Annotated in this window: 54 protein-coding genes and 2 pseudogenes (2 of these 56 cut by a window edge); 26 read left to right on the top strand and 30 right to left on the bottom strand. The window is 70.0% G+C overall.

The genetic code is table 11. The features are described from left to right. The 4 genes in view from NRF20_RS20245 to NRF20_RS20230 are tightly spaced (at most 40 nt apart) and all read right to left on the bottom strand, a layout consistent with a single transcriptional unit that may run on beyond the window. A protein-coding gene (locus NRF20_RS20245; RefSeq protein ID WP_413753009.1) for a 1,4-dihydroxy-6-naphthoate synthase crosses the window boundary here: on the bottom strand, window positions 1–200 show its 5' end (the start). 667 nt of this gene lie to the left of the window's left edge; the window shows 200 of its 867 coding nt (coding positions 1–200); it begins with the start codon at window positions 198–200; its stop codon lies off the left edge, out of view. Beyond that, on the bottom strand, window positions 181–903 hold the full coding sequence (locus tag NRF20_RS20240; protein WP_413753008.1) for a futalosine hydrolase: 723 nt from the start codon (window positions 901–903) through the stop codon (window positions 181–183). The genes NRF20_RS20245 and NRF20_RS20240 overlap by 20 nt, the downstream gene beginning before the upstream one ends. Window positions 904–943: 40 nt before the next feature. After that, complete coding sequence (locus NRF20_RS20235; RefSeq protein ID WP_398630169.1) at window positions 944–1,426, bottom strand: DUF2771 domain-containing protein; 483 nt, start codon at window positions 1,424–1,426, stop codon at window positions 944–946. A gap of 27 nt (window positions 1,427–1,453) precedes the next feature. Then, window positions 1,454–2,878 (bottom strand): MFS transporter, encoded by a 1,425-nt coding sequence (locus NRF20_RS20230; RefSeq protein ID WP_398630170.1) that lies wholly within the window; start codon window positions 2,876–2,878, stop codon window positions 1,454–1,456. A 428-nt stretch (window positions 2,879–3,306) separates the two neighbouring features. Between NRF20_RS20230 and NRF20_RS20225 the strand changes: the two genes are divergently transcribed. The 4 genes from NRF20_RS20225 to NRF20_RS20210 all read left to right on the top strand — a co-directional run bounded on the left by NRF20_RS20225 (window position 3,307) and on the right by NRF20_RS20210 (window position 9,345). Further along, on the top strand, window positions 3,307–4,242 hold the full coding sequence (locus NRF20_RS20225) for a DUF3027 domain-containing protein (RefSeq protein ID WP_398630171.1): 936 nt from the start codon (window positions 3,307–3,309) through the stop codon (window positions 4,240–4,242). 384 nt (window positions 4,243–4,626) lie between these two features. Continuing rightward, window positions 4,627–7,833 carry a sacsin N-terminal ATP-binding-like domain-containing protein gene (locus NRF20_RS20220; protein ID WP_413754584.1) on the top strand — a complete coding sequence of 1,069 codons (3,207 nt, stop codon included), beginning with the start codon at window positions 4,627–4,629 and terminating at the stop codon, window positions 7,831–7,833. Between the two features lie 173 nt (window positions 7,834–8,006). Then, window positions 8,007–8,891: a DUF5707 domain-containing protein gene (locus NRF20_RS20215; RefSeq protein WP_413753007.1), complete on the top strand. Its 885-nt coding sequence runs from the start codon at window positions 8,007–8,009 to the stop codon at window positions 8,889–8,891. Window positions 8,892–9,030: 139 nt separating this feature from the next. Next, entirely contained in the window at window positions 9,031–9,345 is a 315-nt protein-coding gene (locus NRF20_RS20210; protein WP_398630173.1) for a hypothetical protein, read from the top strand. A gap of 121 nt (window positions 9,346–9,466) precedes the next feature. Here the strand turns inward: NRF20_RS20210 and NRF20_RS20205 are convergent, their stop codons facing one another. Both NRF20_RS20205 and NRF20_RS20200 read right to left on the bottom strand, forming a co-directional pair. Then, window positions 9,467–11,947 carry an HAD-IC family P-type ATPase gene (locus tag NRF20_RS20205; protein WP_413753006.1) on the bottom strand — a complete coding sequence of 827 codons (2,481 nt, stop codon included), beginning with the start codon at window positions 11,945–11,947 and terminating at the stop codon, window positions 9,467–9,469. 167 nt (window positions 11,948–12,114) lie between these two features. Further along, window positions 12,115–12,429: a DUF2530 domain-containing protein gene (locus NRF20_RS20200; protein ID WP_398630175.1), complete on the bottom strand. Its 315-nt coding sequence runs from the start codon at window positions 12,427–12,429 to the stop codon at window positions 12,115–12,117. A 221-nt stretch (window positions 12,430–12,650) separates the two neighbouring features. Between NRF20_RS20200 and NRF20_RS20195 the strand changes: the two genes are divergently transcribed. Then, window positions 12,651–14,105: an NCS2 family permease gene (locus NRF20_RS20195; protein ID WP_266359104.1), complete on the top strand. Its 1,455-nt coding sequence runs from the start codon at window positions 12,651–12,653 to the stop codon at window positions 14,103–14,105. Here the strand turns inward: NRF20_RS20195 and NRF20_RS20190 are convergent. Further along, window positions 14,098–14,313 carry a ribbon-helix-helix protein, CopG family gene (locus NRF20_RS20190; RefSeq protein ID WP_176740457.1) on the bottom strand — a complete coding sequence of 72 codons (216 nt, stop codon included), beginning with the start codon at window positions 14,311–14,313 and terminating at the stop codon, window positions 14,098–14,100. The two genes, NRF20_RS20195 and NRF20_RS20190, sit on opposite strands and share 8 nt — an antisense overlap. A 145-nt stretch (window positions 14,314–14,458) precedes the next feature. On the opposite strand from NRF20_RS20190, the gene NRF20_RS20185 reads away from it, so the two are divergent. Then, window positions 14,459–14,899: a MarR family winged helix-turn-helix transcriptional regulator gene (locus tag NRF20_RS20185; RefSeq protein WP_093899797.1), complete on the top strand. Its 441-nt coding sequence runs from the start codon at window positions 14,459–14,461 to the stop codon at window positions 14,897–14,899. A 95-nt stretch (window positions 14,900–14,994) separates the two neighbouring features. Next, window positions 14,995–16,329 (top strand): MFS transporter, encoded by a 1,335-nt coding sequence (locus tag NRF20_RS20180; protein WP_398630177.1) that lies wholly within the window; start codon window positions 14,995–14,997, stop codon window positions 16,327–16,329. 80 nt (window positions 16,330–16,409) lie between these two features. Here the strand turns inward: NRF20_RS20180 and NRF20_RS20175 are convergent, their stop codons facing one another. After that, window positions 16,410–16,994, bottom strand: a complete 585-nt coding sequence (locus NRF20_RS20175; protein WP_398630178.1) for a Uma2 family endonuclease — start codon at window positions 16,992–16,994, stop codon at window positions 16,410–16,412. Between the two features lie 100 nt (window positions 16,995–17,094). On the opposite strand from NRF20_RS20175, the gene thpR reads away from it, so the two are divergent. Continuing rightward, entirely contained in the window at window positions 17,095–17,667 is a 573-nt protein-coding gene (gene thpR, locus NRF20_RS20170) for an RNA 2',3'-cyclic phosphodiesterase (RefSeq protein ID WP_398630179.1), read from the top strand. A gap of 230 nt (window positions 17,668–17,897) precedes the next feature. On the opposite strand, the gene NRF20_RS20165 is transcribed toward thpR, so the two are convergent. Beyond that, window positions 17,898–18,674, bottom strand: coding sequence for an alpha/beta fold hydrolase (locus NRF20_RS20165; RefSeq protein WP_413753005.1), 777 nt, complete (start codon window positions 18,672–18,674; stop codon window positions 17,898–17,900). Window positions 18,675–18,761: 87 nt separating this feature from the next. Between NRF20_RS20165 and NRF20_RS20160 the strand changes: the two genes are divergently transcribed. Further along, complete coding sequence (locus tag NRF20_RS20160) at window positions 18,762–19,292, top strand: PadR family transcriptional regulator (protein ID WP_398630181.1); 531 nt, start codon at window positions 18,762–18,764, stop codon at window positions 19,290–19,292. A gap of 97 nt (window positions 19,293–19,389) precedes the next feature. On the opposite strand, the gene NRF20_RS20155 is transcribed toward NRF20_RS20160, so the two are convergent. The 3 genes from NRF20_RS20155 to pip form a co-directional block, all read right to left on the bottom strand. Beyond that, a complete protein-coding gene (locus tag NRF20_RS20155; RefSeq protein WP_398630182.1) occupies window positions 19,390–20,385 on the bottom strand; it encodes an aldo/keto reductase in 996 nt (331 codons plus the stop codon). A 128-nt stretch (window positions 20,386–20,513) separates the two neighbouring features. Then, window positions 20,514–22,787, bottom strand: coding sequence for a peptidoglycan recognition protein (locus tag NRF20_RS20150; protein ID WP_413753004.1), 2,274 nt, complete (start codon window positions 22,785–22,787; stop codon window positions 20,514–20,516). Between the two features lie 199 nt (window positions 22,788–22,986). Then, window positions 22,987–23,955 (bottom strand): prolyl aminopeptidase, encoded by a 969-nt coding sequence (gene pip / locus NRF20_RS20145; protein WP_398630238.1) that lies wholly within the window; start codon window positions 23,953–23,955, stop codon window positions 22,987–22,989. A 73-nt stretch (window positions 23,956–24,028) separates the two neighbouring features. Between pip and NRF20_RS20140 the strand changes: the two genes are divergently transcribed. From NRF20_RS20140 to NRF20_RS20125, 4 genes are all read left to right on the top strand, one after another. Further along, the gene (locus NRF20_RS20140) at window positions 24,029–24,523 is read left to right on the top strand and encodes a hypothetical protein (RefSeq protein WP_398630184.1); all 495 of its coding nucleotides are present in this window, start codon (window positions 24,029–24,031) and stop codon (window positions 24,521–24,523) included. Window positions 24,524–24,652: 129 nt separating this feature from the next. Next, window positions 24,653–25,111, top strand: coding sequence for a MarR family winged helix-turn-helix transcriptional regulator (locus NRF20_RS20135; RefSeq protein ID WP_266359084.1), 459 nt, complete (start codon window positions 24,653–24,655; stop codon window positions 25,109–25,111). Beyond that, a complete protein-coding gene (locus NRF20_RS20130) occupies window positions 25,108–25,998 on the top strand; it encodes an ABC transporter ATP-binding protein (RefSeq protein ID WP_413753003.1) in 891 nt (296 codons plus the stop codon). The genes NRF20_RS20135 and NRF20_RS20130 overlap by 4 nt, the downstream gene beginning before the upstream one ends. Then, entirely contained in the window at window positions 25,958–26,821 is an 864-nt protein-coding gene (locus tag NRF20_RS20125) for an ABC transporter permease (protein ID WP_266359080.1), read from the top strand. Before NRF20_RS20130 ends, NRF20_RS20125 begins: the two co-directional genes overlap by 41 nt. A 46-nt stretch (window positions 26,822–26,867) precedes the next feature. On the opposite strand, the gene NRF20_RS20120 is transcribed toward NRF20_RS20125, so the two are convergent. Then, entirely contained in the window at window positions 26,868–27,989 is a 1,122-nt protein-coding gene (locus NRF20_RS20120) for a catalase family protein (RefSeq protein ID WP_413753002.1), read from the bottom strand. 409 nt (window positions 27,990–28,398) lie between these two features. On the opposite strand from NRF20_RS20120, the gene NRF20_RS20115 reads away from it, so the two are divergent. Beyond that, a complete protein-coding gene (locus NRF20_RS20115) occupies window positions 28,399–29,076 on the top strand; it encodes a GAP family protein (protein ID WP_398630187.1) in 678 nt (225 codons plus the stop codon). A gap of 45 nt (window positions 29,077–29,121) precedes the next feature. Here the strand turns inward: NRF20_RS20115 and NRF20_RS20110 are convergent, their stop codons facing one another. The 4 genes and pseudogenes from NRF20_RS20110 to NRF20_RS20095 all read right to left on the bottom strand — a co-directional run bounded on the left by NRF20_RS20110 (window position 29,122) and on the right by NRF20_RS20095 (window position 32,549). After that, window positions 29,122–30,192, bottom strand: coding sequence for a tetratricopeptide repeat protein (locus tag NRF20_RS20110; protein WP_398630188.1), 1,071 nt, complete (start codon window positions 30,190–30,192; stop codon window positions 29,122–29,124). Beyond that, window positions 30,189–31,492, bottom strand: a pseudogene (locus NRF20_RS20105) (ATP-binding protein). The gene NRF20_RS20110 and the pseudogene NRF20_RS20105 overlap by 4 nt, the downstream one beginning before the upstream one ends. A gap of 44 nt (window positions 31,493–31,536) precedes the next feature. After that, entirely contained in the window at window positions 31,537–31,776 is a 240-nt protein-coding gene (locus NRF20_RS20100) for a DUF397 domain-containing protein (RefSeq protein ID WP_398630190.1), read from the bottom strand. Beyond that, window positions 31,773–32,549 (bottom strand): Scr1 family TA system antitoxin-like transcriptional regulator, encoded by a 777-nt coding sequence (locus NRF20_RS20095; protein ID WP_398630191.1) that lies wholly within the window; start codon window positions 32,547–32,549, stop codon window positions 31,773–31,775. The genes NRF20_RS20100 and NRF20_RS20095 overlap by 4 nt, the downstream gene beginning before the upstream one ends. A 118-nt stretch (window positions 32,550–32,667) precedes the next feature. Between NRF20_RS20095 and NRF20_RS20090 the strand changes: the two are divergent. Then, window positions 32,668–33,087: pseudogene (locus tag NRF20_RS20090) on the top strand (hypothetical protein). A gap of 311 nt (window positions 33,088–33,398) precedes the next feature. Here the strand turns inward: NRF20_RS20090 and NRF20_RS20085 are convergent. Next, entirely contained in the window at window positions 33,399–33,677 is a 279-nt protein-coding gene (locus NRF20_RS20085; RefSeq protein WP_398630193.1) for a type II toxin-antitoxin system Phd/YefM family antitoxin, read from the bottom strand. A 191-nt stretch (window positions 33,678–33,868) separates the two neighbouring features. On the opposite strand from NRF20_RS20085, the gene NRF20_RS20080 reads away from it, so the two are divergent. Further along, the gene (locus tag NRF20_RS20080) at window positions 33,869–34,855 is read left to right on the top strand and encodes a hypothetical protein (protein ID WP_413753001.1); all 987 of its coding nucleotides are present in this window, start codon (window positions 33,869–33,871) and stop codon (window positions 34,853–34,855) included. A 245-nt stretch (window positions 34,856–35,100) separates the two neighbouring features. Here NRF20_RS20080 and NRF20_RS20075 read toward each other — a convergent pair whose 3' ends face one another. After that, window positions 35,101–36,558 carry an MFS transporter gene (locus NRF20_RS20075; protein ID WP_413753000.1) on the bottom strand — a complete coding sequence of 486 codons (1,458 nt, stop codon included), beginning with the start codon at window positions 36,556–36,558 and terminating at the stop codon, window positions 35,101–35,103. Between the two features lie 165 nt (window positions 36,559–36,723). Here NRF20_RS20075 and NRF20_RS20070 point away from each other — a divergent pair, with 165 nt between their 5' ends. After that, a complete protein-coding gene (locus NRF20_RS20070; RefSeq protein WP_114245907.1) occupies window positions 36,724–37,179 on the top strand; it encodes a MarR family winged helix-turn-helix transcriptional regulator in 456 nt (151 codons plus the stop codon). Window positions 37,180–37,294: 115 nt separating this feature from the next. Further along, window positions 37,295–37,879 (top strand): cysteine hydrolase family protein, encoded by a 585-nt coding sequence (locus tag NRF20_RS20065; protein WP_413752999.1) that lies wholly within the window; start codon window positions 37,295–37,297, stop codon window positions 37,877–37,879. A gap of 127 nt (window positions 37,880–38,006) precedes the next feature. On the opposite strand, the gene NRF20_RS20060 is transcribed toward NRF20_RS20065, so the two are convergent. After that, entirely contained in the window at window positions 38,007–39,326 is a 1,320-nt protein-coding gene (locus tag NRF20_RS20060; RefSeq protein ID WP_413752998.1) for a phospholipase D-like domain-containing protein, read from the bottom strand. A gap of 168 nt (window positions 39,327–39,494) precedes the next feature. Here NRF20_RS20060 and NRF20_RS20055 point away from each other — a divergent pair, with 168 nt between their 5' ends. After that, window positions 39,495–40,133, top strand: a complete 639-nt coding sequence (locus NRF20_RS20055) for a TetR/AcrR family transcriptional regulator (protein ID WP_398630239.1) — start codon at window positions 39,495–39,497, stop codon at window positions 40,131–40,133. 37 nt (window positions 40,134–40,170) lie between these two features. Beyond that, window positions 40,171–40,797: a helix-turn-helix domain-containing protein gene (locus tag NRF20_RS20050; protein WP_398630198.1), complete on the top strand. Its 627-nt coding sequence runs from the start codon at window positions 40,171–40,173 to the stop codon at window positions 40,795–40,797. A gap of 184 nt (window positions 40,798–40,981) precedes the next feature. Here the strand turns inward: NRF20_RS20050 and NRF20_RS20045 are convergent, their stop codons facing one another. After that, window positions 40,982–41,668, bottom strand: coding sequence for a GDSL-type esterase/lipase family protein (locus NRF20_RS20045; protein WP_413752997.1), 687 nt, complete (start codon window positions 41,666–41,668; stop codon window positions 40,982–40,984). Window positions 41,669–41,726: 58 nt separating this feature from the next. Here NRF20_RS20045 and NRF20_RS20040 point away from each other — a divergent pair, with 58 nt between their 5' ends. Beyond that, complete coding sequence (locus NRF20_RS20040) at window positions 41,727–42,716, top strand: WD40 repeat domain-containing protein (protein ID WP_413752996.1); 990 nt, start codon at window positions 41,727–41,729, stop codon at window positions 42,714–42,716. A gap of 41 nt (window positions 42,717–42,757) precedes the next feature. Here NRF20_RS20040 and NRF20_RS20035 read toward each other — a convergent pair whose 3' ends face one another. Beyond that, window positions 42,758–43,564, bottom strand: coding sequence for a TetR/AcrR family transcriptional regulator (locus NRF20_RS20035; protein WP_398630201.1), 807 nt, complete (start codon window positions 43,562–43,564; stop codon window positions 42,758–42,760). A gap of 94 nt (window positions 43,565–43,658) precedes the next feature. Here NRF20_RS20035 and NRF20_RS20030 point away from each other — a divergent pair, with 94 nt between their 5' ends. The 4 genes from NRF20_RS20030 to NRF20_RS20015 all read left to right on the top strand — a co-directional run bounded on the left by NRF20_RS20030 (window position 43,659) and on the right by NRF20_RS20015 (window position 46,473). After that, a complete protein-coding gene (locus NRF20_RS20030) occupies window positions 43,659–44,636 on the top strand; it encodes an ATP-binding cassette domain-containing protein (RefSeq protein ID WP_398630202.1) in 978 nt (325 codons plus the stop codon). After that, on the top strand, window positions 44,633–45,460 hold the full coding sequence (locus NRF20_RS20025) for an ABC transporter permease (RefSeq protein WP_266359050.1): 828 nt from the start codon (window positions 44,633–44,635) through the stop codon (window positions 45,458–45,460). The genes NRF20_RS20030 and NRF20_RS20025 overlap by 4 nt, the downstream gene beginning before the upstream one ends. 35 nt (window positions 45,461–45,495) lie before the next feature. Continuing rightward, window positions 45,496–46,014: a GNAT family N-acetyltransferase gene (locus tag NRF20_RS20020; protein ID WP_398630203.1), complete on the top strand. Its 519-nt coding sequence runs from the start codon at window positions 45,496–45,498 to the stop codon at window positions 46,012–46,014. 81 nt (window positions 46,015–46,095) lie between these two features. Then, window positions 46,096–46,473, top strand: a complete 378-nt coding sequence (locus NRF20_RS20015) for a DUF4259 domain-containing protein (RefSeq protein ID WP_266359046.1) — start codon at window positions 46,096–46,098, stop codon at window positions 46,471–46,473. Here the strand turns inward: NRF20_RS20015 and NRF20_RS20010 are convergent, their stop codons facing one another. From NRF20_RS20010 to NRF20_RS19975, 8 genes are all read right to left on the bottom strand, one after another. Then, window positions 46,474–47,046 (bottom strand): Uma2 family endonuclease, encoded by a 573-nt coding sequence (locus NRF20_RS20010; protein ID WP_398630204.1) that lies wholly within the window; start codon window positions 47,044–47,046, stop codon window positions 46,474–46,476. 147 nt (window positions 47,047–47,193) lie between these two features. Further along, complete coding sequence (gene serC / locus NRF20_RS20005; protein WP_398630205.1) at window positions 47,194–48,312, bottom strand: phosphoserine transaminase; 1,119 nt, start codon at window positions 48,310–48,312, stop codon at window positions 47,194–47,196. Between the two features lie 118 nt (window positions 48,313–48,430). After that, on the bottom strand, window positions 48,431–49,639 hold the full coding sequence (locus NRF20_RS20000) for a cytochrome P450 (protein WP_398630206.1): 1,209 nt from the start codon (window positions 49,637–49,639) through the stop codon (window positions 48,431–48,433). After that, the gene (locus NRF20_RS19995; protein ID WP_398630207.1) at window positions 49,636–50,916 is read right to left on the bottom strand and encodes a cytochrome P450; all 1,281 of its coding nucleotides are present in this window, start codon (window positions 50,914–50,916) and stop codon (window positions 49,636–49,638) included. The genes NRF20_RS20000 and NRF20_RS19995 overlap by 4 nt, the downstream gene beginning before the upstream one ends. Continuing rightward, window positions 50,913–51,575, bottom strand: a complete 663-nt coding sequence (locus NRF20_RS19990; protein WP_398630208.1) for a GTP-binding protein — start codon at window positions 51,573–51,575, stop codon at window positions 50,913–50,915. Before NRF20_RS19990 ends, NRF20_RS19995 begins: the two co-directional genes overlap by 4 nt. Beyond that, window positions 51,556–51,918, bottom strand: coding sequence for a DUF742 domain-containing protein (locus NRF20_RS19985; protein ID WP_398630209.1), 363 nt, complete (start codon window positions 51,916–51,918; stop codon window positions 51,556–51,558). The genes NRF20_RS19990 and NRF20_RS19985 overlap by 20 nt, the downstream gene beginning before the upstream one ends. Then, window positions 51,915–52,361: a roadblock/LC7 domain-containing protein gene (locus NRF20_RS19980; RefSeq protein ID WP_398630210.1), complete on the bottom strand. Its 447-nt coding sequence runs from the start codon at window positions 52,359–52,361 to the stop codon at window positions 51,915–51,917. Before NRF20_RS19980 ends, NRF20_RS19985 begins: the two co-directional genes overlap by 4 nt. Continuing rightward, on the bottom strand, window positions 52,358–53,818 hold the full coding sequence (locus NRF20_RS19975) for a sensor histidine kinase (protein WP_398630211.1): 1,461 nt from the start codon (window positions 53,816–53,818) through the stop codon (window positions 52,358–52,360). Before NRF20_RS19975 ends, NRF20_RS19980 begins: the two co-directional genes overlap by 4 nt. Before the next feature lie 291 nt (window positions 53,819–54,109). On the opposite strand from NRF20_RS19975, the gene NRF20_RS19970 reads away from it, so the two are divergent. Beyond that, on the top strand, window positions 54,110–55,173 hold the 5' end (the start) of the coding sequence (locus NRF20_RS19970) for an FAD-binding and (Fe-S)-binding domain-containing protein (protein ID WP_413752995.1). Its footprint extends 1,816 nt past the window's final position; only the first 1,064 of its 2,880 coding nucleotides appear in the window; it begins with the start codon at window positions 54,110–54,112; its stop codon lies off the right edge, out of view.

Genomic DNA, 55,173 nt, shown 5'->3' with positions numbered 1-55,173 from the left:
GCGTACGAAACCTTGAGCACGTCGAGTTCGCCGCGCTCGGCCATTTTGTTGGTGATGTCGATGTCGGCGAAGGTGACATCGAGGGCGGGCGCGCCGGGGACCCTTCCGTGCGCCCAGGCGTCGAAGACGAAGGTGTCGTTCGGGCACGGAGAGAAAGCGATGTGCAACGGGTTCGACGGGTTACGAGTCGTGTCGTTCATGGTGGGTCCAACCTTCCAGTGCGGGGACGATCTTCCCGAATGCCCCGGTGAGTGCGGCCAGCGCGTCGCCGATGCGCCAGGCGTCCCGGTCGCGCGGGCCGACGGCGTTCGAGACCGCCCTCAGTTCCAGCACCGGTACGCCCGTCCGTTCGGCGGCCTCGGCGACACCGAAGCCCTCCATGGCCTCGGCGGCAGCCTGGGGGTGTGCGGCCAGCAGGGCGGCGGCGCGCTCGGCGCTGCCGGTCACGGTGGAGACGGTGAGGATCTCGCCGGTGAGCGCGCCGGTGGCGGCGGCCACGTCGCGTACCTGCGCGGGCGGTGGCGTGTACCGGTCGCGGCCGAAGCCCAGACCGGTGACGGGCACGAAGCCCTCGGGGGTCTCGGCGCCCAGATCGGCGGCGACGACACCGCTCGCGACGACGAGCGAGCCGACCGGGGCGACGGGCGCGAATCCGCCGCCGATCCCGGCCGAGACGACGAGGTCGTACGGCCCGGAGGCAAGGCCGAAGGCCGTCGCGGCGGCCGCGGCGGCCGGTCCGGCGCCGCCCGCGAGGACATCGACGACGCCGCAGCCGCCGGGGTCGCCCACGCGGTGGAGCCGAGCGCCCGGCACCTCGTGCACGGCCACCTCGGACACATCCCCGAACGCACGCGTGACCGCGTCCCGTTCTGCTGGGACAGCGGTCACGACGAGCACACGCACGGGGCGGATCCTCCGAGGTCAGGAGGGGGAGGGAAAGGGGTCAGGAGGTCTTCTTCAGCTCGAAGTGCCAGATGCCGGTGAGCTTCTTGCCCTTGGTCTCCACGATGCTGATCTGCGTCTTGTTGCTCGTGGTCTCGCCGGTCTGGCTGGAGAAGAAGGCGCTGCCCGGGATGGACCGGTAGGTCTTCTTGTACGGCTCCTGCTCGGCCTGCTGGCCGTTGATGAACAGCGTCCAGCCGTTGTCCGCGATCTCCGGGTCGACGCCGAAGCGGACCTTGTCGTCCATCGCGACCTCGACGGACTTCTCCGCCTTCTTGTTGAGGCAGCCCTGGACTTCGGACTCCTTGAGGGCATTGCCGTCGTTGTAGCAGGACGCCTCGGTGCTCACCGTGTTGCCGCCGACCGTTACGGTCGCGAGCGGCGTCGGCTTGTCGCAGGCGGAGAGGACAAGGAGTCCCGCGGACACGGCACCAAGAGCGACGCCGATTCGACGGCCCTTACCGGAGAAGAACGCAACGGTCATGGGCCGAAGGCTATCGGTCGCTCCGGCTCACGCCACGCGGGGGTGCGGCGAGCCGCGTCGCGCGGCGCTCAGCAGCCCCCGTACGGACGTGGCGGCGCCCAGGGTGAGGATGCCCGCGGCGACCGACATGCCCAGTACGCCGTTGAGGGGGAGGGCGATGCCGATGCCGCCGCCGATCACCCACGCCATCTGGAGCACGGTCTCGGACCGGGCGAACGCGGATGTCCGTACCTCTTCGGGCACGTCGCGCTGGATCATCGCGTCCAGCGAGAGCTTCGACAGGGCCTGGGTGAAGCCCGCCGTCGCGCTGAGCGCGGCGACCATGACGGTGCTGAAGAAGAGCGCGGTGAGCACGGCGACGCCCAGGGCCAGGGCCAGCACCGAGGCGACGATCACTTCGGGGCCGCGGGCCCGGAGCCAGGAGCCGACCGCCGTACCGAGCGCGTTGCCGACACCGGCCGCCACACCGACGATGCCGAGCGAGACGGCGGCGCTCTGCCCGGCGAGCGGCTGCTCGCGCAGCAGGAACGCCAGGAAGAAGATCAGGAAACCGGAGAGCGCGCGGTGCGCGGTGTTGGCCTGGAGCCCGTTCAGCACGGACGGCCCCACGGACCGCAGCCCGGGCCGCTTCTCTCCCCGCTTCTCCCTGCCCCTCGTCCTTCCGTTGCCCTTCCCGTTCCGCTTTGCCTCGGGCCGGGGGGACGTCACGCCGTGCGGCGGCACCAGCTGGGCCTTCCGCTCGCCCTTCGAGGAGTCGACCTTGTGCGGCAGCGTGAAGGCGAGGACGGTCCCCCCGATGAAGATCACGCACGCGCCGTACAGCGGCCAGGCGGACCCGATGGTGTGCAGCCCCGCCCCGATCGGGGCGGCGACCCCGGTCGCCAGGAGCCCGGCCAGGGTGACCCGGGAGTTCGCCTTCACCAGGGAGAAGCGGGGCGGCAGCAGACGCGGTACGACGGCGCTGCGTACGACTCCGTACGCCTTCGAGCAGACCAGGACGCCCAGCGCGGCCGGATACAGCTCCAGGCCGCCGGTGGCGACCGCGCCCGCCATGGTGAGCGCGAGCACCGCACGGGCCAGCATCGCACCGGCCATCGCGGCGCGGCGGCCGTGCGGAAGATGGTCCAGGAGCGGGCCGATCACGGGCGCGAGGAGGGTGAAGGGCGCCATGGTGACGGCGAGGTAGAGGGCGACGCGGCCGCGGGCCTCGTCCGTCGGTACGGAGAAGAACACCGTCGAGGCGAGCGCGATCGTGATCATCACATCGCCCGCACCGTTCACGGCGTGCAGTTCGATCAGTTTGCCGAGCCCGGACTCCCCGGCGCCGTGGGCGTGCGTCGCCTTCCGGATTCCTCTCGCGGTGCCGGTGAACGGGGTGTGGAGGGCATGACCGATCGTCCGGCCCGTCCTGCGGAGCGGGCCGGAATCCTTGTGCGACCTGGCTGAAGTCACTTCGTCATAGTGCCCCAGTCACTGCGGTGACGAACCGGGATCGACGCAGGGCGTGGTGCACTCCGCCCTGTCGGGTCAGTGGTCCGCCCGGTCCGGGAACGGCCTGCCCGGACCGGGCCGGCAATTGTGACGGTTCCGAGGCGGACTTTGCACGGGACACGGCGCCGGATACGGCGTTGATTGGGACGGGCAGGTGGGCGGGGGGCGGCGGAGAGGGTAGCGTGCGTAGCGCGCCACCGGCGGTTGTTCTCGGCCGCGCGCCTATCGGCGATCCCGCAGAATGGATAGCAGAAGGTGCGCCCGAGGCAGGCACAACGGGTGTGGACGTCGACGCGGCCCTCAGGTCCGCTCCGCCCGCATCCGTCATGGCCGAATCGATGGATGTGCTGGCGCGCTCGTGAGACTGGCGTAGGAGAGAAGCGAGACCTGTGAGTGCTGTGACGACGCGAAGCCGTACGGCCCGTACCCCTGTTCCCGACCGTCTGTGCGCCGAGGCGGTGGACCTCGCCCGCGCGGCGGCCGAGGAAGCAGCCGCGCCGGGGGTCGTCGGTGAGCATGTGGCCGTGGTCTCCGAGGGGGACCGGGTCGTCACCCACTTCTTCGAGTGCATGGAGCCGGGCTACCGGGGCTGGCGTTGGGCGGTGACCGTCGCCCGGGCGTCCCGCGCGAAGAACGTCACCCTCGACGAGACGGTGCTGCTGCCCGGCAGCGACGCGCTCCTCGCTCCGGAGTGGGTGCCGTGGAGCGAGCGGCTGCGTCCCGGGGACATGGGGCCCGGCGATCTGCTGCCCACCGAGGCGGACGACATCCGCCTGGAGCCCGGCTACACCGGCGAGGACGAGCCGCCGCCGAGCTCCGCGATCTCCGAGGTGTCGCAGGAGATGGCCGACCTCGTCGACGCGGAGGACGCGGAGCTGACGACGCGCCCCGCGACGACGAGCCGGGGCTCGATCGCGGCGGTCGCGGAGGAGCTCGGTATGCGGCGGGCGCGGGTGCTGTCGCGGTACGGGCTGCACACGGCGGCCGACCGGTGGGACGAGGCGTTCGGCGCGAAGACGCCGATGGCTCAGGCGGCTCCGGCGTCCTGTGTCACCTGCGCGTTCCTGGTGCCGTTGGCGGGTTCGCTGAAGCAGGCGTTCGGGGTGTGTGCGAACGAGTTCGGTCCGGCGGACGGGCATGTGGTGTCGCTGTCGTACGGGTGCGGTGGGCATTCGGAGGCGGCGGTGATGCCGAAGCCGCCGAAGCCGGCGCCGCATGCGCTGGACACGATGCAGGTGGACGAGTATCCGTTGCGTCCGGCGCGGGACTCGGGCTCGGTCCCGGCGGAACCGGACGGCCCGACGGAGGACCTCGGTCACTCCTGAGCGGGGCGAGGTTTCGGGGGGTTCTCCGGCGCGCCCGGCCATCGAACCTGCGGGCCCGCCCCGCGAACCGCTTCCGTCCTCGATCTCCCCCATAGCCTCAAGGGCATGGGGGGACCCCCTCGACGGTTTTGAGACGCGCCTGTGGGCCCGCCCGGCGAACCATTTTGTCCTCGGTCGCCGGACGGGCTCGGTTTCGCACGCCCCAGCCCTTCCGGTGTTCGAGGACGGAACCGGAGCGGTGGTGTGCGGTGCGGCAGAATCCGGCCTGCCGTGGGCAACCCCGCAGACACGGCCCCCCGTCCGGCGAGAGGACCCGGTACCTTCAGGCGCACACTGGCGGCACGGGCAACGCGTAACCGGAAAGAGCGGAGTCAGAGCGTGAGCATGAATGCGACCGAGGGGGCCGACCCGTTCGGGACCGCACGGCTGCGACGCGGCGTGCTCGACGCCTGGGGCGCCGGCCCTGCCAGATTCCGCGAGGACGCCAACGCCGAGGAGGACCTCGCACTCGGCGGCTACCGCGACCGCCTCGTCGTCGAGCTGGCCCAGAACGCCGCCGACGCCGCCGCCCGCGCACAGGTTCCCGGCCGGCTCCGCCTCACCCTGCACCCGGCGACCGCGGACGCTCCCGCCGCACTCGCCGCCGCCAACACCGGTGCCCCCCTCGACGCCACCGGCGTGGAGTCGCTCTCCACCCTGCGCGCCTCCGCCAAGCGCGAGGGCCACGAGGGGGCCGTCGGCAGGTTCGGCGTCGGGTTCGCCGCCGTGCTCGCGGTGAGCGACGAGCCCGCCGTCGTCGGCCGGCACGGCGGCGTCCGCTGGTCCCTCGCCGAGGCCCGCGACCTCGCCGCAAGGACGGCCGTCGCCAGCCCGGGCCTCGGCGACGAGCTCCGCCGCCGCGACGGCCACGTACCCCTGCTGCGGCTCCCGCTGCCCGCCGAGGGCACCGCACCCGACGGGTACGACACCGTCGTCGTCCTCCCGCTGCGCGACGGCGGCGCCGAGGACCTCGTGGTCCGGCTGCTCGACGCGGTCGACGACGCGCTCCTGCTCACCCTGCGCGGCCTCGACGAGATCGTGATCGAAACCCCGGACACCGTACGGACGTTGCGCCGCTCGCAGCGCGGCCCGTACGCCCATGTCGAGGACTCCGCGCACGGTACGCACCGCTGGCGCACCGTCACCCGGCACGGCCCCGTCGAGCCCGCCCTGCTGGCCGACCGGCCCCGCGAGGAACGGCTTCGCCCGCACTGGTCGGTCACCTGGGCGGTGCCGGTGGACACGGAGGGTGCCCCGGTACGCCCCCGCACCGTCCCCGTCGTCCACGCGCCGACGCCCACCGACGAACCCCTCGGTATCCCCGCGCTGCTCATCGCGTCGCTGCCGCTCGACACCACCCGCCGCCACTTTGCACCGGGACCGCTCACCGACTTCCTGGTGCAGCGTGCGGCCGATGCGTACGCCGAGCTGCTCGCCGACTGGCAGCCGGTGTCCATCGACACCATCGACCTCGTCCCCGGACCGCTCGGCAAGGGCGAACTGGACGGCGCCCTGCGCGGCGCGATCCTGGAGCGGCTGCCGCGCGTCGCGTTCCTGGAGCCTGCCGCCCCGCGCGACGCCACCATCGAAACGGACCGGTGGGACACCTGGGACGCGCAGGCGGACGGCATCCGCGAGACGGCCACCACCGCGCTGCGCCCCATCGAGGCCGAGGTGCTGGAAGGCGTGGGCGCCGAGACCGTACGGGTGCTCGCCGAGGTTCTGCCGTGCCTGCTGCCCGCCGGACTGGAGCGCCGCAGCGAACTGCGCACCCTCGGCATCGCCCGCGTCCCGCTGACCGAGGCGATCGACCGTCTCGCCGGTCTGGAGCGCGACCCCGGCTGGTGGCGGCGGCTGTACGACAGCCTGTCCGGCATCGACCCGGACCGTCTCTCCGGCCTGCCCGTTCCGCTCGCCGGTGCACCGGAAGCACAGGACGCCGAGACCCCGACCGCCCCCCGCACCGCCATCGGCCCCCGCCAGGTCCTCCTCCCGTTCCCCGACGCGCTCACCGGCCCCGTCCTGGGCCGCCTCGCCCGGCTCGGGCTGAAGGTCGCGCACCCGGACGCCGCCCATCCGCTGCTGGAGAAGCTGGGCGCCCTGCCCGCCACGCCCCGCGCCGTGCTGACGACCCCGCAGGTGCGGGCAGCCGTCGCCGGATCGCTGGACGCGGGCGAGATCTGGGACGAGGACGCGCTGGACGCCGAAGAGCTCGCAGAGACCGTCCTCACCCTTGTGCGGGACGCGGAACTGGCACCGGGCGACGAGCCCTGGCTCGGCGCGCTCGCCCTTCCCGACGAGGACGGCGAACCCGCACCTGCCGGTGAACTCGTGCTGCCCGGCAGCCCGTTCGCGGCCATCATGCGGGAGGGTGAACTGGCGCTCTGCGACCAGGAAGTGACCGACCGCTGGGGCGAGCAGCCGCTCACCGCCTGTGGTGTGCTCGCCACCTTCGCCCTCGTACGGGCCACCGATGTCGTCCTGGATCCGGACGAACTGGAGCCCCGCGAGGGCGACTTCGCCGAGCCCGACGACGCCGGGCTGCTCGACGCCGTGGACGTGTGGTGCGAGGACATCCTCGACCAGCTTCCCGACACCGCCGTGCCGCCGGTCGCCACCGAACTCGTCGCCGTTCGCGACCTGGACCTCGTCGACGACGACGCCTGGCCGCAGGCGCTCGCCCTGCTCGCCCAGCCGCCGTTGCGCGACGCGCTGACCCAGCCGGTGCGGGTGCTGCTGCCCGACGGCACGACGCGGTCCGTCCGCCCCTACACGGCCTGGTGGCTGCGCGACCACCCCGTGCTCGACGGCCGCCGCCCGGCCGGTCTGCGGTCTGCGGGCGGCGACCCGCGGCTGGCCGGACTGTACGACTCCGCCGACGCGACCGGCTTCGACGACGCCCAGGTGCTTCGTGCCCTCGGCGTACGGACGTCCGTGACCGCCCTCCTCGACGAGCCGGGCGGCGCCGCCGAACTCCTCGGCCGGCTCGCGGACGGGGACCGTGTGGTCGGCCCCGTGCAACTGCACTCCCTGTACACGGCCCTGGCCGATCTCGACCCGGAACAGGTCACGCTGCCCGACGAACTGCGGGCCGTGGTCGACGGCGAGGTCCGGGTCGTCGACGCGGCGGACGCCATGATCGCGGACGCCCCGGATCTGCTGCCGCTCGCCGGAGGACTCCCGCTGCTCCCGGTCACCCCGACACGCGCGGCCGATCTGGCCGAGCTGTTCCAGGTGCGCAGGCTCGGCGAGAGCGTCGAGGCGGAGGTGACGACGGAGGGCGAGGGGCACCAGGTGCCGGATTCGGTACGGGTCCTCCTCGGCGCCGGAACCCCGGACGCGTACATCGAGCACGGCGAACTGCGCGCGGGCGGCGTCGAACTGGACTGGCGCCAAACCCCCGACGGGACGGTGCACGCCGCCACGCTGGAAGGCGTCGCGGCGGGCCTGGCCTGGGCGGCGGGGCAGTGGCCGCGCCGCTTCGAGGTCGCGGCGCTGCTGGAGGACCCGTCCCGTACGGAGGAACTGGCCCGGGACCGCTGGTTCGACTGAGACGAGGAGCCCCCGGACACGGAAGGGTGATCTCCTCAAAATATTCAGCTCGGCGTACAACCCTTCACATGTGTTGCAGGTCTGGTCTTTCGAGTCAGCAGACTCACAGACCAAACGAGCCCCGTCCGGGTCGCACCACATACTCGCGGGGCCTTTCTCCACTGGGGAAACACATGCGCATTCGTGCCACTGTTGCTGCCGTTACCGGCGCCCTGGCTCTGTCCGCTCTGGCCATCCCGGCCGCCCACGCGGATGACCGGTCCGTTCCGAACCTGCACAAGCCGACATCGGCTGCCGAGGTCTTCGGCACCACCGCCAAGGGCTCGTCGAAGGCCGCCGCGGCCACCACCGCGGCCACGGCGGAACCCGTCATCTCGAAGGTCGTCGTCAACGGCGGCAAGGACATCGTCCTCGGCACCACCGCCTTGAAGACGATCTCCATCTCGCTCACCGCGTCGCACGCGTCCGGTGTCGTCGACGCCTACGCCGACCTGTGGCACGGCACGGACCCGTCCTCCGAGAACACCATCGACGGGGCCATCCTGCCGAACGAGGACGCGGCGACGTGCACCAAGGTCAGCGCGACGACCTCGACCTGCAAGCTGACCTTCACGATCGACCCGCGCTACGACCTGTACAAGAACTCCCTGGCCGGCACCTGGCACGTCACCGCGGCTGCCCTCGCCGGTAACAACACCGACTTCGCCTACACCGACTTCTACAGCACCGCCCGGGTGCAGCGGCTGTCGAAGCTGACGGTCAACGCCGCTCCGGAGCCCGTGAGGAAGGGCGGGACGATCACGGCCACCGGCAAGCTGTCGCGGGCGAACTGGGAGGACCACGCGTATCACGGCTACGCCGGCCAGCCGGTGAAGCTCCAGTTCCGCAAGAAGACCAGCAGCACCTACACCACGGTCAAGACCATCAAGACGAACAGCACCGGCAACCTCAAGACGACCGTCACGGCGTCGGTCGACGGTTACTGGCGCTACAGCTTCGCCGGTACGTCCACCACCCCGGCGGTCACGACCGCGGGCGACTTCGTCGACGTGCGGTAGTTCCTCCGTACGTAAAAGCACCACCGCGCACCACTTCGGGCCGTGCCCGGGGACGGCTCCCGTCCTCCCGGACACGGCCCGTTCGCGTCCCGTGCCACCGGTTCGTCGAGTTGGCCGAGTCGACAGACTGGGGAATCACATGCGTATCCGTGCCGCAGTCGCCGCTGTTTCCGGTGCTCTCGCACTGTCCGCCCTCACCGCGTCGGCCGCTCATGCGGGCGAGGCCGTGAAGCCCGGCTCCGCGCTCCCCGTCATCTCCAAGGTCTCCGTCAACGGCGGCAAGGACATCGTCCTGGGGACGACGGCCCCGAAGACGATCACCCTCTCGGTCACCGCCTCGCACGCCTCCGGCATCGTCGACGGCTGGGTGTTCCTGTGGCACGGGACCGACTCGGAAGAGGGCATGGACGGCGCGCTGGTGCCCGCGGGCGACCCGACCTGCGAGAGCGCCTGAAGACGACCGTCAAGGCGTCGGTCGACGGTTACTGGCGCTACAGCTTCGCCGGTACGTCCACCACCCCGGCGGTCACGACCGCGGGCGACTTCGTCGACGTGAAGTAGCCCCCGCGCAGGAACTACACCGGGAAGCGGCGGCCGACCAGCCGCCAGGCGAACTCCAGGCCGGCCGCCGCCACCACCGCGATCCCCACCGCGGTCCACGGCATCGCCGCTCCCACCAGCTTCAGTGCGAAGAAGTTCTGCAGCCACGGCACCACCAGCACGATCAGGAACGCCAGCCCCATCGCCGCCACCAGGCAGATCCGCCACCAGGTGTACGGGCGGGCGATGATCGCCAGGACCCACATCGAGACCAGGAACAGCGTGAGCGTGGCCGCGCTGGTCTCCGCGTCCAGCGCACCCGTACCGGAGTAGTAGTGCCGGGCGATCAGATACGTCACGAAGGTGGCGACGGCAGCGATGACGCCCGACGGGATCGCGTACCGCATGACACGGCGCACGAAGTGCGGATGGGCCCGTTCCTTGTTGGGGGCGAGGGCCAGGAAGAACGCCGGGACGCCGATCGTCAGCGTCGACAGCAGGGTCAGATGGCGCGGCAGGAACGGGTAGTCGACCTGGAAGCAGACCACCAGGATCGCCAGCAGCACCGAGTAGACGGTCTTGGTCAGGAACAGGGTGGCGACCCGGGTGATGTTGCCGATCACCCGGCGGCCCTCGGCGACGACGGACGGCAGCGTCGCGAAGCTGTTGTCGAGCAGCACGATCTGGGCGACGGCCCGGGTCGCCTCGGAGCCCGAACCCATGGAGACGCCGATGTCGGCGTCCTTCAGAGCCAGCACGTCGTTGACGCCGTCGCCGGTCATCGCGACGGTGTGACCGCGGGACTGGAGCGCGCCGACCATGTCCCGCTTCTGCTGCGGGGTGACCCGGCCGAAGACCGCGTTCTCCTCCATGGCCGTGGCCATGTCGTCCGGGCCGGTGGGCAGCCGACGCGCGTCCAGGGTGTTCTCGGCGCCCGGCAGGCCGAGCTTTCCGGCGACCGCGCCGACGGAGACCGCGTTGTCGCCGGAGATGACCTTCGCGGCGACCTGTTGGTCGGCGAAGTAGGCCAGCGTCTCCCCGGCGTCCGGCCGCAGCCGCTGTTCCAGGACGACCAGTGCGCTCGGTACGGCTCCGGCGGCGATGTCCGGCCCTTCGAGCTCACCCTGCGCGCGGGCCAGCAGCAGCACCCGCAGCCCCTGCTCGTTGAGCTGCTCGATCTCGGTGAGTGCCGGGTCCTGCTCGGGCAGCAGCACATCGGGCGCGCCCAGGAGCCAGGCCGACGCCCGGCCGCCGCCCTCGTCGAACGCGGCGCCGCTGTACTTGCGGGCCGAGGAGAACGGCAGTGACTGCGTGCACCGCCACTCCTCCCCGTCGGGGTAGGCGTCGACGATGGCCTGCAGGCTGGCGTTGGGCCGGGGGTCGGACGCGCCGAGGGCACCCAGTACGCGCTGTATGTACGTGTCCTCCGCACCGCCCAGCGCCCTGACCTCGGTGACGTCCATGCCGCCCTCGGTGAGGGTGCCGGTCTTGTCCAGGCAGACGACGTCGACGCGGGCCAGACCCTCGATGGCGGGGAGTTCCTGCACCAGACACTGTTTGCGGCCGAGCCGTACGACACCGATCGCGAAGGCGACCGAGGTGAGCAGTACCAGGCCTTCCGGGATCATCGGGACGATGCCGCCGACGGTCCGGGCGACCGACCCCTTGAGGTCGTTGTTGTTGACGACGAGCTGGCTGATGATCAGGCCGATCGCGGTCGGCACCATCATCCAGGTGACGTACTTGAGGATGGTGGAGATGCCGGTGCGCAGCTCGGACTGGACGAGGGTGAAGCGGGACGCCTCCTCGGCGAGCTGTGCGGCGTAGGCCTCGCGACCGACCTTGGTGGTGGCGAACGAGCCGCCGCCCGCGACGACGAAGCTGCCGGACATCACGGGGTCGCCGGGCTGCTTCAGCACCGGGTCGGCCTCGCCGGTGAGCAGCGATTCGTCGATCTCCAGACTGTCGGCCTCGGCGACCGTGCCGTCCACGACGACCTTGTCGCCGGGGCCCAGCTCGACGAGATCGCCGAGGACGATCTCGGAGGTGGAGATCTCGGCCGAGACCCCGTCGCGTCGCACCGTGGGTTTGGCCTCGCCGATGACCGCGAGGCTGTCGAGGGTCTTCTTGGCCCGCCACTCCTGGACGATGCCGATGCCGGTGTTGGCGATGATCACGAAGCCGAAGAGGCTGTCCTGGATCGGCGCGACGGACAGCATGATCAGCCAGAGCACGCCGATGATCAGGTTGAACCGGGTGAAGACGTTCGCGCGGACGATCTCGCGGACGGAACGGGACGAGCGGACGGGTACGTCGTTGACCTCACCGCGGGCGATCCGCTCGGCCACCTCGGCCGCGGTGAGCCCGCAGGTGCTCACGGCCGCGGCCGGCAGTTTCATCGGATGGACCGGGTCGAGCTCGGACCCGGCGTCGATCATGGCCGGATCGGGGCGGCCGGAGGTGCCGGATGCCCCGGCGGTCTGCTCACCGAAGGAGTGGGGTGCCCGCTGCGTCATGGTTCCGACGGTACGGGTGGATCGTCCGATTCACCCACTGAGGGGTCCGAAGATCAGACCGGGGGAGGAGGGGAATGGTCCTGTGGTGGTACGGAGGTCCTGATGCCGGGCGGTGTCGGATGGTGCCGGGCGGTGTCGGGCGGCGGCACCCGAGGCGCCGGACGGTTTCACGCCGTGGCGCCCGACGTGCCCTCCGTGCCCGTCCCGGCGCTCGGCGCGGAAGCCGCGGAAGCCGCAGCCGCGGCTGCCCGCTTGATCGCCGCGTCGCGCCCCCGTACGTACCAGATACCGATCAGGCCGAGCCCCGCACCGGCCAGGCAGGTCCACACCCACCACAGGTGCCCGTGGGCGTCGAACCAGCCGTAGAACGGCAGCTGGACCAGGAAGAGGACGAACCAGAGGATCGTGCCGCCGGTGATGGTGGCGACGACGGGCCCCTCCAGGGGCTCGGGTGCCTCGTGCTTCGGTGTCCACTTCGCCATGACCTCAGTGTATGGGCCCACCTGTGGCCGCTTCCCGTACCCCGTAAAGACGGCATGCATAAAGGCCGACAGGCCAGCTGAATTAAGGGTCTACGCGCGGAGATAGCGATCTTCGCCTTATGTATTCATACTGAATCTGCTTACGGCTGTCTCGAATTATTCGTGTAAAAGTCCAAAGCTGACCACTTTTAACCCCCCTCTACGTACGACTGAGGTCATACATGTCCCCCTCGGCCACCGCTTCGGTCGACTCCAAGCAGTCTCCGGCTCCTCAGCCGCACAACGGCCTGGATCGTTTCTTCAAGATCTCCGAGCGGGGGTCGTCGATTGCGCGCGAGATCCGCGGCGGATTCGCCACGTTCTTCGCAATGGCGTACATCATCGTGCTGAATCCGATCATTCTCGGTAGTGCGAAGGACATGTACGGGCATCAGCTCGACAGTGGGCAGCTGGTCACCGCCACCGTGCTGACCGCCGCGTTCTCCACGCTCCTGATGGGTGTCATCGGCAATGTGCCGATCGCGCTGGCCGCCGGCCTCGGCGTCAACACCGTCGTGGCCCTCCAGCTCGCCCCCAGGATGAGCTGGCCGGATGCGATGGGCATGGTCGTCCTCGCGGGCATCGTGGTCATGCTGCTGGTCGCGACCGGGCTCCGTGAACGCGTGATGCATGCCGTACCGAAGTCGCTCCGCAAGGGCATCGCGATCGGCATCGGTCTTTTCATCCTGCTGATCGGCCTGGTCGACTCGGGCTTCGTCTCCCGTATCCCGGACGCCGCGCACACGACCGTGCCGCTCCAGCTCGGCAGCGACGGCCACCTCAACGGCTGGCCGGTTCTGGTCTTCATCCTCGGCGCGCTGCTCACCCTCGCGCTGATCGTCCGCAAGGTGCCGGGCGCGATCCTGATCTCCATCGTCGCGATGACGGTCGTCGCGATGATCATCGACGCGGTCGCCGATCTGCCGGGCGAGGCATGGGGTCTGACCGTCCCGCAGTGGCCGGGCAACCCGGTCGCCACCCCGGACTTCGGGCTGATCGGCAAGGTCAGCCTGTTCGGCGGCTTCGACAAGGTCGGTGTGCTCACCGGCATCCTGTTCGTCTTCACCGTGCTGCTGTCCTGCTTCTTCGACGCGATGGGCACCATCCTCGGCGTCGGCGACGAGGCGAAGCTGACGGACAAGGACGGCAACTTCCCCGGCATCAACAAGGTGCTGTTCGTCGACGGCATCGCGGTCGCCGCGGGCGGCGCGAGCTCCGCCTCGGCGGGTACCTGCTTCGTGGAGTCCACGGCGGGTGTCGGCGAGGGCGCCCGCACCGGCTTCGCGAGCATCGTGACGGGTCTGCTGTTCACGGTGGCGCTGTTCCTGACGCCGTTGGCGACCATGGTCCCGTCGCAGGCGGCCACCCCGGCGCTGCTGGCGGTCGGCTTCCTGATCATCTCGGGTTCGGTACGGGACATCGACTGGAGCGACTACACGCTCGCCATCCCGGCCTTCCTGGCCATGCTGATGATGCCGTTCACGTACTCGATCACCAACGGCATCGGCATCGGCTTCATCGCCTTCTCCGTGCTGCGGGTCGTGGCCGGGCGCTGGCGCGAGGTGCCTGCGGCCATGTACGTGGTGTCGGCGGTCTTCGTCTTCTACTACGCGATGCCGGCCCTCGGCCTCACGTGACCTCCTCCGCCCTGATCCCTGCGGTCCCTTCCGGGCCGTAGAACTTCTCCGTCTCGTCGACGGCCGCCTTGAAGCGCTCGTCGAAGTCATCGCGAATGAGCGTCCGGACGACATAGTCCTGGACGCTCATTCCGCGTTTGGCGGCATGCTGCCTGAGCCGGTCGAGCAGCTCACCGTCTATCCGCAGGCTGAGCACAGTCGATCCCATGGCAAGCAGGGTTACGGCCCACGAGGTCGTTTGGCGTCACTTTCCGGATCCGACTCACTCGTTCGGGTGATCGATTGGGTGAGGTGGCTCTCGCGCGTGTAACACGAATGGTCTTTAGGGTAGGTAATGAGTTACGCTAATAAACATGCCTGACCTGATCCACGACGGCGACAGTGCGGCCGCCGTGAGCTCCCTTCGCTCCGCCGTGATGCTGCTCGGCCGACGCCTGAAGCACCAGCGCGTCGACGAGTCACTGAGCCCCACCGAGATGTCGGTGCTCGGCACGCTCGCCCGCTGCGGTTCGGCCACGCCCGGTGAGCTGGCCCGCAAGGAGCATGTGCAGCCTCCGTCGATGACTCGCATCGTCGCGCTGCTGGAAGCCAAGGGACTGGTCAGACTGGAACCGCACCCCGATGACCGTCGCCAGAAGATGGTCAGCCAGACCGAACAGGCGGAAGCCATGCTCGAAGAGAGCCGCTCCAAGCGGAACGCCTGGCTGACCACCCTCGCCGAGGGCCTGGACGAGGAAGAGTGGGAGACGCTGCGCAAGGCGGCGCCCGTGCTGGAGAAGCTCGCCCACCTGTAGCGGGGCCGGCCGCGCCGGACCACAGCCGGCGCACCGCCCGCACCGCCGCATCCCGTCAGTCAGCGAAATGTATACGCCCGAGGAGGCGAACCCTTTTGAGTACGGGATCCGGAGCAGACTCCGCCCCCGCACCGACTTCCACCCACGACAGCAAGCCCGGCGGGACCTTCTCGTCGCTGAAGATCCGTAACTACCGCCTGTTCGCCACGGGCGCCGTGATCTCCAACACCGGTACCTGGATGTCCCGCATCACGCAGGACTGGCTCGTCCTGAGCCTCACCGGATCCGCCACCGCCGTCGGCATCACCACGGCCCTCCAGTTTCTTCCGATGCTTCTCTTCGGCCTGTACGGCGGCGTCATCGCCGACCGTCTCCCGAAGCGGAAGCTTCTTCTCGTCAGCCAGGCGGCTCTCGGCCTGTGCGGGATCGCCCTCGCGGTGCTCACGCTCTCCGGTGTCGTCCAGGTGTGGCACGTCTACCTCATCGCGTTCCTGCTCGGCATGGTGACGGTCGTCGACAACCCGGCCCGCCAGTCGTTCGTCTCCGAGATGGTGGGTCCCGCCCAGCTGCGGAACGCGGTCAGTCTCAACTCGGCGAACTTCCAGTCCGCCCGGCTCATCGGCCCCGCCGTCGCGGGTGTCCTGATCACCACGGTCGGCAGCGGCTGGGCGTTCATGTTCAACGGGTTGTCATTCCTCGCCCCGCTCGTCGGTCTGCTGATGATGCGTACGAGCGAACTGCACAAGGCGGTCGTCGTACCGCGCGCCAAGGGACAGCTGCGCGAGGGGCTGCGTTATGTCTCCGGCCGCCCCGAGCTGATCTGGCCGATCGTCCTGGTCGGCTTCGTCGGCACGTTCGGGTTCAACTTCCCGATCTGGCTCACCGCCTTCGCGGACGAGATCTTCCACGGCGGCGCCGGGATGTACTCGTTCTTCAACATCCTCATGGCGGCCGGCTCCCTCGCCGGCGCCCTGCTCGCCGCCCGTCGCCGTTCATCGAGGCTGCGGATGCTGGTGGCCGCGGGCACGGCGTTCGGTCTGCTGGAGATCGTCGCGGCCCTGTCGCCGTCCGTCTGGCTCTTCGCGATCCTGCTGGTCCCGATCGGCATGATCGGCCTGACGACCAACATCAGCGCGAACACGAGCGTCCAGATGGCCGCCGACCCGGCGATGCGCGGCCGGGTCATGAGCCTGTACATGATGGTCTTCGCCGGTGGTACGCCGGTGGGCGCCCCGATCGTCGGCTGGGTCAGCGACGCCTACGGGGTCCGTACGGGCATGATGGCCGGCGGTGCGTTCTCACTGGTGGCCGCGCTCGGCGTCGGCTTCATGCTGGCCCGCGTGGGCGGCCTCCGCCTCAAGGTCGACCTCCGCCCGGGCCGCCCGCACGTGCGGTTCGTCCCGCGCGAAGAGCTGGCCACGGCGGCCTGAGGGGCGTCCGCAAAGCACGTGCCACGGGCCCCCGACCGGTATCCACCGGTCGGGGGCCCGTGGCACGTACGGGGGACGTGTCAGTCGCGGGGGAACTCGCCCGTCTCCAGGGTGAGGCCCACAAGGGTCGCGGTGAGGTCGATCGGGGTGCCGAAGTCGAGGCTCAGCACGCTGCGGTACTCGTCGTCCTTCGGGAGCGTGTGGAGATGCCACGTGCCGGTGTACGGGTCGACGATGACGTACACGGGTACGCCGGCCGTGGCGTACGCGGCCTTCTTCGCCCCGTAGTCGTTGGCGGCGGTGTCCTTGGAGATCACCTCGGCCACGAACTCGATGTCCTGGTAGCGCCAGCGGCCCTTGGAGTCCTTGGTGGCGTCCTCGGCCAGGGCGACGACATCGGAAGCGAAGCCGTTGAGACGGCCCGGGAAGTCGATGCGCACATCGGACTTCAGTCGCTGTCGCGGGTACCTGGCGCGCAGTTGCTCGACGATGTCGAAGATGACCTCCCAGTGGGTGTCCCGCTGCGGCGACATGTAGATGTTCCCCTCGACGATCTCTACCTTGAATCCCTCGGGGGTGGGCTCAAGCCACTCGAACATCATGTCCAGAGTGCGCTCGTCGCTGCTGTCGGCCATCTCGATCCTGTCGGTCTCTACGACGGTCATCGTGCCGCTCCTCCCCGCTGCCGCACGGGCGCGGGCAGCCGCGTAGTACAACGATACGCACGCAGACGAAGACACGCCGTTACGGTGCGACACTCGGCCCATGAGCAGCCTCAGACTCTTCGTCGCCGTTCTGCCGCCCGCCCCCGCCCTCCAGGAACTGCGCCGGGCCGTCGACCCGCTGCGCGCGCTTCCCGGTGCCGGGAGACTGCGCTGGACCGGTGAGCCGGGGTGGCACTTCACGCTCGCGTTCCTCGGGGCCGTGGACGAGGGGCTGCTGCCCGAGCTGCGGGTGCGCCTCGCACGGGCGGCCGGCCGCACCGAGCGCTTCCCGCTGCGCCTCCACAGTGGCGGCCGGTTCGGTGGGCGGGTGCTGTGGGTCGGGGCCGCGGGCGAACTCGACACGCTGCGGCTCCTCGCCGAACGCGCCGACGCCGCCGCCCGCCGCACCGGCATCCCGATGGAGGAGCACCGCCGCTACAGCGCGCACCTCACCCTCGCCCGCAGCCGCACCGACGCCGACCTGCGCCCCTTCGTCGAGGCTCTCGGGGGCTTCGAGGGCACCCCGTGGGAGGTCGGTGAGCTCGCCCTCGTACGCAGCAACCTGCCGGTCGCCGGGGTGCGGGGCGAGCAGCCGCGGTACGAGGTGATCGCATCCTGGTCGCTGGGTCACTGAGATGGGCGGTTACGCTCGGAGGGTGGACCCGAAGACCAGAAACCGCATCATGGCCGCCGCACTCGTGCTGATGTTCGTCGTCGTCGCCGTGGCAGCCGCCGTCGGAGCGTGACGCAGTGCCTCGGTAGGCCTCGTTGCGGGAGGCCGGGGCCGCACTGATGGCCGTGCCCGCGACCCCGCGCCATGGGCGCGAGCCCAGGCCCGTCGCGCCCGACGCGCACCCCTCCGTCTCAGGCGTCGACGGCCGGCGCCGTCTCCTTGGCGAACGCCTCCGGGTTGTCCAGCATGATGTTGTGCCCGCAGTCCGGGACCGCCACGACCCGCACACCGTTCTCGATCAGCGATTCCTGGCCGGGCAGCGGTCCGTTGTCCCGGGGGCGCAGATACGTGCGCGGAATCTTCAGGTCCAGCAGTAGCTCGCGCATCGTCGGTGTCGTCCCGCGGGCGAGATGCACGGCGGTGCGGTGCAGTGCCTCGGGACCCGCGAGGCGCATGGTCGCCCACCAGTGGGGCCCCACCCGGTCGCGCACTTCCTCCATGCCGCCGGCCAGGAACTCCTCCTCCGTGTACCGGGCGAGACCGCTGCTGCCCGGCCGGGCCGGGTCCGGGGCGACCGGGTCCAGGTTGGCGTCGACCAGCACCAGCCGGGCCACCAGCTGCGGGTGGCGTGCCGCGAGCACGATGGCCACCGCGCCGCCCATGCTGTGCGCGACCACGTCCGAGTCGTACGCGTCGGCCGCCTTCAGCGCCGCCGCCACCGCGTCGGCGTGCTCTTCCAGGGTGTAGCCGAAGTCCGTGGGGCGGTCGCTGATCCCGAAGCCGAGCAGGTCCATGAGCAGCGACCGGCTGTCGGCCAGCAGGGGATGCACGGCGCTCGCGGTGAAGTACGGGCCGGACGAGGCCCCGAGCCCGTGCAGATAGACCCGGGTACGGGATGTGCCGGGGCGGCCGGGGAGCTCCACCCATCGGATGCACGCACCGTCGGCCGTCACCTGAGCGTTCTGCATGTTTCCTCCTCCTTGCCCCATAACCGATAACCTCGGCGAGACTATACATCGGCGTCGATGTATAACGCCATGGGGGAGGATGCTTGCATGCTGGAACTGGCCATCCTGGGATTTCTGTACGAACAGCCGCTGCACGGCTACGAGCTGAAGCGTCGGGTCGCCCACCTCACCGGACACGTCCGCCCCATCGCGGACGGCACGCTGTACCCGGCGATCAAGCGCCTGGAGCGAGCCGGATGGCTGGAGCGCCGGACGGAGCCGGGCAGCAGGGCTGCCCCCCGCCACACGCTGACCCTGACCGAGCCGGGGCGCGAGGAGCTGCGGCGCCGGCTGCGGGAGGCCGACGAGACGGACATCAGTGACGAGAACCGCTGGTTCACCGTCCTTGCCTTCCTGCGCCATCTGGCGTCCCCGGCCGAGCAGGTGGCGGTGCTGCGGCGCCGGCTCTCGTTCCTGGAGGAGCCGAGCAGCTTCTTCTACGAGGGCGAGCAGCCGCTCGGCGCCGAGACGTTCGAGGACCCGTTCCGGCAGGGTCTGCTGAGGATCGCCCGTGCGACCAGCCAGGCGGAGCTGAGCTGGCTCGGGGAGACGCTCAAGGAACTCGACGCGTCGCTCTGACGCGGACACACGACGGGCCGCCGTCGCCCTCGCCCCCGAACGGGGACGGGGCAGCGGCGGCCCGTACGTATCGGACGGACAGTCCGTCAGGCCGTCCTCACCAGGCGAACGCCTCCGGCGACGGCCCCGGACCCGGGAAGATCTCGTCCAGCGACGCCAGCACCTCCGCGGAGAGTTCCAGCTCCAGCGCCCGCAGCGCCGAGTCCAGCTGCTCCTGGTTGCGCGGTCCGACGATCGGTCCCGTCACCCCCGGCTGCGCGAGCAGCCACGCCAGGCCGACCTCGCCCGGCTCCAGGCCGTGCTTGTCGAGCAGGTCCTCGTACGCCTGGATCTTCTCGCGCTGAGCCGAGTTCTGCAGCGCGTCCGCGCTGCGGCCGGAGACCGAACGCCCTGCCGTGCCCTCGCGCTCCTTCTTCAGCACACCGCCCAGCAGTCCGCCGTGCAGCGGGGACCACGGGATGACGCCGAGGCCGTACTCCTGCGCGGCCGGGATGACCTCCATCTCGGCGCGGCGCTCCATCAGGTTGTAGATGCACTGCTCACTGACCAGGCCCAACGAGCCGCGCCGGGCGGCCAGTTCGTTGGCCTGGGCAATCTTGTAACCGGCGAAGTTCGACGAACCCGCGTAGAGGATCTTGCCCTGCTGGACCAGGACGTCGATCGCCTGCCAGATCTCCTCGAAGGGGGTGTTCCGGTCGACGTGGTGGAACTGGTAGAGGTCGATGTAGTCCGTCTGGAGCCGCTTCAGCGACGCGTCGACGGAGCGCCGGATGTTGACGGCGGAGAGCTTGTCGTGGTTGGGCCAGGCCTCGCCGTCGGCGGCCATGTTCCCGTACATCTTGGTGGCCAGAACCACCTTGTCGCGGCGTTCGCCGCCCTTGGCGAACCAGGTGCCGATGATCTCCTCGGTACGGCCCTTGTTCTCACCCCAGCCGTAAACATTCGCGGTGTCGAAGAAGTTCAAGCCCGTGTCCAGCGCCGCGTCCATGATGGCGTGGCTGTCCACCTCATTGGTGTGCGGGCCGAAGTTCATGGTGCCGAGGACGAGGCGGCTGACCTTGAGTCCGGTGCGTCCGAGCTGCGTGTACTTCATGGGCACCAAGCCAACGCCTTCGAGTCCGCTCGAAGCAAGGGTGATCCCCGAACGCGCCCTGCCCCCGGCGGAGTGCCGGGGGCAGGGCGTCATGCGGATGTCTTACGCGGATACTTCGGCTGCGTCGGTCACTTCAGGTACACGATGCCGTCGGTGGTGACCGTCGGCCGGCCCGATGTGGCCACGACGACGATCTTGACGGTGTGCTTGGCGCTGCTCGACCAGCTCTTCGTCCACAGCGCGTCGCGGTACTTGGTGGTGCTGGACTTCAGGTCCGTCGTGGACACCTTCACGCCGTCGACATAGACGTACACCTGGCCGGAGGTGGCAGCCCTGGAGGCCACCAGGGCCACCGAGCGGCCGGTGAACGTCCAGCTCAGGCTCGCGCTCTTCGACGAGCTGGAGTACGACTTGCCGCCGAGGTAGCTGGACGAGGACTTCGTCGTCCAGGTGCCCGTCTTCGTCGCCGAGCTCTCCTGGACGATGACCGGCGTGCCGGAGACCGATGCGGCGGCGGTGTTGCCCGCCTGGTCGTACGCGGTCATGGCCCAGCCGGTCGCCACACCCGACTTCGCGGTGTGCGAGGCGCTGGTGGTCGTCGGGCCGTAGGTCTTGGCGAGGGGGGCGGTGAGCCTGACCTCCTTGAGGGAAGCGGCGTCGGTGGCCTTCCACTTCAGGGTGACGGGGACGGCCGTGGTGTTCACCGTGCCGGTGCGCAGGGCCAGGTTCGGCTTGGTGGTGAAGGCGGGCGCCGTCTGGTCGGCGACCACGGTGGCCGCGGCGGACGTGGTGACCTTGCCCGACTGGTGGGTGGCGCGGACCTGGACCTGGTGGCTGCCGACGGCCGGCGTGGCCTTGGCCGAGGTGGCGGTGCCCGAGGTGGTGGCGACGGACTTGCCGTCGACCAGCAACTCGTACTTGGAGATGAACGCGCTCGGGGTGGTCGCCGACCAGCCCACGGTGACCGTGGACTTGGTGTAGTACGTCGTGCCCGAGAGCCCGGCGCCGGTCACCGACTTGATGGCCAGTCCGGTGACGGGACCCGCGGCGAGGCTGCGGATCGCGGGCAGCTGCCCGTACAGCTTGGTGCCGGGGCACTCGGTCGCGAAGCCGTCGCGGTGGCCGGAGATCTGCTTGAAGGAGTACTGCGTACCGGCGGTGAACTTGGTGCCGGCGAGGTTGCTGCCGGTGGCGCCCGCGGTGAGCATGGTGCTGCCCGCCGGGTCGCCCTTGTACTGGCCGAGCTTCCACGCGGCGATCCGGGCCACCGAGGTGGTCACCGCACTGGGGGCGGCCGAGTCCGTGTACGTACCGATGACCGAGATGCCGGCCGTCTGCCGGTTGAAGCCGTAGGTGTGCGCACCGAAGACAGGCCGGTCCACCCCGCCCTTACGGCCCTCGAAGATCGTCCCGCACTTGTCGACCAGGAAGTTGTAGCCGATGTCCTTCCAGCCGTTGCTCTTGACGTGGTACGCGTACACGCTGCGCACGATCGCCGCGGAGTCGGCGCACGAGTAGTTGTTGGTCCCCGCGGTGTGGTGGACGAAGACGGCCTTGATGGTGTCGGTGTACTCCGGCGCCTCCGGGCTCATCGACTCGTCGGCGCCCCAGCCCGCACGCGAGGTGATGGGCGGCTTGGGCACGGTCGACGGCGGCGCGGGCGGCAGGGTCGCGGCCGGGGACGAACTCGCGGGCGCGGAGGGGCTCGGGCTCACCGGGGGAGTGGGCTCCACCGTGGCCGGGTCGGAAGGGCTCGGTGACGCCGGGTCGGACGGTATGACCTCGGCGGGCGGTTCCGTGCTGTTGCTCGGCGCGGGCGGCTCGGATGTGGCCGAGGCCGACGGATCGGCCGAGGGGTCGGTCGCGGGGATGTCGGCGGCGAATGCGGCCGGGTCCGCGTTCAGGGTGCCGCTCCGGCCCGGGTCCACGGTGTCCAGCCGCAGCCCCGCGGGCAGCTTCGCGGAGACCTTGCCGCCCGCGTTGATCCGTACCTCGACACCGTTGGAGGGGCCCACCCAGCGCGGCTCGGTGCTCCCTCGTACGCCGGACCGGCCGGCCTCCGTACGCCCGTCGACATCGGTTTCGAGCGGCAGCCAGGACGTCCAGTTCCCGTTGGCGGCGGACTTGGTCCGTACCTCCACGGCTCCGGTGACCTTGGCCGCCGGGTCGGTCCAGGTGATGCCCAGCATGCTGAACGGCTTGGTGTCCCGCTTGCCGAGGGTGGCTGAGGTGCCGTCACCGTCGACCTTCAGCGCGGTCGCGTGCACGTCGGCCTTGGCCGGGCCGGACTTGGCGTCGGCGTCCACCGAGGAGTTGCCCGTCACCCCCTCGAAGACGAGGACGCCCGCCACGGCGGACGTGGCCAGGGCAGCCGTGATCCAGATTCTTCGCTTCGCTCTCAAGTCGTACCCCACGGATGGTTTCGGACGTCGGTTTCGTCAGGCGCTGCGTCCGGCGACAGCACTGGCTCATGACGAGACCAGTGGGGGGTACGAGTGCTACCGCGCGTACAGCGAAGACACAGCTTGCCATGCCACTCCGACAAACGGACCCCTGCCCCCCGCCCCTGCCGCCATCGGGCGCCACGAATTCCGCATCCGTTCACCGCCTGGCGAACCGGTCCAGCGCCGCCAGCACCGCCCGGCTCGTCGCCGGACCGCCCAGATGCCCCGCACCGTCGATCACGGTCAGCTCCGCGTCCGGCCACGCCTTCGCCAGCTCCCACGCGGTGATCAACGGCCCGCCCAGGTCGAACCGTCCGTGCACCAGCACGCCCGGAATCCCCGTCAGCCGCCCCGCGTCCCGGATCAGCTGCCCCTCCTCCAGCCAGGCGCCGTGGGAGAAGTAGTGCGAGCAGATCCGCACCAGCGCCTGCTGCGCCCGGCCGGGGCGCCCGCTGTACGGCGGCGGTCCGGTGTACGTCTCCTGGGAGAGCACCGCGTCCTCCCAGGCGCACCAGTCGGCCGTCGCCTTCTCGCGCACCCCGGCGTCCGCGCTCTCCATCCGCCGGGCGTACGCGGCGAGTACGTCAGGAGTCGCGTCCCCCTCGGCCTCCGGCACCCCGGCCCGGAACAGGTCCCAGGCCTCGGGGAAGATCTGGCCCGCGCCCCGGTACAGCCAGTCGATCTCGGAGCGCCGGGTCGTCGTGACGGCCGGGATCACGATCTCGGAGACCCGCTCCGGGTACTGCTCGGCGTACGCGAGGATCAGCGTCGAGCCCCAGGATCCGCCGTACAGCAGCCAGGTGCCGATCCCGAGGTGGACGCGCAGCCGCTCCATGTCGGCGATCAGCCGGTCGGTCGTGTTGTACCGCATGTCGGCGGCGGGATCGCTCGCGTGCGGGGTGGAGCGGCCGCAGCCCCGCTGGTCGAAGAGGACGACGCGGTAGTGGTCCGGGTCGAAGTACTGCCGGGGCCGCTCTGTGCATCCCGACCCCGGACCGCCGTGCACGACGAGTGCGGGTTTGCCGTCCGGGTTGCCGCACGCCTCCCAGTACACGAGGTTGCCTTCCCCGACATCGAGCATGCCGTGCTCGTACGGTTCGATCGGCGGGTACTTCTCGTCGGGCATGCGGTCCACGGCGGTGGCTCCCTCGGCTCGGCGGGCAAAGGGTTCAGCGTAGGGCGGGCGTAGCCTGTTTGCCGTGAATTCCGAACCCCGGGTACTGGCCGTACTCGACGACCTGCTGACCGCCGCCGCCCACGACGACCGCGGTGCGCTGTGGCAACTGGCCGAGCAGGGCCGGGAGCTGGATGCCAATCTCGTACGTCTTCCGCCGGGCGCGGAGGTGGGTGAGCATCAGGAGGACGTCCTGGACGTCCTCCTCGTCGTCGTCGCGGGCAGCGGCCGGGTCGTCGCCGGGGACGACGCGCTGAACCTGACGCCGACCAGCGTCGTCTGGCTGCCCCGTACCTCCCGTCGCGCCCTTGCCGCGGGGCCGGACGGTCTGGCCTGTCTGACCGTCCACCGCCGGCGCCCCGGCCTGACCATCAAGCCCTCGGTCGCGCCCCCGGCCGGATACGAGGGCGGCGAGGCGCCCTGCATGCTGGACCTGGTCTGCCCCGGGTGCGGCCGGCTCTCGCAGGACCCGGAGCCGGTGTTCTGCAGCCGGTGCGGGGAGCGGTTCGCCGGCCGCTGACCGCGCGGCGCCGGACTTCCCCTGAACCGGGGCCGACGTCTTTCGCTCATCGCGGGGGATGGCGGCCCCGTTTTCGTACGGGCAAAAACGATAGGGACATTAGCTCTCGTACAGAGTTAAAATGGACATGTGGTGGCGGGTGATCTACCCGATGAGCTCGCCGGACTTCTGCCCCGCATCCAGAGGCTCGCCCGGCGGCGGCTGTGGAGCGGCCTGCCGGTGCCCCGGCTGCGCGGGGCGCACGCCGAACTGCTGCGGCTGGTGGCCGACCGACCCGGCATCCGCGTCTCCACAGCCGCACACAGCCTCTGTCTCGCGCCCAACTCGGTCAGCACCCTGGTGAACCATCTCGTGGCCGAAGGACTGCTGCGACGGGAGAAGGACCCCGGAGACGGGCGGGCCGCGCTGCTGCATCCGACCCCCGCAGGGATCGGGAGGCTGAGCGACTGGCACGCCCGACGCGAGGCGCTCTTCCGTGAGCATCTGGCCGGGCTCGACGCGGCCGACCGGGCGGCACTCGCCGCCGCACTCCCGGCCCTGCACAGACTCGCCGCCTCACTGCGAAGCGAAGGGGATGAGGCCGCGTGACCACGGAAACCGCCCCCGCCCTCAACTGCACCGGTCTGAGCTACAGCTTCGGCGACGCGAAGGCCGTCGACGGCCTGGACCTGCTGGTCGGCCAGGGGGAGGTGTTCGGCCTCCTGGGGCCCAACGGCGCGGGCAAGACCACGACGATGCGCGCGATCACCACGCTCCTGCCCGTACCGCCCGGCGTCATCGAGGTGTTCGGCCATGACGCGGCCCGGCAGAAGATGGCGGTACGGCGCCTGCTCGGCTACGTACCGCAGCAGCTGTCGGCCGATGCGAGCCTCACCGGCCGGGAGAACGTCCAGCTCTTCGCCCGCGTCTTCGATGTGCCCCGCCGCCAGCGCGCCGCGCGGGTCTCCCAGGCGCTGGACGCGGTCGGCCTCGGCGATGTCGCGCACCGGCTCGCCGCCACGTACTCCGGCGGCATGGTCCGCCGCCTCGAACTCGCACAGGCCCTGGTCAGCGCGCCCCGGCTGATGATCCTGGACGAGCCGACCATGGGCCTGGACCCGATCGCACGGGACAGCGTCTGGGACCGCATCACCGAGATACGGGTCGGCACCGGCATGACCGTGCTGGTCACCACCCACTCCATGGACGAGGCCGACCAGCGCTGCGACCGGCTCGCGCTGATGCACCTCGGCAGACTCCGCGCGCTCGGCACCCCCGCCCAGCTCAAGAGCGAGCTCGTCGCCCACCGCCGGGAATCGGGCGAGACGGGCGTTGCGCCACCGTCCCTGGAGGACGTCTTCCGCCACCACTCCGGAAGCGGACTGAACGACCCCGGCTCCGGCTCCGGCTCCGGTTCCGGTTCCGGTTCCGATGAAGGGAAAGGAGCGTTCCGAGATGTCCGCCGTACCCGTCGCACCGCATCCCGCCTCGGCTGAGTCCGTCCCGCCGGATCAGCGGTTCGCGTTGCTGCTGACCCCGCCACCGCCCCGCACCGGCTGGCGCGTCGTCCCCGCGCGCGTCACCGCGATGTGCGTCGTCGAACTGCAGAAACTGCGCCACGACCGCACCGAGATCTACACCCGCGCCGTCCAGCCCGCGCTCTGGCTGCTGATCTTCGGCGTGACCTTCTCCCGTATCCACGCCATCCCGACCGGCGGCGTCCCCTATCTCGACTTCCTGGCGCCGGGCATCATCGCCCAGTCCGCCATGTTCATCGCGATCTTCTACGGAATCATGATCATCTGGGAGCGGGACTCGGGCGTCCTCACCAAACTCATGGTCACGCCGACGCCCCGGACCGCCCTGGTGACCGGCAAGGCCTTCGCCGCCGGGGTGAAGGCCGTGATCCAGGCGGCGGTCGTCATCGTGATCGCCGCGCTGATCGGTGTCGGCATGACCTGGAACCCGTTGCGGCTGCTCGGCGTGGTCGTGGTGGTCCTCCTCGCCTCGGCGTTCTTCTCCTGCCTGTCGATGTCGATCGCCGGGATCGTCCTGACCCGCGACCGGCTGATGGGCATCGGCCAGGCCATCACGATGCCGCTCTTCTTCGCCTCCAACGCGCTCTACCCGGTCGCCCTGATGCCCGGCTGGCTCCAGGCCGTCAGCAGGGTGAACCCGCTGAGCTACGAGGTCGACGCCCTGCGTGGACTGCTCATCGGCACCCAGGCCCACCTGGGCCTCGACTTCGGCGTCCTCGCTTTCGCGGCGCTGGCCGGTATCGTCGCCGCCGGTTCTCTGCTGGGCCGCCTGGCCCGCTGAGCTGCCCTGGGCTGACCAGCTGCTCGTGCAGCAAGGTGACCGCCTTCTACGGCAGTACCTCGTCGGCGCTGCGCGGCTCCGTGCGTTCTTGACGATTGAGCCGGTGGCGCACGATGGAGGAGCGACGGTAGACCTCCTTGCGTGCGCGCATGATGCTGCCGAGGGGCGCGTGTGCGGCGGTCACCCGCCACGGAGTGAAGGAGAGCGCGTCCATCCTCTTGAGGTTCTCCTCGTCGGAGATGTCCTGCTGCGGGAGGCGCAGCCTGGCCACCGTGACGAACGGGGAAAGCTGCTCGGGCCACTCGACGGTGACGTCCTCGACCGGCATCCGGTCCAGGCCGGTGCACAGCTGGACCTGGATGTCGAACGCGTAGGGCCGTTCCTGCAGTTCGGACACCAGAGCAGGCCGGAACACCTCTGCCGCCGATGTCAGGTCGATAATGTGCCGGACCACCGCTTCGGCGAAGGTGGGGTCGGGGGCGATACGCACCTTGGCGATGTGGTCGCCGTGCCGGACCGCGCCCATCGTCCAGTAGGCCGACAGCAGAACGTTCACCGAGGGCGGCTGCGACACCCTGAGGAACGCCAGGAACTCGTCCCACGCCCACCCGTCCTGCTCCAAGGTGCCCTTCCCCGTCACGAAGTCGCGGTAGAAGCGATGCCGGCCGGGCGCACCCTGGGCGAAATAGGCGGGTGCTTCGAGGAAGAGTTCCTGGATGAACAGGTAATGCTCAAGGGTGTTGCAGAAGAAGACCGGTGCGTTGATGAGGGCGTAGTCGAAGGTGCGGGTGTCGGGCTCGTCATCCAGCAGGGTCGGACCGTCGATGTCGAAGATCTTGAGAGCCAGCCCGGTCGCACGGCCGAGCCGTGCGTCGGCTCCGGCATGCGGAGAGCCGTTGGAGAACCGCACGAGGGCATCGTGGCGTCCTGGCGTCGCGTAAATGCCCTGGGCGTACTCGGCGGGGAGCCCGTCGAGGATTTCGACTTCTCCTCCGACGAGTCCGTAACCCTTGGCGTGCGCGTCACGCACCGCGGCGCCGGTGCCTTCGGTCGTGACCGATTCGGCGATGTACCGCTCGGTCTTCCCGATCACTGTTTGCAGCTTGTCGTCGAAATCGGGCTCAGCGGTTTCGACGTCCTGCGTGTAAGGGATGAACCGTGATGGCATGAATCGGCCGTTTCTCGTCGGCAGCTCCGCTCGCGAGAGCGGAGCCTCGTACTCCGGACCGAGCCGTACGGCGCCACATCGCTGCCTGACACGACAGCGCACGACGGTCGCGGGCCCAGGCCCTGCTCATAGTCAGCGTAGGCACGGGTGGACGGCTGCCGCGCGTTGAAGGCGGCGGGCCCCCGGTCGGCAGGGCGGCGCGAAGAACTGTCCGCAGGGCCGCGTCGGACGTGGTCGGGGCTCCATCGCGTCGTCGGTGTCGCGCGGCCCGCCGATGCGGCCGATGATGGCTGTTGAGAGGTTCTCCAGGTGCTCGGCGAACGACGGAGAAGCTCGCGGGGGCCGGAGACGGCGACCGGGGCCGGGCCCGGTCGGCCGGTTCATCCCTGCTCGCCGCCCGGAGGGCGCCATGGGTAAAGTTCTGGGCGATGTCCTGGGCCTGGCGGCCGGCGTCGCAATCAGTCCGCTCCCGATCATCGCGATCATCCTGGTACTGGTCACGCCCCGAGGGCGGCTCAACGGGCTGCTGTTCACCGTCGGCTGGGTCGTGGGGCTTTCGGCGCTGGGCGCGGTCATGTTGGTGATCGGCGGCCCCGGCGGTGCGTCCGCCCAGCATCATCCGGCCACCTGGGTGGGCGGCCTCAAGCTCGGGCTGGGACTGCTCCTTGTGCTGTTCGGTGCCCGGCAGTGGCACCGGCGCCCCGCCCCCACCGAGGAGGCGCAGATTCCGAAATGGATGGCCGCGATCGACCGCTTCACGCCGGTCAAGATCTTCGGCCTCGGGCTGGCCCTGTCGGCGGCCAATGTCAAAAACGCCTCGCTGACCATTGCGGCGGCCGCCTCCATCAGCTCGGCCGGCCTCCCGCCGGGGGAGCAAATCGCCTCGCTGGCAGTCTTCGTGGTCATCGGTACCCTCGGACTGCTGACCCCGCTCGCAGTACTGCTGTTCACGGGCGAGCGGGCGGCGGCCGTGCTCAGCGGCTGGAAGGACTGGACCGCCCGGCACAACGTCGCTGTGATGGCAGTCCTGTTCTTCGTACTCGGCGCGAAACTGCTCGGAGACGGCATCGGCATCCTCGTCTCCTGACCGCAGGATCTCCTGACCGGCGACCACGCACTGCCGGACCTTCGGTTACGCCTGTCGCGTGCGCGGCCGGTCGAACCAGATCGTCAGCAGCGTAGGTACGAGCCCCACCCAGAACAGCACCTGCGGAACGCCCCGGTCCGTCCACGGCACGGCTGCGACGGCCACCGCGCACAACGTCCCCAGCACCGCCTGCACCAGCACCAGCCGCGCCCAGAACATCCGCTGCAGCAACGACCGCACGCTCAGCTGCACCCCCGCGCGCAGCTTCCGGTAGCGCCACCACGCGCCGAGCGCCCAGATCACCCCGATCAGCGCCAGCACGTACACCCGGATGCCGAGCGGCAGCGGCAGCTCCTTGGCCTCCCCGTCGGACGGGAACAGGTCGATCGCCGCCCCCGCCAGCACCAGGCTCAGTACGGCAAGCCACCGGGTGCGGCGCAGCATCTGGAACACGGCCCGGTCCAGCCCCAGGCGCATCCGGTTCGAAGCGGGGTCGGCGGCCAGCGCGGACGCATACACCTCAGCCCGCTGCTTCGGTTTCATGCCGGGCGCGGCGAGCTGCTTCTCCGCCTGCTGGCTCAGCGCCCAGGCGTCGTTGGGATCAATACGCAAGGTCTCGCGCACTGCGAGGTCGACGAGGTCGCTCCTGCCGTTGAGCAGCGCGGCCTTCCACAGCGAACCGTACGCCTCGGTCTCCTCGGGCCCCAGCCGCACCGCCTCCTGCGCCGCCACGAGCACCTCGGGCCAGCGCGGCTGCCAGGCGTTGAGCGCCTCGGCGAGCGCCATGTACGACTGCCAGTAATGCGGTGCGAGCCGTACCGCCTCCTGTGCCGCCGCCAGCGACTCGTCGGTGCGCCGCAGCCGGCGCAACGCGTAGGTCCGGATGATCAGGGCGTTGACGTACTCGGGGTCGATCGCGAGCGCAGCCCCGGTCGCCTCCACGGCCTGCTCGTACTCCTTCAGCTGCTCATGGCACCGGCCCAGCTGGGACCAGGCGCGGACGTCCTCGGGGTCCTGAGCCAACCGCTTGGCCAGCCTGGCCTTCGCCTCATCGACACGGCCCAGTACGAGCAGCGCGCTCGCCTGCTCGGTCAGCTCGTGCCCCACCGTGGTCACAGCTTGCGCCTCTTCTTCAGATAGGCGAGCAACTCGTCATACATGCCGCCCTCGTTGGCGAACATCGCCACATTGCGCGCCGAGGCGAACCACGGATCGGTGGACGGCCGCACTTCCTTCGCCGCGCCCAGCAGATCCTTCATGTTGATCATCCGGACCACGCCGGTACGGGTCGAGTCGAGCAGCGCCCGCTCGGACGCGGATTCGCAGACGTGGGCCAGATCGGCGCCGGACAGATCCTCGGTGACCTTGACCAGCTTGCCCAGGTCGACGGATTCGATCGGCCGGTCGCGCAGGTGGTAGCGGAGGATCGCCTCGCGCGCGGGCGCGTCGGGCGGCAGCACGAGCAGCGTCCTGTCCAGCCGGCCGGGGCGCCGCAGCGCGATGTCCACGTCCCAGGGGACGTTGGTCGCGGCGAGCACGAACACTCCCTCGTTGGCCCCGCCCACCCCGTCCAGCTCGGTGAGCAGCTGATTGACGGTGTTGCGCATCCCGCCGTGCTGCATACGGCTGCGCTTGGCGCCCAGCGCGTCCACCTCGTCGAGGAACAGCACGCACGGCGCCTGGCGGCGGGCCGTCTCGAAGACCTCGTGCATATTGCGCTCGGAGTTGCCCATCCACATGTCGAGCACATCGTTGATCGACACGGACATGAAGCTCGCCCCGAGCTCACCCGCGACGGCCCGCGCGATGAACGTCTTCCCGCACCCGGGCGGCCCGTACATCAACAGCCCGCCGCGCAGGCTCTTCCCGTACAGCCTGCCCAGTTCGGGGTTGCGCATGGGAGCCAGGAACGCGGCTTCCAGGCGGTCCTTGATCTCCTGCATGCCACCGACGTCGGCGAGCGTCACGGAACCGGGAGTGTCGACCTCCCAGGCGGTGGCGTCGCCCGGATCACCGCTGCCGTCGGCGGCGAGGGGCGCCTCGGGGGCGCCGGCCCCGGGCCGGCAGCGGGGGCGGGGGGCACGAAGCGCGGCGGGACGGCGCCCGCGACCTCGTTCTCGGCGGCGGCCCAGTCGAACCCGGTGGAGGGGCGGTGTGCGGCGGGCTGCTCCGGCTCTTCGGCCGTCTCCGCCTTGTCGTCGGCCGGTGCGGGCAGACCCATCGCCCGCATCATGAGCGCCCGCGCGCCCGCGTCCCCGGGCGCGTGCTGCAACGCTACGGCGGCCTCGGCGACGGCGGCCTCGCCCAGACCCTCACCGAGCAACAACTCGGCGAGGTGCAGGCGCAGCGGTACGTCGGCGGGCGCCGCGGCGACAGCGGTCCGCATGCTCTGGATCAGGGGCGACTCGTTGGACATGCCCAACACCCTACGGAGCGGGCCCGACAGCGGGCGACGCGGCCTTACTGCGCGGCGTAGGGGAGGAAGTCGGCCCAGGCGGCGGGGGAGAGGGCGAGGGCGGGGACGGTCAGGTCCTTGGAGTCACGGACGTGGACGCTATGGGGGCAGGTCGTGACCTCGACGCAGTTGCCGCCCTGGTCGCCGCTGTAGCTGGACTTGGTCCAGGCGACGGCAACCTCGACGCAGTCGCCGCCCTGGTCGCCGCTGTAGCTGCTCTTGAACCAGTTGAGGTCGGTGCTCATTCTTCCCCTGCCACCTCTTCAATCAGTTTCATGGACGCCTCTGGGCTGAGCGCCTGCGCTCGCAGAATGCCATACTTCCCGAACAGGTCACCCAGGTCGGGCTGTTCAGTGACGAAGAAGCTGCCGCTCTGCCCTTCGACGTAGGCAAGGCGATTCCGTTCCGCCGTCTCCAGCAGGACGAAGGGGCCGTTGAGTCCCGCATGTGTCGTCCGGTCCGGCGCCATCACCTGCACCTGTACGTTCCGCAACTTGGCGACATCAAGAATGTGATGAAGCTGCCTCTTGCGCGCCTGGCGGCCCCCGATGGGCCGCGCAAGTGGGTGCAGTTCCAGCACGAAGCCGATGTCTGCCGCCGGCTTGCGGGTCAGTAACTCCTGCCGTTCCAGCCGAGCCGCAACCCGTCCTTCGATTTCGTCATCGTCGAGGGACGGATGGTGATTGGTGAAGACCGCGCGGGCGTGCTCTTTCGTCTGAAGCAGGCCGGGAACCGCGTGAGTCTCGTACTCGTGACGTGCGGAGGCTCCCGTCTCTACCTCGGCGAACTCCTCGAACCATGAGGGCAAGTGGCTGGCCCGGAACTCTGCCCCCGCTGTCAACAGTGCACCCTGTGCACCCAGTACTTGGTCGACTCGTGCGACAAAGTTCCCCTTCGGCGTGCGCTCTCCTCGCTCCACCATGGCCACCTGTGACTTGGAGAAGCGGATCTTCGCGCCCAGCGCTTCCTGCGAGAGCCCGGCCCGCTCGCGGAAGAAACGCAACAACGCACCGAACATTGTCGCGTTACCGCTCCCTTTGCCACCGGAGTGCACAGCCCTACCTCCCGAGTACACAACAGTGCACGGACGCCCTGTGTCCCTGGTCACAGTAGGTGTCGACCGGGACGCTTTCCCCATGGAACGGAAAAGTTCACCCGCCCCGGCGCCCTCGTGGGTACCCGCGTCCGGACACGCCCTGCGACACGTCGGAATTCACTTCGACGCGGTGCGGATCCCCGGCGTACTTGGCGAGCAAGTCGCCTACGAAATCATGCAGTTCACCGACTTCCAGGCGGGCCCGATCGTGCGGTCGGGGATCGGGGAGCGCAGCATGTACTTCCTGTTGCCGCCGCGAAGCACCCGCGCGCACCGGTGGCCGTCGGGGGCGCAGTTGATGGGGTGATACGGGCAGAACGCGGCGTTCGTCGGGGTGCCCGCGCTGCACGGACTGACCTGGCCGCTCGATTGGCGCTCACTGCCCACGGCCGAGGTGCCGTTCGTGGACGTCGACCTACTGCACGAACTGGTCCTGGAGGTGACGGCCAGGGAGGGGTGAGGGCGTGATCCAGGGGTCCGGAGCGTGAGTTACAGGCCGCGGTAGACCTCGCCGTGGTACGCGACGGCCAGCACCCACAGGATGAGTTGACCGTCTTCGACGGTGTACACGGCGTGGTGGTCGCCGGTTCTCAGCCGCCACCTGTCCGAGTGCCCCTGGAGAGCTTTGATGTCAAAGGCTGCGGCATCTCTCGTATCCAGCGCCTTCTGGAGCTCTGAGGCGGGAAGAGGATGCGGAGCGCATCCTGACGAGGAATCTTCAGCAAGTCTCGCTGTGCGCGCGAAGTGAACCGCGTGATGTATCCCATGAGGTCAGGGCGCAGATCGGAGGAGTGCGGCCATCTTCTCGATGGAGACCGAACCGTTGAGGCCCTCGGACTCGGCCTCGTCGGCCAGTCGGTTGAGCCACTCGTCCTCGTACTGCTCGGTGACCTGCTTCAGGCGCCGGTATTCGTCGATATCGACCAGCACGGCTTCGCTCTTGCCGCGGCGGGTGATGATCGTCGGGGTCCCATCCCGTCGCGCGCGGTCTATGACATCGGCGAGGTGACGGCGGACCTCTGCCATGGACTCAACGACAGGCTCACTCATGTAGCGAATGTAGTAGGTGCACATCTGTCGCACGAGAGATGTGATCGAAAGGGGGCAAGGCTCCCGCGGCCTGCGGTACGGTGATCGCGCCATAACGCTCTGTGTCGCACCCGCGTGCAGAGCGGCCCCCGGGGGTGCTACCAACACCGCTCCGAGGGCCTTCACCACGAGTGGACAAGGACTCCACCGGGATGCTTCGGCATGCTATCGCGCCCTTTCGGCGCTACACGAAGGCTTCGCACGACGTCGTGCGCCATCCGCGTCTGGGCAGTGACGCGAAGGTTCTCCTCCTGCACGTACAGGGGCTTCCCGAAGACCAGGCCGGGCAGGCGCTCAGTGAGCATGCGAGGAATCTCGGGATCACTGGACGGGCGTATCAGAAGGCCAAGAAGCAGCTGACGGAGAACGGTTTCGTGCATGAGCGGAGGCGGCAGGTGGGCCGGGGTCACTGGGCCACCGACCAACTCTGCTCGAACGTCCCTCTCACGGCGGAACAGGCCCGACGGGTCCTGGACGGGCTGGTGGTGGCGCCTGCGCCTCAGCCGAGTACGCGGGAACGGACGGTCGGTCAGCCGGGGATTCGGGCGGTCGGTGGCTCACTACCGGTGGAAGAAGAACGTGAGAAGAACTATCCCCACCCACCCTCCGAAGCCGAGCCCGAGTCCGAAGCCGAGCCCGGTCGCGACAGCACCCCTGCCCCCGAACTGAACGTGACAGAACGGCTCCTGCTGTCACTTCGCCACGCAACACCCCAGCTGCACCTGGGAGTCCGCGAGGCCCGGGGGCTCGCCGAGCTGGCTGCGGAGTGGATTCGGCGCGGCATCACGACCACCGACTTACGTCGGGCCCTGACCAGCGAACTGCCCCCGGAGGGCGTGCGGTCGGCGGTCGGATTCCTGCGCCACCGCCTCGTACAGAAACTCCCGGAACCCCCGGCGCCCACCGATGCCCGCCCCGCGGCACCATCCCGCGTCAGGGAACTCGTCCCCTGCGCCGGTCCCGGCGAGGATCACGTCTTCCGGGCGGTGGGGGACGAAACACACTGCGCCCCGTGCCGCCAGGAGGAGGCACGGGCATCCTGGGCCGCCCAAGCAGCCGCGTACGCGCAGCAGCCTCCCCAAATCCCTTGGCGCGAACGAGTCGCCTCCCTCGCGGCGAACCCGGCCGAGACCGCCTGAAGGGCAATCGGCGGTGCATCGGTATCGGCCGAGCCGGGGACCTGGGCCTTCCCGGCGGCAAGGCGACCTGGGGACCCGCGGGCCAGTCGACGCTCGACCGTGTTCCGGCCTCCGGCTGAACGTTCTCCCGCCCGCCGCCCGGTCCGCTTCTCGGCGTCGGCGGAGGGGTGACGCCGGGCAGCGCGGTTCTGCTTCCCCGCCGGGCTCGTGGCCCGGGTGGGGTGCCGCAACGGGTGTCGGGCCGGTCAGGCTTCGACGGCGGCCTGTTCGGGGGCGGGGGCCGCATCGTCCTTCGCGGCGTCGGACGCACTGCGGCGCACCGCCGGGATGACGGCGGCGGTCGCCGCGGCGACCAGGGCGACGCCGCAGCCGATGATCAGGCCGGTGCGGAAGCCGCTCTCCGAGGTGAAGCTGTGGCCGCCCGCCGTGGTGGTCATCTGGGACAGGACCACGCCGATCACGGCCGCACCGATCGAGGTGCCGAGGGAACGCATCAGCGTGTTGAAGCCGTTGGCCGCGGCGGTCTCGGAGAGCGGCACGGAGCCCATGATCAGGGCCGGCATGGAGCCGTAGGCGAGACCCACACCGCTGTTGATGACCATGAGGGACAGCATCAGCCCCCAGGCGGAGCCCATGAGGACGAGAGAGAGGCCGTACCCGGCGGCCAGGACCAGGACGCCGCAGATCAGGGTGAACTTCGGGCCGCGGGCGTCGGTGAGCTTTCCGCCGAACGGAGAGACGATCATCATCATGACGCCGCCGGGGGCCATCCAGAGGCCCGCCGCCAGCATCGACTGGCCGAGGCCGTAGCCGGTGGCTTCGGGGAACTGGAGCAGCTGAGGAACGATCAGCATGCTGGCGTACATGCCGAAGCCGACGAAGATCGAGGCGACGTTGGTGATCAGCACGCGGGGGCGGGCCGTGGTGCGCAGGTCGACCAGCGGGTCACGGGTACGCAGTTCCCACGCGCCCCAGGCCAGCAGCACGACGACGGCGGCGATGAACAGGCTGAGCGTCGCCGCGGAGGTCCATCCCCACTCGGCGCCCTTGGAGACGGCGAGCAGCAGGCAGACCAGGCCGACGCCGAGGCCGAGCGCACCGGGCGCGTCGAAACGCTGACCCTTGGCGCCGGCCGGGACGTCCGGGATGAGGAACCAGATCAGGGCGGCGATGGCCACGGCCAGGACGGCGGAGCCCCAGAACAGCACGCGCCAGTTCGCGTACTGCGCGACGGCCGAGGCGATCGGCAGGCCGAGGCCGCCGCCGATACCCATGGAGGCGCTGACCAGGGCGATGGAGGAGCTGAGCTTCTCGGCGGGGACCACGTCGCGGAGCAGGGCGATGCCGAGCGGCACCATGCCCATGCCCATGCCCTGCAGACCACGTCCGATGATCATCGGCACGACGGACGACGCGAGGGCGCAGACCACCGATCCCGCGATGAGGGGCACGGAACAGGCGAGGAGCATCCGGCGCTTGCCCAGCAGGTCGCCGAGGCGTCCGGTGACGGGCACGCACACCGCCCCCGCCAGCAGGGTCACCGTGATCACCCAGGCGGCGTTCGCGGAGCTGGTGTGCAGGATCTGCGGCAGTTCCGCGATGAGCGGCGTGACCAGGGTCTGCATGATCGCGGCCACGATGCCGGCGAACGCCAGCGTGGCGATTACACCGTTCGCGCGGGTCGATGCTTGGGGGGCTCCCATACCGGGACTCCTCGGGTGGCTGTCGGGTATCGAAGTGCATCGTACATGCCTTATGCATCAGGCACATTATGTGTGCGATGCATAGTCATGTGAGAGGATGGTGCGGGGCCGCTCCGAAATGAAACGTGCCGGCGGCCCGGCAAGGAGCGAGAGGCAGCGGTCGCAATGGTCAGGGCTACGCAAGAGGTCGAGTACGAGCAGATGCTGCTCAGCCGCCATGGACTTCTGCATCACAGGAACGGCCGCCGCGAGGACAGCCGACTGGAGCGGAGCGCCTACATCCTGCTCAGCCGCATCCGTGTCCAGGGGCCGATGTCGATCGGTGAACTGAGCGACGCCTTCGGGCTCGACGCCTCGACCCTCAACCGGCAGACCGCCGCGGCGAAGCGCGCCGGTCTCGTCGAGCGCATACCCGACCCCGACGGCGGCATGGCCCGCAAGTTCCGCATCACCGACGAGGGCGCGCGCATGCTCGACGATGAGCGGGAGCGCAATACGAGCTCGCTGGACCAGATCATGTCCGACTGGTCCGAGGAGGACGTCTCGGCCTTCGCCGCGTACCTCAGGCGCTTCAACGCCGACATCGAGCGCCTGAGCGGACGCAGGTGGCCGCGTCCCTGATCCGACCCGTCAGTGGTGGCAACCGCGCGGCAGGTCCTGGAGGTGGTGGCGCCCTCTCGTGCCATCGGGTCGAAAACACGTAGAGGTGCACTGCGCCGACGGACATGATGACGGCATGGACAATCGCGCGCTTCCCGCAGAGGCCCTGCTCGTTGTGGACGTTCAGAAGGCCGCCGTCTGCGGTGACAGGGCAGTACCCGAGACGGCCCGGCTCCTGGACCGGACGGCAGACCTGATCGCACGGGCGCGAAGGAGCGGGGCGCTCGTTGTCCACATTCAGAACGACGGGCCGGCCGGAGCGGGCGACGAGCCGCACACGCCCGGTTGGGAGCTCCACCATCCCGTCGAGACCGGCCCCACCGAGGTCGTGATCCGTAAGACCGAGGACAACGGGTTCGACGGGACGTCGCTGGGCGGTCTCTTGGCCGAATCGCAGGTACAGGCGCTCGCCATCTGCGGTGTGATGTCGGAGATGTGTGTGCAGGCGACGGCCCGCGCAGCCCTGGCGCTGGGGTATCGGGTCGTCATGCCGCACGACGCCCACGCGACGCAGGACATTCCGGCGGCCCCCGGAATCAGCGACCGCATCCCGGCCGCCACGGTCTCCCGGGTCGCCGAGTGGGCTCTCGGTGACGAGCTCGAGGTCACCGCTCACGCCGTGGACGTCATGTTCACGGCCCCGCCCTCGCAGTCCTGCTGAATCGCCCGGCAGCAGGGCGGCAGGCAATCGCCGGTCAGGACGCGGCGGTTCGGCGGAACGGGCCGTCCGGAGGAGCGGCTCACCGAAGCGCGGGGACTCGGGCGGTTCGTCGTGCATGCGGCGGAGTTCAGGAGCAGCTGCTCGGGGACCAGGTGCCTTCGATCCAGGTGCATGTGGCCTTCGGGAGTGCCGACTTGAAGAACGCCTCGTACGCGTCGTACACCGAGCTGTCCTCCAGCTTCACGAACGCCTCGTCGCTGTAGCGAAGGGAGTTGAAGGTGTAGTTGTGGCTGCCGGTCCAGAGGATCTTGCGGTCGTTGACCTTGGCCGAGCCGTCGTCATAGCCGCCCTTGACCAGGAGGAACTTGGAGTGGAAGGGCGTGGAGTCGTTCGCCGACTCGGGGAAGGTGTGCACGACCGGGCCGTTGTATGCGTTGAACGGGGCGGTGAGGGCCGCCTGGGTCTTGCGGGTGGAGCCCGTGGGGGCCTCGGAGGCGTAGCCCTTGGGGAGCTGGTGGAGGACCTCGACCCAGCAGCCCGCCTGGTCGAGGGCCTGGAGCTTCTTGGCGATCTCGTACCGGCTGAAGAGGTTCATGCCGACGTGTACGACGGTCCGGCCGTCATCCGTGCCCCAGCCGGGGGTGTTGCCCTTGCAGACCACGCCGTTGAGGCGGTTGATCACGGCATCGGTGGCGGGTTCGGACGGCCAGTCGGGGTTCTGTGACGCCTCGGGGAAGAAGTACGCCTTGGCGTTCCCCGACTCGACCGTGCGGTAGTAGTTGTTGTTTGCCTTCATCGCGGCGAGATCCGTGTGGTACGACGCATAGCCGTTGTACAGGCCCGCGTCGGCGTTGATCTGGGTCGCGCTGTTCCATGCGCCGTAGCCGCCGACGGACGGGCGGGCGTCGAGGTTCTCCGAGGACTGGAGCACGACGTTCGTGGTGCCGTCGGTGAGCTTGGAGAAGAGGAAGAACTTGTTGTGGTTGATCGAGGCGCCGTTCGCGGCGTTCCCGATGCAGCCGCGGTTCGCGGGGCAGGAGACGGCGTACGAGGCGGCCGAGGTCGTGCTGCCCAGGTGGGTTTTGAGGGCGGCGAAAGCGGCGTAATGGGTCGAGCTCTGGGCCGAGATGGAGTCGACGACCACCTTGACGTGCACCCCGCGGTCGGCGGCGGCGTTGAGGGCGGTGGAGATGTCGGTGTCATTGAAGATGTACATCGCCACCCGGATGTCGGCCCCGGCAGCCGTGCGGCCGATGAGGTCGGTCAGGCGGTCCTTGATACCGGTCGGCTCGGCCGGGCTGCTGAAGACCGCGGATGAGCCGGTCCCGGCGGCAGCGGGTGCGACCGAGGCGGTGGCGGCTCCCGGCAGCGACGCCGCCACGGTGCAGAACGCGAGCGCGGCCGCCGCGCGTACGGGTGCGCGGCGCAGACGCATGGGCAGGGTCATGGACACCTCCGTAGATCCAAAATTCAGACGGTAGCAGCAACGATTCGATGGGCAATCGGACTTGACCGAAGCACCGCCCTACGCGTGGCCGAGCGCGTGGCGGTGACACCACCGGCGGGGCAGAGCGTGGAGAGTGGGGGCAGCGGTACGGACGACGAAGGAGGACCGATGGTGGGTGTCGTGGCGAACCAGCGGAACGGGGCGGTGGGACAGGCCATGGAGGGTCCGGGAGCACGGGACCGACTCCTGTGGGCCGGGCGCCAGTTGTTCGCCGCGTACGGGTACGCGCACACGAGCGTCGAGGCTCTGTGCGAGCAGGCGAAGGTGCCCGTCCACATCTTCCAGCAGGAGTTCGTCTCGCGGGAGGTGCTCCTGATGGCGATCTACGACGAGGTGGCGACCCACGGGCTGCGCGCCGCCGAGAACGCCCTGATGGCCGAGGGCATGGAGGACTGCCCGACGGCGGAACGGGTCCGGCTGCTCTTCGACGCCTATGTGAAGGCGGTCACCGAGGACCCGCGCGCGGCCCGGGTGGCGTTCGTCGAGGTGCTGGGGGTGAGCCGGGAGGTGGAAAGGCACCTCGCGACATGGCGGGCGATGTGGATCGACTTCCTGACTTCCGAGGCCGAGCGTGCCGTGCGACGGGGCGAGGCGGTGGCGAGTGACCACACCGTGACCGTCACTGTGCTGAACCACTCGGTGGAAGAACTCATGGCCCATCACGGCCGCCGCCCCCGGCAGGTCGACGCCGAGTGGCTGACCGATGAGCTGACCCGTCTCTCACTGGCCATGATCCTGCCGTCCTGACACGCCCCGTTGCCGGGACGGCAAATAAAATGGAGAGATGGATGAACAAGGCGGAGAGCGCGGAGAGCGTACGGACGACGAGATCTCGACCGTCCTGACAGGCGTCGGGCCGCGGCTGCGCGCCCTGCGCCAGGAACGCGGCACGACCCTGGCGCAGCTCAGCGAGACGACCGGGATCTCCCTCAGCACCCTCTCGCGCCTGGAATCGGGCGGCCGCAAACCCACGCTCGAACTGTTGCTGCCACTGGCCAAGGCGTACGGGGTGCAGTTGGACGAACTCGTCGGCGCACCCGCCACCGGCGATCCGCGTATCCATTTCCGCCCCTTCACCCGGGACGGCATGACCTTCGTGCCGCTCACCCGGCACCTCGGCGGGCTGCACGCGTACAAGCAGATCCTGCCCGGCGGCCGCGGGGCGACGGGTCCGCTGGAGCAGCGGGTGCACGAGGGGTACGAGTGGGTGTACGTGCTCGCGGGGCGACTGCGGCTGGTGCTGGGCGAGCACGATCTGGTGCTCACGGCCGGCGAGGTCGCCGAGTTCGACACGCGTACGCCGCATGCGTGGGCCAGTGCCGGGCCCGATCCGGTCGAATTCCTCAGCCTGTTCGGGCAGCAGGGGGAGCGGATGCATGTGAGGGCCCGGCCCACGGGGTCGGAGCGCTGAGGTGCCGGGAACCCGGTGATGGGCGGGTTCTCAGAGGCGGGGGCCGGGCGGGAAGCCCGTCCAGCGCAGCTCGTCGGGCAGGTGCCCCATGCCGTTGCAGACCGGGACTCGTTGCAGACCGGGACCGGCGCCGGCCGGTCCGGGCTGTTCGCGGCCGGCTGCGAGTGCCGACTACGGATGCCGGCTACGGACGGGCCGCGTACGGGCCGCCCAGGCCCCAGGCCTGGTGCATCGCGTCGGCGAACGCGGCCGCCAGCTTGTGTTCGCCGGTGGGGCCGGGATGCGTCCCGTCGTACGTGTCCTTGTGGATGTCGTACCCCGGCGGGCGGGAGGCCAGCAGGATCGGGGACATCGAGTGGTCGAGGTCGGCGACGGCCTTCGCCAGGAGCTCGTTGAAACGGTCGCACTCGGCGGCGAACGGGGCGTCCGACTCGGCTCGTATGTTCGGTATCACGGGCAGGAGCACCATCTTGACGTGCGGGTTCGCGGTGCGGGCCGCCGTGATGAACGCCCTTGCGTTCAGGGCGGTCCGACCGCTGTCCGTATAGAACCCGAGGTCTATCAGGCCGAGCGAGACGAGCAGGATGTCCGTGCGGTGCTCGGTGACCGTGTCGGCGATAGCCGGGGCCATGTGCAGCCAGCCCTCACCCCAGCCGGCCAGATGGGTGCGGGCCTCGGCGGGAAAGTCCGGGGCGCCGTACTCGTACGAGACAGGGGTGTCCGTCCCGGTGTCGTACAGCTCGCTGCGTGGGCCGACGATCGCGAACGGGGCACCGAAAGTGGAAGCGAGGTGCTGCCACATCCGGTAGCGCCAGGTGAAGTCGCCGGCGCGGCCGATCGACATGGAATCGCCGACAAACGTGAAACGCATGGCGACATCATCGCGGATCACTCATCCGACCTGCGACGTGACGATGGACACTTGTGTCATGCGTTCGTACCTGACTGTGTCCGGAGCCGCCGCGCTGCTCCTCCTCGCCGGGGCGGCTCCCGCCGTCGCGGCCGGCGACGGAGCCGATCGGAGCTTCACGATCGAAGACCCCCGGATCACCGAGTCCAGCGGCCTCGCCGCCAGCCGCGCCCACCCCGGCATCTACTGGACGCACAACGACAGCGACGACGGGCCGTACATCTACGCCGTCGACTCCCGCACCGGGAAGACGGTCGCGACGATCACCCTGCGGGGGGTGGGGCAGCCGCGCGACGTCGAGGCCATCTCGCTCGGACCCGACGGCAATCTGTACGTCGGTGACATCGGCGACAACCTGAACGGCAGCTGGGACCACGTCTGGATCTACCGCTTCCCGGAGCCGGAACAGCTGAAGGACGCGACGGTCCGCGCCACACAGTTCGATGTGAAGTACGCGGACGGACCGCGCAACGCCGAGGCGCTGATGGTCCACCCCACGACCGGGCGCGTCTACATCGCGTCGAAGAACGAGGACGGCGGCGGACTGTACGAGGGCCCGGCGAAGCTCACCACCGGCGCCACCAATGTCTTCCGACGGGTGGGAGAGGTGCCGTGGGTGACGGACGGGGCGTTCTCGCCGGACGGCAAGGAGCTGGTGCTGCGCTCGTACTTCAGCGCCCGTGGCTATGCCTTCAAGGACGGCAGGCTCGGCGCCGACCACGCGGTCCAGGCACCGCTGCAGCGGCAGGCCGAGTCGGTGACGTACACGGCGGACGGCTCGGCGCTGATGTTCGGCACGGAGGGGGAGCGGAGCGATGTGGTGCGGGTGGACATCGCCGGCGGCAGCGGCGGTGGTGACAGCAAGTCGCCGTCGAAGGACGGTGGTGGTGCGTCGTCCTTTGCCGGTGACGGGAGCGGCGAGATGAAGGGCAGCACTCTGGTCGGGGTATTGGTGCTCGCCGCCGTGGGCGCACTCGTCTTCACGAACCGGCGTCGTAACCGCGGCTGACCGTCGGCCGGCCTCCACCGGTGCACGGCCCCGGCTCCGCATCAGCCCTTGGCGCGCCGCTCGACGAGCACTTCGAAGCCGTCGATCAGCCGTTGCAGGCCGAACGCGAAGTGGTCGTTGTCGTAGCTGAACGCGTCCTCGGAGAGCGCCGCCATCAGTGGATAGTCGCCGCTCCGCATGGCCCGCTCCAGATAAGGGCGCTGATCCTCCCAGAAGGCGTCATTGCTCAACCCGGTCTGCTGCACGGCCTCGGTGGCCTGGAGCCGGGTGCGGGCGATGCCCTCCACGAAGCTGTTGACCGTAATGATCGTCGAGATCAGTTCCGGGTCGGTCAGACCCATGCCCCTGATACCGGCGAGGGCCCGTTCGAGACCCCGGAGGGCGCTGGGGCCGAGGACCGTACGCGCCTGGTTGATCTTGAGGAGCCAGGGGTGGCGGCTCAGCTGCTCCAGGTAGGTGCGGGCCATGGCGTCGAGGGCGGCGCGCCAGTCCGCCGGGCCGTCGGCCGGTCCGTCGGCCGGTCCGTCGGCCGGGGTGGCGTCCAGGGGTTCGCCCAGGACGTGGTCGAGCATCAGGTCGAGCAGTTCGGCCTTGCCTGGGACGTACCGGTAGAGCGACATCGTGCCGGTGCCCAGATCGGTGGAGAGTCGGCGCATCGAGAGGGCGGCCAGGCCCTCCGTATCGGCGATCGTCACGGCGGTGGTGACGATCCGGCCGAGCGTGAGAGCCGGTTTGGGACCGCGGCTGGGGCGGTCACCAGTGCCCCAGAGGAGTTCCAGGCTGCGCGCGATATCGCCGCTGCCAGCCGTCGTTCCGTCTGTCCCATCCACTGAATCGCTCTTCGTCATGGGCTCAGCGTAAGCCTCTGGACAAGAATTGGGTACGCTGTACTCTTATTTGGGTACAGCGTACTCAGTTCATTGGAATGAAGGGGGCTCTGTCATGGGCACGAGCGGATATGCCGTACTTGCCGAAGGGGTCATGAAGCGGTACGGGGAGAAGAGAGCTCTCGACGGGTTCGATCTGGCCGTCCGGCCCGGCATCGTGCACGGGCTGCTCGGGCCCAACGGGGCCGGCAAGACCACCGCCGTACGCGCCCTGGCGACGCTGCTGCGGTTCGACAGCGGGCGGGCCGAGGTCGCCGGGCTGGACGTGGCGCGCGAACCCCGTCGCGTACGCACAAGGATCGGGCTCACCGGGCAGTACGCCGCCGTCGACGAGATCCTGACCGGACGGCAGAACCTGGAGATGTTCGGGCGTCTCTTCCATCTGGGCGCCGCGCGTGCCCGGTGGCGGGCCGTGGAACTGCTGGAACAGTTCGACCTGTGCGACGCCGCCGACAAAGGGGTCAAGGGATACAGCGGCGGCATGCGGCGCCGCCTCGACCTGGCGGCATCGATGATCCTCGTGCCCCAGGTGCTGTTCCTGGACGAGCCCACGACAGGGCTCGATCCGCGGGGGCGGGGCGAAGTCTGGGACAGCGTACGGGCGTTGGTGGCGGACGGTACGACGGTGCTGCTCACCACCCAGTACCTGGAGGAGGCCGACCGGCTCGCCTCGCACATCACCGTCATCGACCGGGGCCGGGTCATCGCCGACGACACGCCGGACGGGCTGAAGAACCGGGTGGGGGGCGACCGGATCGAGGTCGTCGCGGGTGAGACGGCCGACCTGCCCGCGGTCGTCAAGGCCGTGGAACGGGTCGCGGGCGCCTGCCCTGTCGTCTTGGACGAGGCGGACCGCCGCGTCCACGCCCAGGTTGCCGACCGGGTCGCCGCGCTCACCGAGGTCGCGCGCACCCTCCAGGACGAACGCATCGGGGTCGAGGACATCGGGCTGCGCAGACCGAGCCTCGACGACGTGTTCCTCAGCCTGACCGGACACCGTACGGAAACGCTCGATGAGGAGGTGACGGTGTGACCACCGTCGAACCGCACACGGCCGGCCCCGCACGCGGCCGACTCCACTGGGCGCTCGCCGACAGCTGGAACGTCACCCGGCGCAGCCTCACCCACTACCGGCGCCAACCAGCGGCCATCATCTGGCAGTTGGGCTTCCCGATCCTCTCCGTGCTGCTGTACGGGTATGTCTTCGGCAGCGCCATGAAGGTGCCCGGAGGCGGCGACTACCGGGAGTTCCTGATGCCGGGCATGTTCGCGACGACCATGGCCATGGGCTTCATGAACACCGCGATGGCCATGGTGACCGACGTCGGCAAGGGCGTCGTCGACCGGTTCCGCTCCATGCCGATGGCACCGTCCGCGGTCTCCGGCGGACGCGGCCTCGCCGATCTGCTGGTCGCGGGCGCCGAGCTGACGATCCTCGCGGCGACGGCCCTCGCGATCGGCTGGCGCGCGGACGGCGACCCGACCGCCGCCGTCGGTGCGTTCGGACTCCTTCTGCTGCTTCGGTTCAGCCTGATCTGGGTCGGGGTCTGGCTGGGACTCCTGGTCCCGAACGCGGAGGCGGCGGGCGGTCTGTACGCGATCGCGTTCCCGGTCACGATGATCTCCAGCGCCCTGGTCGCGCCCTCCCTGATGCCGGGTTGGCTGGGCACCGTAGCCGCCTGGAACCCGATCTCGTCCACGGTCACGGCGACCCGCGAACTCTTCGGCAACCCGGTGGCGAGCGGCGGCACCTGGGTCGAGGAACACGCCCTGCTGATGGCGGTGGTCTGGCCGCTGGCACTGACCGCGGTGTTCCTGCCGCTGGCGGTGCGGCGGTTCCAGCGACTGAGCCGCTGAGTCGCCGGCGACCGGCGCACGTAGGGTCGGGTGGTGTGATCAACCATGGACCCGAGCCCTTTGCCACCGCCCGGCTGGACGCGCTGCCGCTGCGGGTCGCGTACGCGGACGAGATGGCGGCCGTGCTCGACGACCCGGCCCTGCACACGTACACCGGAGGCACCCTGGAGAGCGCCGATGAGCTGCGGGCCCGCTACGCACGCCAGACCGCCGGTTCACCGGACCCCGGGGTGGGCTGGTGGAACTGGGTGCTGCGGGTACGGGACGAGGGCTGCCTGGCCGGTTACGTACAGGCGACGGTGAACGCGCAGGACGCGGAGGCGGAGATCGCCTGGGTGGTGGGGACGCGGTGGCAGGGGAGGGGGTTTGCGAAAGAGGCCGCGGTGGGGCTGGTTGCCCATCTGACGGGGGTTCGGGAAGTCCGTACCGTCGTCGCCCATGTACATCCGGACCATGACGCCTCCGCCGCCGTGGCCGCCGCGGCGGGGCTGGTGCCCACGGAGGAGTGGTGCGACGGCGAACGGCGCTGGCAGCGAGACGCAGAAGAGGGCTGACACGCCGTTGTCAGTGGTGGTTGCGAGGATGACATCCGTCGGTGGAGCGCACCGGCGGACGCCACTTGCGGAGGGGACCTCATGGGCACCTGGGACACCGGCCATTTCGACAACGACACCGCTGCGGACTTCTCGGGAGACCTGGACAGCGCTCCCGAGGCCGAGCGGGTAGCGGTGATCCGTAACGCCCTGGACAGCGACGAAGGGGCGGTCGCGGTCGCGGCGGCCGCGCTGGTCGGCTCCCAGTGTCCGGGCGGGGAGGCCGTGACCACCGCGTACGGCCCCGACAAGCCGCTGCCCGCACTTCCGGTGGACCTGCGCCCCCTTGCGGTGAAGGCCCTCGATCAGGTGCTGGGCGAATCCTCGGAGCTGCGCGAGCTGTGGGACGAAGCGGGGGACGAGGAGTGGGCGGCGGGCATCATCCGGCTCCGGGCGGTCCTGGTGGCGGCGGCCGGGTGATCAGGTCCGGGGGCGGCCGGCCCGGATGAGGTCGGCGACGTCGACAGTCACCGGGGCGCCGATCGAATCGGGCAGCGTGACCGTCTGCCCGGGGGCGTACACCTGGTGACTGTCGTAACCGCCGCCCATGGGCTCGGTCAGGACATGCACCCGGCCGTGCTTGCGGTCGACGATCACGTACACCGGGATCTTGGCCTCGGCGTAGGCGGCGACCTTGTTGCGCAGGTCGTTGTTGTAGTTGCTGGAGGTGACCTCCAGAACGAGGCGGAAGACGGCGGGGTCGTAGCAGTTGTTCTCGATCAGATGCTCGTCGAGATCGGCGTCGACGAGCGCCAGGTCGGGGATCGCGTAGTCCTCGGGGCCGCTGGGGAGCCACACACCGATGCCCTGAAGGATGTCGGTTTCCTTGCCGTGGAGGTCTGCGGCCAGGAACGGAATCATGCTCTTGGTCAGCACGTTGGCGTGTCGGCCGTCCGGCAGTGGGGCCACAGTGATGACGCCTCCGATGATCTCGACGCGGTAACCCGGATGCTGCTCCATGAGGCTGTTGGCTGTTTGGAGCAACGATTCCATTGCGGGCCTCCTGAGTCGGTGTTGTCGAGCTCATCGTCGTCGGACGATCCGGCCGCCCGTGCCCGGAAGCCATTCCGCCACCCGGCCGAGTGAACGACGAAGGGCCCCGCGCATCGGCGCAGGGCCCTTCTCGTGTGTGCGTATTCGTTACAGCTTCTCGATCACGTAGTCGATGCAGGCCGTCAGCGCCTGGATGTCCGACGGGTCGATCGCCGGGAACATCGCCACGCGCAGCTGGTTGCGGCCCAGCTTGCGGTACGGCTCGGTGTCGACGATGCCGTTGGCGCGCAGCACCTTGGCGACGACGGCGGCGTCGATCTCGTCCGCGAAGTCGATCGTGCCGATGACCTGCGAGCGCTTCGCCGGGTCGGTGACGAACGGGGTCGCGTACTTGGACTCCTCCGCCCAGCCGTACAGGTTCCGCGCCGAGGTGGCCGTGCGGCGGACCGAGAAGTCCAGGCCGCCCTGGGTGTTCAGCCAGTTCAGCTGCTCGTTCAGAAGGAACAGCGTGGCGAGCGCCGGGGTGTTGTACGTCTGGTTCTTCAGGGAGTTGTCGATCGCCGTCGGCAGCGAGAAGAACTCCGGGATGTGCCGGCCCGACGCGTGGATGCGCGCGGCGCGCTCCAGGGCCGCCGGGGAGAACACGCCGATCCAGAGGCCGCCGTCGGAGGCGAACGACTTCTGCGGGGCGAAGTAGTAGACGTCCGACTCGGTGATGTCGACCGGCAGGCCACCCGCACCGGAGGTGGCGTCCACCAGGACCAGGGAGCCCTCGTCGGCGCCCGCGACGCGCTTGACCGGCGCGGCGACACCGGTCGAGGTCTCGTTGTGCGTGAACGCGTAGACGTCGATGCCCGCCTCGGCCTGCGGGTCCGGGTGGGTGCCCGGGTCGGAGGCGATCACGGTCGGGTCGGCCAGCCACGGGGCGAGCTTGGCGGCCTTCGCGAACTTCGACGAGAACTCGCCGAAGTTGAGGTGCTGGGACTTCGTCTCGATGAGTCCGTGCGTCGCGATGTCCCAGAAGGCGGTGGAGCCGCCGTTGCCCAGAATCACCTCGTAGCCCTCGGGGAGGGAGAAGAGGTCGCGCACGCCCTGACGCACCGCACCGACCAGGTTCTTGACCGGGGCCTGGCGGTGGGACGTACCGAGAAGAGACGTACCGGTGGCGGCCAGCGCGTCGAGCGCCTCCGTCCGCACCTTGGAAGGACCGGCGCCGAAGCGTCCGTCGGCGGGCTTGATGTCAGCGGGAATCTGGATATCGGCCACGAACCGGAGCGTAGTACCTCACGGACACGGTCGAGGACCGTGTCCGTCGGATGAGACGCCCGCTCCGGTCCGTGGACCGCGTGCGTTCCGGCTCGTGGACCGTGTGCGGGAGGCCGGGTCAGCCCAGTTCGACCGGCAGGTCGTACAGGTCGTTCTGGGTGACGATCGGCTTGTTCCGTAACTCGGATGCCGGGACGGCGAGCTCCAGTTCCGGGAACCGCTCGTACAGCGCGGGCAGTGCCACCCCCGCCTCCAGCCGGGACAGTGCCGCACCCGGGCAGACGTGCGGGCCGTGGCCGAACGCGATGTGGCGGTTGGGGGAGCGGGTGATGTCGAAGTCACCGGCCGTCGGCCCGTGCTGTGCCTCGTCACGGCCCAGCGCACCGAAGGAGACGATCAGCGCCTCGCCCTTCGGCAGGACCTTGTCGCCCACCTCGACGTCCTGTGTGGCGAACCGGATCAGGACATGGGACGTGGGGGTGTTCCAGCGCAGGGTCTCCTCGATCACGTTCTCCCACGGCACCTGCCCGTTCAGCACCTGCTTGCGCTGCTCGGGGTGCGTCTGGAGCGCGACGACCGCGTTCACGATCAGGCTGATCGTGGTCTCGTGACCGGCCGCGATGATCAGCTGGAGGGTGTTGACGATCTCCTCGTCGGTGAGGTGGTCACCGTCCTCGGAGGCCGCGATCAACGCGCTGGTGAGGTCGTCGCCCGGGTTCTCCCGCTTGGAGTCGACGATCTCCGTGAAGAGCGCGCCGAGGTCCGCCATCATCTGCGGGACCTCCTCCGGCGGCGTCTGCGTGGAGAAGAACTTCTCGAAGAGCTCCTTCAGCCGTGGGTGGTCCGCGCTGTCCACACCCATCAGTTCGCTGATCACGTTCATCGGCAGCGGGTACGCGAACTCCGCCTTCAGGTCGACCCTCTCGCCCCGGGGCAGCGCGGCCAGCCGGTCCAGGCTCGCCGTGGTCAGCGCCTCGATGCCGGCCCGCAGCCGCTCCACCCGCTTCACGGTGAGCGCCTGCGCGACCAGGGTGCGCAGTCGGCGGTGGTCGGCGCCGTCGACCGTGAGCATGGAGCGGCCCGGGTTGGCGAGGCCGATCAGCGGCCAGTCCATCGGTATCTCGCCGCGCTGCCAGGCGCCCCAGACGTTGATGTCCTTCACGATCCGGCTGTCGGTGAGTAACTGCCGCGCCTCGGCGTGGTGGGTGACCGCGTAGCAGTGCACTCCGCCCGGCAGTTCCACCTCGGCGAGCGGGCCCGCCGCCCGCAGCCGGGCACTCTCGCCGTCGAGGTCGGCGACGAAGGGGTCGAGGGCGATCCGGGTCATCTCTGGCCTCCGATGGCGAGCCCGGCGGCCGTTCCGACGGCAGGGGTGGGCGTGAAGGCCACCGGCAGGTCCGTCAGGCCCCGCAGCCACGGGGACGGGCGCCGGGTGAGCCGTTCGGCGGGGACGGCGAGGTCGATGTCCGGGAGCCGGTCCAGCAGCACCTCGATGCCGGTACGGGCGATGACCTCGGCGGTCTCCTGGGCCGGGAACGGGCAGCGGTGCTCGCCGTGGCCGAAGGAGAGGAACGCGTTGTTGCCGCCGGTCAGCGCGGAACCGTCGGTGCGGACCTGCGGGTCCGAGTTGGCGGCGGCGATGCCCAGCAGCAGCAGGTCGCCCGCCTGGATGTGGCGCCCGCCGAGATGGGTGTCGCGCGACGCCCAGCGGCCCGCGATGTTCTGCGTCGGGGTGTCCTCCCAGAGCACCTCGTTCATGGCCTCGGCGACGCTGTGCCTGCCGCCCGAGAGGGAGGCGGCGAACCGGTCGTCGGTGAGCATCAGCCGCAGCGAGTTGCCGATCCAGTCGGCGGTCGGCTGGTGGCCCGCGGCCATCATGACCATCAGGTCCTGGGCGATCTCCTCGTCGGTGAAACCGCCCGTGTCGGCGAGCATCCGCGTGGCGACGTCGTCGCCGGGCGCGGCGTGCTTGTCGACCAGCAGCTGGACCATGGACGAGGCGAGGTGCTGCTGCCCGGCGAGGGCCCGCTCCCGGCCGTCGATCATGTCGTTGAGCGAGCCCACGAGCGCCGCGCCGACGGTGTCGCTGAAGCCGTAGATCTTCGCCAGTACGAGGGCGGGGAGCAGCATCGTGTACTCGGCGATGATCTCGGTCCCGCCCGTGGAGCAGAACCGGTCGACGAGACCGTCGGCGAACTCCTCCGCGTACCGCTTCAGTGCGAACGGGTCGACGGCCTCCAGCGCATTGCTGATCATTCCGGCGCGCTCGGTGTGCCGCGGGCCGACCGTGTAGAGGATCGACGGCTGCTTGCGGCCGATCATCGGCAGCAGCGGCCAGTCGTCGGGGATGCGGTCCCACTGGTTCCACAGGTCGGAGTCGCGGCTGAACAGCACCGGGTCGCTGGTCAGCTGGTGCAGTTCGCGGTAGCCGAGCACGAGCCAGGCGGGGATGTCGCCGTCGAGGACGACGGGCGCCACGGCCCCGTGGTCACGGCGCATCTCCCGGTACAGCCGGGTCGGTTCGGTCTGGAACCGGGGGCCGGAGAGCGGGGCGCGGCCCTGGGACACGGGGCAGCCGGGGGTCGGCGCCGGGGGCTGGGTCACGAGGTGGGCTCCGGGGTCTTCTCCGCCGTGATCTCCGGACGGGCGGCGGACGGGTCGGCGGACGTGGCGGAGGCATTGCCCTGCGACAGGGCATGCAGGTACTCGACCAGCGTGATCAGTACGTACTTGCTGGACGAACGGTCCCGGGCGTCGCACTCCACCAGGGGCACGTCGTCCGAGAGGTCGAGCGCCTCCCGTATCTGCTGTTCGGTGTGGAGCGGGCCGCCGAAGTCGTTGCACGCCACGATGAACGGCGTGCCGTGGTGTTCCAGGCGGTCGATCGCGTACCAGGAGTCGGCGAGCCTGCGGGTGTCGACGAGGACGACGGCACCGAGCGTGCCCGAGAACAGCCGGTCCCACAGGAACCAGAACCGTTCCTGACCGGGGGCGCCGAACAGGTACAGCACCGAGCGTTCGTCGAGCGAGATCCGGCCGAAGTCGAAGGCGACCGTCGTGGACGTCTTCGACTGCACACCGTCGAGATGGTCGACGGCCTCGCCCGCGCTGGTCATGGTCTCTTCCGTGTTCAGCGGACGGATCTCGCTGACGGATCGGACCATGGTGGTCTTGCCGACACCGAAGCCGCCGACGACGACGATCTTCAGTCCGTTGTCGGCCGTCGCCTGCAGGGCGGCACGGTCAGAGGTTGCGGAGTCCAACGAGCACCTGTTCCAGGATGTCGGGGTCGGGGAGCCGGTCCGCGACACGGGCGGTACGGGGGTGACGGGCGCTGATCCGGCCGGTGTCCAGCAGATCGGACAGCATGATCCGGACGATGCTGACAGGCAGGCCGAGGCTCGCCGCGATCTCCACGACCGCGGTGGGCCGCGTGCACATCCGCAGGATCGCGACGTGCTCCGACTGCATGCCGGGAGCCGGTTCGCACTCGGAGACGACCAGCGTCACCAGGTCGAAGGCGTCCGAATCGGACCGGCTGCGGCCACCGGTGAGGGTGTACAGCCGGTCCGGGTCGTCGTCCCGGCCGGGACGGGGGCGGGTCATACGTTCGCTGTCGCGTCGACGACCGCGGCGGCCTCGGGGGCCGAGGAAGAACGCGGCGGGGCGCTCAGGTGCTCGCCGAGCTGCTCGACGAGTTCGCTCATGTTGTGGCCGATGAGGCCGACGTCGGCGTCCTCCGAGGCGACGACCGCGAGATGGGCGCCCGCACCCGCCTCGACGATGAACAGCACACCGCCGTAGAACTCGGCCATCGCGGACCGTACGCCGCCGGTGCCGTCACCGAACTCGACGGACGCGCCGTGCGACAGGCTCTGGATACCGGCCGAGATCGCGGCCAGTTGGTCGGCCTGGTCGACGGAGAGCTCGGGGGTACGGCACAGCTTGAGTCCGTCCCTGGACAGGACAAGGGCATGGCGGGTGCCGGGGGTACGCTCCAGGAGCCCCTCCAGCAGCCAGTTGAGCTTCTCGTCGGTGGTCGCGGTCATCGGGTGTTGCCTTCTTCCGGGTGCGGGGAGTTGGCCCGAACAGCCTGGCGGAAGCTGCTGAAGCGGGCTGCCTGTTCCTTGGGGTCGGCGGTACGGGGCCGGGGAGTTGCGGCACCGCCCGCGTTGGTACGGGCCTCGGCGGCGGCGAGGGTGCGGCCGCGGGAGCGCTTGGGGAGCCCGCTCTCGCCGAACCGGGGGAGGTTGCCGGTGGTCTCGGACGCGGGGGAGTCCGAGGGTGCGGGGACGGCTTCCGTTGCCGTCGTGGCAGCCGTTTCGTGCGTGGGCTCCGGCTCGGGCCTCGGCTCGGATGCGGGCTCGGATGCCGGCTGGGGCGCCGACTGGGGCGTCGGCTCAGGGACCGGAACCGGGGTCCGGGTGAGGAGCTCCTGCGGAAGCATCATCAGGGCGCCCGTGCCGCCGCGCGCGGACGGCCGGAACGACACGGTCAGACCGTGCTTACGGGCCAGCCGGCCGACGACGGCGAGGCCGAGCCGGGTGCCGGAAAGACCCGTCAGGTCCTGGTTGGTGGCCGACACCGCGCGCTCGGCGCGGCGCAGCTGCACATCGCTCATGACCAGGCCGCTGTCCTCGACGGTCAGGACGATGCCGGCCGGCACCTCCTCGACGTACACATGGACCTCCGCCGTCGGCGGCGAGAAGTTGGCGGCGTTGTCGAGAAGTTCGGCGAGCGCGTGCATGACGCCCTCGGCGGCGTGGCCGGCGACCGCGACATCGCTGGTCGAGTGGAGACGTACCCGCTGATAGCCGCTGATCCGGCCCATCGCGCCGCGCAGGATCGACTCCATCACGATCGGCTTCGCCCAGCGCCGTCCGGAGCGGGCGCCGGTCAGCACGGCGATGGAGTCGGCGAGCCGGCCCGCCTGGGCGGTGCGGTGGTCCAGATGGAGCAGATCGCCGAGCACGTCCTCGGCGGCGTGCCGGTGCTCCATCTCGCGCAGGTCGGCGAGCATGCTGGTGGCCAGGGCCTGCATCCGGCCCGCGGCGTTGGCGCAGGCGGCGACCGCGGCGGAACGCTCGGTGTCGCTGCGGGCCGCGCGGGCGCCGAGCCGCTCGACGTCGGCGGTGAGCCGCTCGGTATCGGCGGCGGCCTGCGAGGCGATCCGCGCGGTCTCGGCCTCGGCGGCGGCCTTGGTCCGGGCGGTCTCGGCGGTGAACCGCTGGCCCTCGGCCGCGGAGGCGGAGACGAGCCGGCTGATCTCGCCGGTGAACCGCTGGGTCTCCGCTGCGAGACGGGCGCGCAACCGGTTCGCGGTGGCGCGGGCATGGACGGCGGCGGCCACGGCGGCGGACAGCAGCACGGCGGCGGCGCCCGCCCCCCAGGCCAGCGTGGTCCGTACCGAGTCGGGGGCGGCGACGACCGCCCACAGGCACAGGGATCCGGTGACGGCCAGTGAGATCAGCAGGGCCAGTGCGGTCGGCCGGGATGAGGGGCTCAAGTGCAGTCCTTGGGGCGGACGGGGTAAACGGGACGGGCAGGGCAGGCAGGGCCAAAAGGCCTGATCGGGGCAGTTCGGTACGACAGGGACGAAAGCGACAACTGGAGCTGATAATTCCAAGGCAAGTCGTGGTCACTATATGAGAATTGACGCTCTATTTGGGAAGTACTTGTGGCGTTCTCTGTCACGTATGTGACTACGCGTCCGACGTATTCCGACGTATTGACGTATTCGGGGGAATCGCGCGGGCGCGGGGCCGCCGAGTGACCGGATCAACGGCATCCTGGGCCCATGGCCGCACATCGCACACCGTCGGAATCCGCCGCACTCGCGCAGGCGCTGAGCGCCGCGGTCCGCGGAGAGGTCGACTTCGGCCCCACCGCAAGGGCGTTGACGACGATGGACGCCTCCAACTACCGCCGCGTACCGCTCGGCGTCGTCACCCCGCGCGACGCCGACGACGTAGCCGCCGCGCTCGCCGTCTGCCGTTCACACGCCGTGCCCGTGGTACCGCGCGGCGGCGGCACCTCCATCGCCGGTCAGGCCACCGGTACCGGCGTCGTCCTCGACCTCACCCGCCATATGCGGAAGATCGTCGAGCTGGACGCCGAATCCCGTACCGCGACGGTCCAGCCGGGAGTGATCCTGGACGACCTGCGCACCGCTGCCGCACCGCACGGCCTCACCTTCGGCCCCGACCCCTCCACGCACAGCCGCTGCACGCTGGGCGGCATGATCGGCAACAACTCCTGCGGCGCGCATTCGGTCGCGTGGGGCACCACGGCCGACAATGTGCGCGCCCTGACCGTGGCCCGCTACGGCGGCGACACGCTGCGTCTGGTCCGGGCAGGGGAGGCCGAACCGCCCACCAGGCTCTCCGGACCCACCGGACTCATCGGACTCACCGAACTCATCGGCGAGAACCTCGCCCTCCTGCGCACCGGATTCCCCGAACTCCCGCGCCGTATCTCCGGATACGCCCTGGACGCACTCCTGCCCGAGCGCGGAACCGACCTCGTCCGCGCCTTCTGCGGCAGCGAGGGCACGCTCGGTGTGGTGACGGAGGCGACCGTACAACTGGTCGAGGCACCGGCGGCCCGCGCGCTCGCCGTTCTCGCATACGCCGACGAGTCCGCGGCCGCCGAAGCCGCCTGTGGCCTGCTCCCGTTCCATCCCCTGACCGTGGAGGGCATGGCCGCCGATCTCGTGCGGGAACCGGCCGGGCTGCCGCGCGGAGGTGCCTGGCTCTTCGTGGAGACCGGCGGCGCCACCCCGGCCGAGGCGCGTGCGCACGCCGGGCGCATCCTCCGTGCGGCCGACGCGCCGGCCGGCCTGGTCGTCACCGACCCGGCCGG

Origin of the sequence: Streptomyces sp. R-74717 (assembly GCF_047305335.1) — a bacterium.
Classification (GTDB): Bacteria; Actinomycetota; Actinomycetes; order Streptomycetales; family Streptomycetaceae; genus Streptomyces; species Streptomyces atratus.
Note: the sequence above shows the minus strand (reverse complement) of the source record. Positions and strands in the feature narration are given on the sequence as shown.

Bases quoted from the DNA above. Each gene is read 5' to 3' on its own strand.
- NRF20_RS20010 (WP_398630204.1), bottom strand. From the start codon at position 47,046: ATGGAATCGTTGCTCCAAACAGCCAACAGCCTCATGGAGCAGCATCCG.
- NRF20_RS19980 (WP_398630210.1), bottom strand. From the start codon at position 52,361: ATGACCGCGACCACCGACGAGAAGCTCAACTGGCTGCTGGAGGGGCTC.
- NRF20_RS20125 (WP_266359080.1), top strand. From the start codon at position 25,958: ATGTCCGCCGTACCCGTCGCACCGCATCCCGCCTCGGCTGAGTCCGTC.
- NRF20_RS20195 (WP_266359104.1), top strand. From the start codon at position 12,651: ATGTCCCCCTCGGCCACCGCTTCGGTCGACTCCAAGCAGTCTCCGGCT.
- NRF20_RS20220 (WP_413754584.1), top strand. From the start codon at position 4,627: ATGAATGCGACCGAGGGGGCCGACCCGTTCGGGACCGCACGGCTGCGA.
- NRF20_RS20235 (WP_398630169.1), bottom strand. From the start codon at position 1,426: ATGACCGTTGCGTTCTTCTCCGGTAAGGGCCGTCGAATCGGCGTCGCT.
- NRF20_RS20085 (WP_398630193.1), bottom strand. From the start codon at position 33,677: ATGAGTGAGCCTGTCGTTGAGTCCATGGCAGAGGTCCGCCGTCACCTC.
- NRF20_RS20155 (WP_398630182.1), bottom strand. From the start codon at position 20,385: ATGAAGTACACGCAGCTCGGACGCACCGGACTCAAGGTCAGCCGCCTC.
- NRF20_RS20030 (WP_398630202.1), top strand. From the start codon at position 43,659: ATGGGCACGAGCGGATATGCCGTACTTGCCGAAGGGGTCATGAAGCGG.
- NRF20_RS20100 (WP_398630190.1), bottom strand. From the start codon at position 31,776: ATGAGCACCGACCTCAACTGGTTCAAGAGCAGCTACAGCGGCGACCAG.
- NRF20_RS20055 (WP_398630239.1), top strand. From the start codon at position 39,495: ATGGTGGGTGTCGTGGCGAACCAGCGGAACGGGGCGGTGGGACAGGCC.
- NRF20_RS20040 (WP_413752996.1), top strand. From the start codon at position 41,727: ATGCGTTCGTACCTGACTGTGTCCGGAGCCGCCGCGCTGCTCCTCCTC.
- NRF20_RS20095 (WP_398630191.1), bottom strand. From the start codon at position 32,549: ATGTTCGGTGCGTTGTTGCGTTTCTTCCGCGAGCGGGCCGGGCTCTCG.
- NRF20_RS20185 (WP_093899797.1), top strand. From the start codon at position 14,459: ATGCCTGACCTGATCCACGACGGCGACAGTGCGGCCGCCGTGAGCTCC.
- NRF20_RS20050 (WP_398630198.1), top strand. From the start codon at position 40,171: ATGGATGAACAAGGCGGAGAGCGCGGAGAGCGTACGGACGACGAGATC.
- NRF20_RS20175 (WP_398630178.1), bottom strand. From the start codon at position 16,994: ATGACCGTCGTAGAGACCGACAGGATCGAGATGGCCGACAGCAGCGAC.
- NRF20_RS19985 (WP_398630209.1), bottom strand. From the start codon at position 51,918: ATGACCCGCCCCCGTCCCGGCCGGGACGACGACCCGGACCGGCTGTAC.
- NRF20_RS20115 (WP_398630187.1), top strand. From the start codon at position 28,399: ATGGGTAAAGTTCTGGGCGATGTCCTGGGCCTGGCGGCCGGCGTCGCA.
- pip (WP_398630238.1), bottom strand. From the start codon at position 23,955: ATGCCCGACGAGAAGTACCCGCCGATCGAACCGTACGAGCACGGCATG.
- NRF20_RS20210 (WP_398630173.1), top strand. From the start codon at position 9,031: ATGCGTATCCGTGCCGCAGTCGCCGCTGTTTCCGGTGCTCTCGCACTG.
- NRF20_RS20035 (WP_398630201.1), bottom strand. From the start codon at position 43,564: ATGACGAAGAGCGATTCAGTGGATGGGACAGACGGAACGACGGCTGGC.
- NRF20_RS20120 (WP_413753002.1), bottom strand. From the start codon at position 27,989: ATGCCATCACGGTTCATCCCTTACACGCAGGACGTCGAAACCGCTGAG.
- NRF20_RS20000 (WP_398630206.1), bottom strand. From the start codon at position 49,639: ATGACCCGGATCGCCCTCGACCCCTTCGTCGCCGACCTCGACGGCGAG.
- NRF20_RS20190 (WP_176740457.1), bottom strand. From the start codon at position 14,313: ATGGGATCGACTGTGCTCAGCCTGCGGATAGACGGTGAGCTGCTCGAC.
- NRF20_RS20065 (WP_413752999.1), top strand. From the start codon at position 37,295: ATGGACAATCGCGCGCTTCCCGCAGAGGCCCTGCTCGTTGTGGACGTT.
- NRF20_RS20070 (WP_114245907.1), top strand. From the start codon at position 36,724: ATGGTCAGGGCTACGCAAGAGGTCGAGTACGAGCAGATGCTGCTCAGC.
- NRF20_RS20080 (WP_413753001.1), top strand. From the start codon at position 33,869: ATGCTTCGGCATGCTATCGCGCCCTTTCGGCGCTACACGAAGGCTTCG.
- NRF20_RS20075 (WP_413753000.1), bottom strand. From the start codon at position 36,558: ATGGGAGCCCCCCAAGCATCGACCCGCGCGAACGGTGTAATCGCCACG.
- thpR (WP_398630179.1), top strand. From the start codon at position 17,095: ATGAGCAGCCTCAGACTCTTCGTCGCCGTTCTGCCGCCCGCCCCCGCC.
- NRF20_RS20215 (WP_413753007.1), top strand. From the start codon at position 8,007: ATGCGCATTCGTGCCACTGTTGCTGCCGTTACCGGCGCCCTGGCTCTG.
- NRF20_RS20205 (WP_413753006.1), bottom strand. From the start codon at position 11,947: ATGACGCAGCGGGCACCCCACTCCTTCGGTGAGCAGACCGCCGGGGCA.
- NRF20_RS20060 (WP_413752998.1), bottom strand. From the start codon at position 39,326: ATGACCCTGCCCATGCGTCTGCGCCGCGCACCCGTACGCGCGGCGGCC.
- NRF20_RS20200 (WP_398630175.1), bottom strand. From the start codon at position 12,429: ATGGCGAAGTGGACACCGAAGCACGAGGCACCCGAGCCCCTGGAGGGG.
- NRF20_RS20160 (WP_398630181.1), top strand. From the start codon at position 18,762: ATGCTGGAACTGGCCATCCTGGGATTTCTGTACGAACAGCCGCTGCAC.
- NRF20_RS20165 (WP_413753005.1), bottom strand. From the start codon at position 18,674: ATGCAGAACGCTCAGGTGACGGCCGACGGTGCGTGCATCCGATGGGTG.
- NRF20_RS20015 (WP_266359046.1), top strand. From the start codon at position 46,096: ATGGGCACCTGGGACACCGGCCATTTCGACAACGACACCGCTGCGGAC.
- NRF20_RS20045 (WP_413752997.1), bottom strand. From the start codon at position 41,668: ATGCGTTTCACGTTTGTCGGCGATTCCATGTCGATCGGCCGCGCCGGC.